The sequence below is a fragment of the Flavobacterium aquidurense genome, assembly GCF_002217195.1.
GTDB lineage: Bacteria > Bacteroidota > Bacteroidia > Flavobacteriales > Flavobacteriaceae > Flavobacterium > Flavobacterium frigidimaris.
On the sequence record NZ_MUGR01000005.1, the window covers coordinates 1 to 57,671 of the forward strand.

Genomic DNA, 57,671 nt, shown 5'->3' on the forward strand with positions numbered 1-57,671 from the left:
AAAAGATTAATAGTTAAACAGTGTTTTCTTATAGGTTTATTGATGAAAAAAAATTAAGTAAAGACGATTTCGTTTTATGAAACAGGCCACTTTTTTTATTAAATTTTTAAACTACATTAGTAATCGTGAAAATGGCTAAAAAGAACAATTGTTTTTAAGCTGTTTTAAATTTCAAATAGTTAAAAAATTAACAAAAATTAAGTGTCAAAATCGTGAAAGAATATCAAGTAATTTTAGCAGATAAAAACCTAAAAAATAACAAGCAGATTTTAGATTTATCTCTTTGGGAAAAAGCCAATTGTTTAACTGATTTTTGCTCTCCGTGGAAAAAGGATCCGGTTTCAAAAATAGAATTCAGGGCACTTTGGGATTTGGATAATCTGTATTTTAATTTCAGGGTTTTTGATACCGATGTTTATATCGACCAAAAAGATGGCAGTTTTGACAGTATAGGGAACTCAGATCGTGTCGAATTGTTTTTTAGGACGAATGATTCTCTTAATCCCTATTATTGTCTTGAAATAGATACCGCGGTACGAATAATGGATTTTAAAGCATATCCGGAAAGGAATTTTGATTATGACTGGAAGTGGCCCAAAAAAGAGATAGAAGTGACTACTTCAAAAGATGATATTTCATTTACAGTGCAGGGAAGAATTAGTATTCAGTCCTTAAGAGATCTAAATTTAATCCAGAACAATACGATTGAAGCAGGTGTTTACAGGGCAAAATTTTCTCTGGCCCAAAACCTGCAATACGAACCCACCTGGATTTCGTGGGTCAATCCAAATACCGAAAAACCAAATTTTCATATCGCTTCTTCGTTTGGCAAATTTGTTTTGGTGGAATAGTTATGGCTCGCCACGAAGACACTAGAGCGCAAAGTTTTTTAAGGCTGGTTTGTTATTTCTCCTTACGTCGAAATGAACAAAAATGATAACTGTGTAAAAATCTTTGCGACTTTAGATTGATAAAAATATTTTTATTTGTGTCTTCGTGACAAATCATTTACGATACATAAAACGAAGCATTTTCGACATTTATAATATCAATAGGCAGTAAAATTGTTTCCGGAATATCTTTGCGGAATATAAAATGCTCTGCCAAAGTACTTACTCCTAAATATGCTTGTCTTTTTTGATTTTGATGAATTAAAAAATGAACCAATCCCTGATTTAGGAAGTTTACATTTTTTTCGACTAAATCGTAGCCAATAAGCGCAATTTTTTTATTTGTTAAAGGAGATAAAATAGAAGCAATCTGATATGCTTTCGAAGTGGTTATAAAGATTCCTTTCAGATTTGGATTTTCTTCCAGAAAAGCGGAGAACTTAGTTTCAACATTTGGATGTTTAAGTTTTAAAGTAGTTAGAGAAAAACCGGCAATCTTTTTCTCATCAAAATAATTTCTAAAACCTTTTTCTTTTTCCTGCATGTGAACAGCATTTTTAAGGCTTTCGTCAATGTGTATAATCGCAATTTGACCTTCGGTTAAAATAAGGTTCATTAAGCTGGCAGCCACACGTCCGCTTTTGTACAAGTCCTGTCCAACAAAACCTTTAATAGATTCTGCTTCGATTTGATTATTAAAGGTATTGACCATAATACCCAATTCGTCGTATTGTTTTACAATTTCCAGGGTTTCTTTATGAAATAATGGAGCAATTAAAACAGCATCAGGCGATTGTTTTATTATATTGTTGTTCGTGCTTAAGAATGATTTGGTGCTTTCAGGATTAAAAAAGTGCGTTTCTATGACCACGCTGTATGCTTTAAATTCAGTCATTGCTTCCTGAATTCCGTTTATGCATGGCAGCCAATACGGATCAATTTCCGGATCCGGAAGTAAAACACAAATGCGATAAATTTTAGTGTTTTTTAAATTCCTCGCAATTAAGTTGGGCTCGTAATCTATGACGTTCAGGACTTCATTTATTTTTTCTAATGCCGTTGGAGATACTTTTCCTCTGTTATGCAAAACCCTGTCAACAGTTCCTTTAGAAACCCCGGCCATTTTTGCTATATCCTTAATTGTGTACTTTTTATCCATATAAGCAAATATAGAAACTTTGATTTAATTATTTAAAAAAATCAATAAGAATTATTTAGTGTGCTCGAGAACATTCATATAGTGTGTTCGAGCACATTTTTGGTTTTTTTCTTGTTTTATAAAAATATAATATCTAGTTTCGTAGAATTAAAACCAAAAAAATAAAATAAATTCCTAACCAATCAACATTGTATTTACTTGTTTTGCAGTGTTTTATTATAAAATTTTCAAGTGAAAAAAATTACTTCCTTAGCCCCGGGTCGGACATGTCTCTTTGGAGATCATCAGGATTATTTAGGATTGCCGGTGATAGCCTGTGCAATTGATCGAAATATAAAATTAAGCGCAGAACAAAATGAGACCAATACATTTGTCCTGAACATGATTGATATTGATGAAATCCGAATCATCAATATTGACGCTACTTTTGATACACTGGAACCACGGGATTATTTCGCCTCCTCATTGCGCGTATTGCGCAGATACGGTTGTGTGCCAAATGTGGGATATACAATTACAATTACGGGATATATTCCTATTAACTCCGGAACATCAAGTTCATCCGCTTTATTGATGGCATGGATTCGTTTTTTAATTGCCGCTTTTGGAGTTGATCCTGAAGTGACACCTGAATTTATTTCGAAAGTAGGTTATGAATCTGAAGTTTTAGAACATGGAGAACCGGGCGGAATGATGGATCATTTTAGCATTGGAGTAGGAAATGTTGTGTATATAAACACCAAAGATCCTTTTTCGTATAAAATCATCAGAACTGATTTAAAAGGTCTGATAACCGGAGTTTCCGGTGTTCCCAAAGAAACCATTGGCCTGATTGGAGAAATAAAAGGCAATGCCTTAATGTCTATTGGCATTGTCAAACAAAATTTCCCTGATTTTGACCTCAATACTTCCAAAATTGAAGATATAGATCGTTATCGCAATTGTCTGCCTGATCGGTTGATTCCCGTTTTCGAAGCTGCAATAAAAAATTATCATTACACCAAAGAAGCTTTAAAAGAATTTGAAAAACCAGTTTTAGACCTTAAAAAAATTGGCGAATTAATGAATCAGCATCATGAAGTGTTGCGTGATTTATTGAAAATTACAGTTCCGAGAATTGATGATATGATCAATGCTGCTTTGCGTGCAGGAGCATACGGAGCTAAAATCGTAGGTTCCGGAGGTGGCGGAAGTATTGTCGTAATTGCGAATCCTGAAAAAGAGGATGTAGTAATCCGCGCTATTTTAGAAGCAGGAGCAGAAGAAGCTTATGCAGTAACTGTAGATCCTGGTGTGAGAATTATTGAAAATATTGAAATTTAAAAAATAAGTATGCACAACAATTTAGTAATTCTTGCGGGTGGAGCATCATCCCGTATGAAAAAAGAAGCCATTTTAGATAATTTATCGCCGGAAGAAATTGCACAGGCAAACGAAAGAAGCAAGGGTTTGATTGGCGTTGGAGCAAGCGGAAGACCTTTATTGGATTATCTTTTATTGAATGCCAAGAAAGCAGGATATAAAAATATTTATATTATTATTGGTGAACAAGGCGAGTTGTTTAAAGAGTTTTACGGAAGTAAAGATGTAAACAATAATTTTTACGGGCTCAACATTTCCTTCGCCGTGCAATATATCCCGGAAGGAAGAGTAAAACCATTTGGTACTGCCGATGCTTTGTTTCAGGCCGTAGAGCAGTTTCCGGAATTAAACACACAGCAATATTCAGTTTGTAACAGCGATAATTTATATTCTGCAAAAGCTTTATTGGCATTGAGAGAGACCAATAGTCCAAATGCATTTATTGCTTATGATCGTGATGCATTAGAATTTCCTTCTGAAAGGATTTCGCGTTTTGCCATTGCCAGACTGGATAAAAACAATCAGTTATTAGATATTTTAGAAAAGCCTTCCGCAGCGGTTTTAGCAGATTATAAAGATGTTGAAGGAAAAATAAGAGTCAGTATGAATGCTTTCAAATTCAACGGAAGCACCTTATATACACATCTTAAAAATTGTCCCGTTCATCCGGAAAGAGACGAAAAAGAATTGCCAACAGTACTTTTGAATTCAGTAAAAGAGAATCCCGGTACAACTTTGGGAATCCCGTTTTCAGAGCATGTTCCGGATTTAACAGCCAAAGAAGATATTGCAGATGTAAAGGCTTATTTACAACAATATTACCCGGTTTTGGACTGGGGTATTTAAAAAAAATTAACAAAAAATTGATATCTAATTTACGAATAAGTACAACTTATTAGACTACTTTTGTTTTAAAATTGCAAAAAAAATGCATTTAATTGTGTTTTAATTGCAATATATTTGCAGAAAAGTTGATGTTATTTTAGATAGAAAAAAATAACTAATCTATTAACAATCAACCAAAAGTATTATGTCAAACATTGAAAATGCATTACAAATAGAAAAAAGGAGTACCATTATTCCCATGGTAATCCTAACAGCATTATTTTTTATTTTGGGTTTTGTTACCTGGCTTAACGGACCTTTGATTCCATTTTTTCAGTTGGCGTGCGAGTTGACCTCTTCTCAGGCTTATTTTGTAACTTTTGCTTTTTATATTGCTTATTTTGTAATGGCGATTCCATCATCCTGGGTGATCGAAAAAGTGGGGTATAAAAACGGTATTTCGTTAGGCTTATTAATCATTGCTGCCGGTGCATTTATGTTTTATCCTGCTGCTGAGAGCCGAACTTTTTTACTGTTTTTGATTGCATTATTTGTAATGGGAACTGGTTTGGCAATTTTGCAAACCGCATCCAATCCTTATGTGGTCGTAATTGGACCAAGAGAAAGTGCTGCAGCAAGAATCAGCGTTTTGGGAATAGCAAATAAACTGGCCGGATTTGTAGCGCCGCTTATACTAACTGCTCTGGTATTGTCTAATATGCAGGAGTTTACAGCAGATAAAATTGCGATGCTGGATTCAGTTTCAAAATCAAATGCTTTAAATACACTTGCATTACAATTGCAAAGACCTTACCTTTATATGGGATTAATTATAATGGTTTTGGCACTTTTAGTCAAGCTTTCACCATTGCCTGAAATTGATTTGGATGAAGACGGGAATGTAACGCATTTGACTATTTTTCAGCAAATTAGAAATGCATTCAGACGCCCGCAACTGGTTTTAGGAGTAATTACTTTAATGTTGTATTTGGCTGCCGAAGTTTTGGCTGGAGATTCTATCGGAGCTTTCGGAAAAGAATTGGGAGTTTATGGAACAGAAGGTAATTTTTATTTAAAGTTAACTTCCTTTACCATGTCAGCAATGGTTGTGGGGTATATATTAGGAATAACATTAATACCAAAATATGTGTCCCAGGTAACCGCTTTAAAAGCTTCAGGACTTTTAGGTTTAATTTTAGTGGTTATAATTGTTTTGATTTCGCCTAAAATAATGATCCAGTTACCCGGGATTCCAAATTTGCCGGTTGTGATACTTTTAGTAGCATTATTAGGTTTAGCAAATGCACTTTGCTGGCCGGCAATCTGGCCAATGGCACTGGAAGATTTGGGAGGATATACTAAAATTGGAAGTGCTGTGTTGATTATGGGAATCATCGGAGGAGCCATTTTTCCTTTGTTTTACGGATTGATCACAGAAAATATAAATGCATCAAATATTGCAGACGGAACCGCTGAAATTTCAAAAAGCGGCAATCAGATTGCTTATTTAATGTTGGTGCCATCTTATTTAATGATTCTTTTTTATGCAATAAAAGGTCATAAATATCGAAGTTGGAAAATGTAACGAGAGGAATTAAAAAAAACTATATCATGTTAAAAAGTAAAATAGACAAAGCGACAGGATTCGAGAAGCGATTTGAAAACATCAATACGGTTGTTTTCGAAAATTCTGGCGAGGCATCAAAAGCAGTAGCGCAGGAAATCGCGGCTTTAATTCAATCCAGACAAAAAGAAAATAAGCCTTGCATATTAGGTCTTGCAACAGGATCTTCTCCAAAAGGATTGTATGCTGAGTTAGTGCGTTTGCATAAAGAGGAAGGTTTGAGTTTTAAAAACGTAATCAGTTTTAATCTGGATGAATATTATCCGATGGAGCCCAACTCAATCAACAGCTACGTTCGTTTTATGAAAGAATTGCTGTTTGATCACGTTGATATTTTACCTGAAAACGCTCACGTACCGGACGGACTTTTAACCAAAGAACAAATCGCAGATTACTGTACAGAATATGAAGCAAAAATTGAAGCCTTAGGCGGAATCGATCTTCAGGTTTTAGGAATTGGTGGTAACGGACATATTGGTTTTAATGAATCCGGTTCCTTACAGAACTCCAAAACACGTTTAGTCGCTTTAGATCATATTACAAGAGTTGCGGCAAGCAAAGATTTCTTCGGATTGAGTAATACGCCAAGAACAGCAATCACGCTTGGAGTAAAAAAAATCATGGAAGCTAAAAGAGTAATCTTACTGGCTTGGGGAGAAGGAAAAGCTAATATTGTAAAAAGATCTGTAGAAGATGAGGTTACCAATCGTGTACCCGCTTCGTTTTTACAGGAACATAATAATGCTGTTTTTGTTTTAGATAAAGAAGCATCTTCAAAACTAACCAGAATCAACAAGCCATGGTTGGTAGAAAAAGTGATCTGGACAGATAAATTGACTCGTAAAGCGGTTTTAGGGTTGGCACTTCAGCTTAAAAAACCAATTTTAATGTTGACTGATGCAGATTATATCGAACACGGTATGAGTGATTTACTGGCTGATTCAGGTCCTGCATACGATATCAATATTAAGATATTCAATAAATTACAAAATACAATTACGGGCTGGCCAGGCGGGAAACCAAATGCGGATGATTCTAACCGTCCGGAAAGAGCAGAACCGGCAAGAAAACGTGTATTGATTTTTAGTCCGCATCCTGATGATGATATTATTAGTATGGGAGGAACTTTTATGCGTCTGCAAGAACAGGGACATGATGTGCATGTAGCGTATCAAACCTCTGGAAACATTGCAGTTGCTGATGATGAAGCGTTGCGTTTTGCAAGATTCGTTATCGACTACAATGAGAAATTTGCGATAAAAAGTCCTGAAGCAGATGATATTTACAAAAAGGCCCAAACTTTCCTTGAGAATAAAAAGAACAGTGAAATAGATATTCCGGAAGTTCGTTACATTAAAGGATTAATCAGAAAAGGAGAAGCGAGAGCAACGAGTCATTTTGTTGGTTTAACAGACGATCAGATTCATTTTATGGAATTACCATTTTATGAAACCGGAACAATCGAGAAAAAACCAATCGGACAGGAGGATATTCAACTGACCATGGATTTAATCGAAAAAATTAAACCACATCAAATATATGCAGCAGGAGATTTAGCAGATCCGCACGGAACGCACAAAGTGTGTCTGGATGCTATTTTTGAAGCGGTAAAGGCCCTGAAACCAAAATCATTTATGGATGATTGCTGGTTATGGCTGTACCGTGGAGCTTGGCAGGAATGGGGAATTGACGAAGTTGAAATGGCAGTACCAATGAGCCCGGATCAGGTATTGGCAAAACGTCACGGAATCTTCAAACACCAATCACAAAAAGACGGTGTCGTTTTTCAGGGAACTGATGCCCGTGAATTCTGGCAAAGAGCCGAAGACAGAAATGCTGAAACTGCAGCCTTGTACCAGGAATTAGGTTTAGCAACATATGCAGCAATGGAAGCTTTTGTGAGATGGCACTATTAAGTTGGTAAGGTTCTGAGTTGCTATCCCGATAGCTATCGGGACTAAGTTTTTTAGCCTTTGAAATATTCGCCACGAATTCACGAATTATATTAAAATTAATTCTTGAATTCGTGGCGAAGTCATTTTAATCTTGTAGTCTTTGGCAAAAAAAAACAAACAGATAAGAAAATCATTTTAATCCTTTTATCCCGATAGCTATCGGGAGTGGCAAAAAAAGAATAGCTTTGTACCAACAAGAAGCAAGAAAGAGAATGAATCTATATTCTCTTCTCTTGCTTCTTTCTTCTTAAAAATATGCAACCAGACAAAAAACTTCTTATAAAATTAGCCCATACCAAAATGCCTTTCGGAAAATACGAAGGACGATTTTTAATTGAATTGCCAGAATATTATGTCGTTTGGTACCATAATAAAGGTTTTCCTAATGGCGAATTGGGGCAACAACTGGCACTTGTCTACGAATTGAAACTGAATGGACTGGAAGAATTAATCAGGAATATTAAAAAGCAGTACCCCAAACCTTTAAAATAAAATAGTAAGAAAAATCTTTTGCTGTTTCGTTTTTTTTGTTTAAGTTTGAGATATAAAAATATTACAATTTTTAAAAACTAATTGATACCACAGAATTCAAGACTGAATTTTTACATGTGTATAAGTCAATATTTTGAAATTATAATATTTAATACATAAAAAATATTATAATTTTTTAAAAACAAATTGATACCACAGAATTCAAGCTTGAATTTTTTAAATGTGTACAAGTCAATGTTTTAAAATTATAATATTTTTTTTATGCCAAAAATTACTTCAATTGCAAGTATAACCGCAAGCTTTATAAGCAGTCTTCTTATGCGTAATCCTGCAATCTCTTAAATAACAAACAGAAATCTCTTTTGATTTTTTTGTTAGTAACTTTCAAGTATTCTCTATTGCTCCCCTGAGTGTTTTTCTATTTTTGTAAAAATTAACATGAAGAACTAAATGGAAAACAGTTTTAAAACCTCAAACTCAGGTGAAAATTTTAGTATCGCAGCTTTAGTTTTAGGTATAATTTCTATTATAGTAGCTTTCATTCCTTGTATAAATGTGGTGGCGCTAGTTACGTCACTTCTAACTGTAATTTTTGCAGCAGTTGGTTTGTTTAGGGCAACAAATGCAAATTGTCCAACTTTGCTAGCTAAAATAAGTTTGATTTTGGGAATCGTTGCACTGTTGTTCTCAGTAATTCTCGTATTAGTTTATGGTCTTATTATTGGAGCCTTGTCATTTTGGGATTAGTAACAGACTATGATTATTAAAAATAACAAGAAATCCCCTTTTAATTTATTTGTTAATAACTTTGGTTCATTCCCTCTTGTTCACGTAAGTCTTTTTCTATTTTTGTAATAATTAACATAAAACACTATATGGAAGATTATAAACAACCGTCAACTGCAGGTCAAGGAATGGGTATTGCTGCCTTAGTATTAGGAATAGTTGGTGCTATTGCTGCATTTATCCCTTGCTTTGGTTTAGTTGCAGTAATTTTTGGAGTACTTGCAATTATTTTTGGAGCAATTGGTCTGTCACAGGCAAAAAGAGAAAAAGCCCCAACTACAATGCCATTAGCAGGTTTGGTTTTAGGAATCGTTGCAACAGCTTTTGTGATTATTTGGGTATTAGTTGTGGTAGGTACTTTTGGATCTGCTGTAATGTCTCATAAAGATGAAATACAAAAAGCTATCGATTCTGCAACTGTAGAGTCAATAAAAGTGCAGGATTCTCTAAATGCTGTAGAAATAACAACTGATACTGTAAGGGTTGAAGTAACAAAATAATACATCTCTTTTGTGGAAATAAAATTCTCTTACGAAATAGATTCATATAAAAAGATAAACATGATTTTTATTGTAATAATCATGTTTATCTTTTTTTATTGCTTCATAACTCCTTTTTTAGACTTTGGTTTTGGTTCCTCTTGTGAAGGAATGCCTTTAAGTTATTGCAAAAGCCGTGGTCTGACCAGAGCTTTTGCTCAAATAATAAGATTCAACTTTAGTGAAGCAATTGCTTATAATCCCTATAGTGTAAAGGTTTTTTTGTTTTTTCTAATTCAATTAGTTACCCGTTTCTTTATCAATAAGATAGTTCGTTTATCAAATTTGAAAAGAGTATTAACTTGTGATATTTTGTTAAGTATAGTATTCTTTGTTTTTTCATTTTACAATCTTGTAGTGATCTGAAAAAGTGGGAAGGAACCGAATATTATTCAAAAAAATATCTAATTAAAAGTTAAAATTATCGATTACGGAAACATGTAATCGTTCTATTTAAAAATTTGCAAATTATCTCATTCTCTAATTGATAAATTATCTAATTAAATTTGTACTTTTGCCAAGTTTTTTACACAACTACAATACAAACAACAACAGAATGAATCAAACGAAATATATTTTTGTTACAGGCGGTGTGACTTCTTCATTAGGAAAAGGAATTATCGCAGCATCTTTAGCAAAATTGTTACAAGGAAGAGGGTATCGTACAACAATTCAGAAATTTGATCCGTATATCAATGTGGATCCGGGTACGTTGAATCCGTATGAGCACGGAGAATGTTATGTAACAGATGATGGTGCAGAAACAGATTTAGATTTAGGTCATTACGAACGTTTCCTGAATGTTCCTACTTCTCAGGCGAATAACGTTACTACAGGAAGAGTATATCTTTCTGTTATCGAAAAAGAAAGAAGAGGAGAGTTTTTAGGGAAAACAGTTCAGGTTGTTCCTCATATTACAAACGAAATCAAAGACAGAATGCAATTGTTGGGTAAGTCCGGCGATTATGATATTGTAATTACTGAAATTGGTGGAACTGTTGGTGATATCGAATCATTACCTTATATAGAGTCTGTTCGTCAGTTGGTTTGGGAGTTAGGAGAAAACAACGGAATTGTTATTCATTTAACTTTAGTGCCTTATTTGGCAGCGGCAGGGGAGTTAAAAACAAAACCTACACAACACTCTGTAAAAACTTTGATGGAAAGCGGTATCAAAGCCGATATATTGGTTTGTAGAACAGAGCATGAGCTTTCTGATGAATTACGTAATAAATTAGCTTTATTCTGTAATGTAAAAAGAGAAGCCGTAATTCAGTCGATTGATGCTTCAACAATATATGAAGTTCCTAATTTAATGCTTGAAGAGGGATTAGATGTTGTGGCTTTAAAGAAATTAGATTTACCTAAAAAAGCGGCTCCGGATTTGAAAAACTGGAATACTTTTTTACGCAGATTAAAAAATCCAAAACATACTGTAAATATTGGTTTGATTGGTAAATATGTAGAAATGCAGGATTGTTACAAGTCTATTTTAGAGGCGTTTATTCACGCAGGAGCTTCGAATGAAACTAAGGTAAACGTGATTTCTATACATTCAGAACATATCAATAGTGATAATGTCGAAGAAAAACTGGGACCTCTTGACGGAGTTTTAGTTGCTCCTGGTTTTGGAGAGAGAGGTATTGAAGGAAAAATCGAAGCCGTTCGTTTTGCACGTGAAAATAATATCCCGTTTTTCGGAATTTGTTTAGGAATGCAAATGTCAGTTATCGAGTATTCAAGAAATATTTTAGGTTATGCTGATGCCAATTCTACTGAGATGAATGAAAAAACCAAACATCCGGTTGTGAATTTAATGGAAGAGCAAAAAACAGTTACAGATAAAGGTGGTACAATGCGTCTTGGGGCATGGAAATGTGATATCAAAGCAAATACTTTAGCGCATAAAATTTACGGACAAAAGACGATTTCAGAGCGTCACCGTCACCGTTATGAGTACAATAATAAATATGCAGATGAATTGCAAAAAGCAGGATTAATTGCTTCAGGAGTAAATCCGGATACAGGTCTGGTTGAAATTGTTGAGCTTGAAAATCACCCGTTTTTTATTGGAGTACAATACCATCCTGAATATAAAAGTACCGTTGCAAACCCACATCCAATTTTCGTAAACTTTGTGGCTGCAGCAGTAAATAAGCATGTGAATACGCATAAAAAATAATAATTAATATTCTAAAGGATGTAACTTTTGAGTAAAACTCATTACTAATAACCTTATATGAATAACCTTTTTTAAATTATAATGGAAGAAAAAAAATTTGATCTTAATTCAATCATTGGTTTTGTATTGATATTTGGAATTTTGATTTGGATTATGTACCAAAATCAACCTTCTGACAAAGAGATTGCTGCTGAAAAAGCCAAGAAAGAATTAATTGCTAAACAAGAAGCACAAGCTCAGGCTGATAAAACTAAAACAGCTGTTTTGCCAGTTGCTGCTGCAACTCCCGGCGATACGGTTCAATTAGCGCAATTACAAAAAACATTAGGGGGTTTTGCTTATTCAGCTACACTTCCTACTGCTAAAGAAGGTTTTACAACTATTGAAAACGAAAAGATGATACTAAAAATCGCCAATAAAGGTGGTTATATAGTTGAGGCTACATTGAAAGAATACAAAAGATTTGAGAAAAATTCAGGACAATTAGTTGAATTGATCAAAGACAATAATTCTAATTTAAACATCCAGTTACAAACTACAGATAACAGAACTTTAAACTCTAAAGATCTTTATTTTGAACCAACGCTGACTAAAAACGGAACGGATCAAATCCTGACGATGCGTTTGAAAGCAGGTGCTAACGAATTTTTGGAATATAAATATGTATTAAAATCAAATGACTACTTAGTAGGTTTTGATGTTCGTTCTCAAGGATTGAATAAAGTTTTAAATTCTTCTAAACCATTAGATTTACAATGGGACTTAAAATCATATAGAAATGAAAAAAGTGTTTCTATAGAAAAGCGTTATGCGCAACTGGAATATGAATACGGAGATGAAAAATACAGTTCAGTAAGCCTTGGTACAGGAAAAGAAGATACTCCGGATAAAGTGAGTTTTGTGGCTTTTAAACAGCACTTTTTTACTGTAATTTTAGCAACTGATAGACCATTTGAAAAATCAAAATTACAATCTGACGATTTAGTAAAAGATGAAACAATAGATACTACTTTTATCAAGCAATTTAAAGCAACTGTTCCGTTGGCTTTTACAAATGGAGAAGTAGATTATAAAATGAGCTGGTATTTTGGGCCATCAGATTATAAAATTTTAAAATCATACGATAAAAATTTCGAAAAAATTATTCCATTAGGTTGGGGGATTTTTGGTTGGATCAATAAATGGATTTTTATTCCGTTGTTTGGATTTTTAAGTTCAACAATGGGATTGTCATTAGGAATTGCGATTATTATCTTTACGATTATCATCAAAATTGCGATGTCACCAATTACATACAAGTCTTTCTTGTCTCAGGCAAAAATGAAAGTGTTGCGTCCGGAGATTACAGAATTGGGAGAAAAATTCAAAAAAGACCCAATGAAGAAACAACAGGAAACGATGAAACTCTACAATAAAGCAGGAGTAAACCCAATGGCAGGATGTATTCCGGCATTGATTCAGCTTCCTTTTATGTATGCATCATTCCAGTTCTTCCCGTCAGCTTTTGAGTTAAGACAAAAAAGTTTCCTTTGGGCAGACGATTTATCATCATTTGATGCTGTGGTAAAATTACCATTCCACATTCCATTATACGGAGATCATATCAGTTTGTTCCCAATTTTGGCAGCAATTGCAATTTTCTTTTATATGAAAATGACTTCAGGAGATCAGCAAATGGCAGCGCCTCAGCAAGAAGGTATGCCGGATATGGCAAAAATGATGAAAATCATGATTTATGTTTCGCCGTTAATGATGTTAATTTTCTTCAATAGTTATGGTGCCGGTTTGAGTTTGTATAACTTTATCTCTAACTTAATTACAATTGGAATTATGTTTGTAATTAAAAACTACATTGTAGATACAGATAAAATTCACGCTCAGATTCAGGAGAATAAATTAAAAGAGCCTAAAAAACAAAGCAAGTTTCAACAACGCCTTCAGGAAGTGATGGAACAGCAGGAAGCGGCAAAAAAACAGAATAAAAAATAATAACATAGTTATAAAAAAAAATCTCGAGTCATCGGGATTTTTTTTTATCTAAAATATACTTTATAAGAGTCATTTTCGTTAAAGCTTAAAATTCAAATCAATGATTTATAGAAAAATATTAATTGGATTACTTTTTTTAAATGCTGTTCTGGTATCAGCACAGGATTTTAATAAATCAGATGCAGCCGGAAAAAAAGATGGCGTATGGAAAGGGATTTATGAAGTTTCTAAACGTCCGCGTTACGAAGGGACTTTTGATCATGGAAAAGAAACCGGTGTGTTTAAGTTTTTTGATGACACTAAAAAAGGAGATGTTATTGCCACTCGTGATTTTACCGCAAATGACGGTAGCTCGTATACTATTTTTTATGATCAGAGTAAGAATAAAGTCAGTGAAGGAAAAGAAATTGGGAAAGCCCGCGAAGGCGAATGGAAGTACTATCATAAAGCTTCGAAAGTCGTTATGACACTTGAAAATTATAAAAAAGGAAAGTTAGAAGGACTAAGAACCGTGTATTATCCGAACGCTAAAATCGCTGAGGAAATGAATTATATCAATGGTTCGAAAGAAGGGATATATAAAAAATACGGACAAAACGGAACTCTTTTAGAGCAAACGACTTATAAGAATAATGAATACAACGGGGATGCTGTTTTTTATGATGCCGATGGAGTTGTAGCTTCAAAAGGAAAGTTTGTAAACGGAAAAAAAGCAAATATGTGGCAATTTTACCTAAAAGGTAAATTGACCAAAGAAGTGAACATGAGTGATCCTAAAAGTAGTTATCAGGTTGATTCGAAACCGAAAACGCAATGAATTTTATAAGTCCGCTAAGCGGACTTTTTTTTATCATGATCCGAGCGATTGCGAACAGGTGACGTAATTTTACGAATTGGTAATTGATTACTACTGTGGGAAGAAAAATTAGTGAAATTTGTGGGAAACTATTTTTGATTTTCTAGTACTCTGATCAAATGGGTTTAAGCGAACTTTAGGGACGATTTTTTTGATTCTGGTTTTGCCTCTTTATTGATTATTAAAAAAGCAATCAATTTTATCTACTATGGCATTATATAAACTAATCAAAACTGTCACAATTATCAAAAATAGGACTTATCTTTGCACCCTTGTTAAAATATAAACGATTTAGAATGAAACGTGTAGTTGTTGGACTTTCCGGTGGAGTAGATTCGAGTGTTGCTGCTTATTTATTGCAACAGCAAGGATACGAAGTTATTGGCCTTTTTATGAAAAACTGGCATGATGACTCGGTTACTATTTCTAATGAATGTCCGTGGTTAGAAGATAGCAATGATGCATTATTAGTGGCTGAAAAACTCGGAATACCGTTTCAGACTGTCGATTTGAGTGAGGAATACAAGGAAAAAATCGTTGATTATATGTTCAACGAATACGAAAAAGGGAGAACTCCAAATCCTGACGTACTTTGTAACCGCGAAATCAAATTTGATGTTTTCATGAAAATTGCCTTAAGTCTTGGGGCTGATTATGTGGCAACAGGACACTATTGTCAAAAAAATGAAATTGAAGTTGATGGAAAGCCAGTGTATCAATTGATTGCCGGTGAAGACAACAATAAAGATCAATCGTATTTTTTATGTCAGTTGTCACAGGAGCAATTGGCGAAATCTTTATTCCCAATTGGGGCTTTAACAAAACCGGAGGTACGTGAAATCGCTGCTGAAATGGATTTGGTAACGGCTGAAAAGAAAGATTCTCAAGGATTATGTTTTATCGGAAAAGTACGTTTGCCGGAATTTCTGCAGCAAAAATTGCAGCCTAAAGAAGGTAGGATTGTACAGATTGATAAAAATGATCCAATTTATACTATCGAAAAACCTGTTGGAGTATCATTTGAAGAGGAATTAAAATCAGAGGCAAAAAAGCGTGATTATCTTCCAACAATGGGTAAAGTAGTAGGTAAACATCAGGGAGCACATTATTTTACGACAGGACAACGAAAAGGACTGAATGTAGGCGGAACAACAGATCCGTTATTTATTATTGCTACAGATGTTGAAACCAATACAATTTATACCGGTTTAACAAGTCTGCATCCTGGTTTGTTTAAAAAAGCATTGTTTGTTGAAAAATCTGAAGTACACTGGATTCGTACTGATATGACTTTAAAAGTTGGTGAAAGTATGGAAGTAATGGCGAGAATTCGTTACCGCCAGCCTTTGCAAAAAGCAACTTTACACCAATTTCAAGACGGAATGTACGTTCAGTTTGATGAACCGCAATCGGCAATAACAGACGGTCAGTTTGTAGCCTGGTATTTAGAGAACGAATTAGTTGGTTCGGGAGTAATTTCTTAGCTTTATACTTTTTACAAAGGTTTTGACTTTTGAAAAAGTAAACTATGAAGTGTTATTTTATGATTGTTTTGCTGGCGTTTTCTTCTGTGATGTTTTCGCAAGAAGATGCCTGGGTTTATTTTAAAGGCAAACCTAATGCACAAACATATTTTGATACTCCGTCACAGATGCTTTCCGTGCGTGCTTTAGAGCGCAGATCCAATCAAAATATTGCCTTAGATTTTACAGATGTTCCCGTAGAAAAAAAGTATGTAAGTCAGGTCAGACTGAGTGCAGGAATAACGATAATGGCACAGTCTAAATGGCTCAATGCACTTCATATTCGGGGAACGCAATCGAATATTTCCGCTCTAAAATCCTTATCATTTGTAGATAAAGTAGTTTTTGCCAATAAAACTTTGAATTCTACCTCTAAAAAGGTGATGAATAATGAGGTTTTAAAAACGGAGAAGCCACTTAAAAATAAGGCTGATTATGTGTATGGATCATCTGCCAATCAGGTTCAAATGCTTAACGGACAGGTTTTACATCAAAAGAATTATACAGGAACAGGTAAAATTATTGCCGTTTTAGATGCGGGTTTTCCTGGTGTAAATACTGCACAGCCGTTTAAAAAACTCATCGATAATCATCAGATTTTAGGCGGTTATGATTTTGTCAACAGAAACGACAATTTTTATACAGGTGACGATCACGGAACGATGGTACTTTCGACCATGGGCGCTTATACAGAAAATGCCCTTATAGGCACTGCTCCTGATGCTTCGTATTGTTTATTTATAACCGAATATGATCCTGCAGAGAATCCTGTAGAAGAATCGTATTGGGTTGAGGCAGCAGAAAAAGCAGACAGTTTAGGAGTCGATATTATCACATCGTCACTGGGTTATTTTGAATTTGATAATCCTGATTATACGCACACTTATAGCGATATGGATGGCGCAACAAATTTTATTTCGCGTGGTGCCGAAATTGCTTTTAGTAAAGGAATAATTGTAGTGGCTTCAGCAGGAAATGAAGGAAATACTGCCGAGCCTCATATTGGCGGACCAGCTGATGTCGTGTCAGTAATTACGGTAGGTTCTGTTACGTCTTCAAAAGTAAAATCGTCTAGTAGCTCAATTGGACCAAGTTTCGATAATCGAATAAAACCGGATGTTATGGCGCAAGGCGGTCCCGCAATGGTTTCGAATTCGGCAGGGAATATTGTAACAGCAAACGGAACTTCCTTTTCTTGTCCAATTATTGCCGGAATGATTGCCTGTTTGTGGCAGGCTTTTTCATTGAAAAGCAATAAAGAAATCAGGCAAATGGTACTTCAGTCTTCAGACAGATACACTGCTCCTGATAATAATTACGGTTATGGAATCCCTGATTTCGGATTGACTTTAGAGGCGGAGACTTTGAACTCTTCTTCCGTTTTTTTAGTATTTCCAAATCCTGCCCGGACAACCGTTTCATTTTTATTTGAGACAGCTTTAGCTTCCGTTTCAGTTTACTCCGTTTTAGGGCAAAAGCTGATAGAGAAACAAATTACGAAACAAAATCCAATTCTTTCTGTTGAAGGTTTAAAAAGCGGGCTCTATTTTTATACTTTTGAGGCCGATGGCTTGCACAAAACAGGAAAAATAATCAAACAATAATAGCATTTTTGAATGAATAAAATCACACAACTTTTTGATATAAAGTATCCAATTATTCAAGGCGGAATGATTTGGAATAGCGGTTACAAATTAGCTTCTGCTGTAAGTAATGCAGGAGGTTTAGGACTTATTGGCGCAGGATCGATGTATCCGGAAGTATTGCGGGAACATATTCAGAAATGTAAAAAAGCAACCAATAAACCTTTTGGGGTAAACATTCCGATGTTGTATCCCAATATCGAAGAAATCATGAATATTGTGATCGATGAAGGAGTGAAAATCGTTTTTACTTCGGCAGGAAATCCTAAAACATGGACTTCTTTTTTGAAAGAAAAAGGAATTACGGTGGTGCATGTGGTGAGCAGCAGTGTTTTTGCTCTAAAAGCACAAGAAGCGGGAGTCGATGCAATTGTGGCCGAAGGTTTTGAAGCTGGAGGACATAACGGACGTGATGAAACCACGACATTGACTTTGATCCCAATGGTAAAAGAAAAAATTAAAATCCCGATTATTGCTGCCGGCGGAATTGCAACGGGACGCGGAATGCTTGCTGCTATGATTTTAGGTGCAGATGGTGTTCAGGTTGGAAGCCGTTTTGCTGCATCTTTAGAATCATCTTCTCATGATAATTTCAAACAAAAAATCATTGCTGTAAAAGAAGGCGATACGCAATTGACATTAAAAGAATTGGCACCGGTGCGCCTGATTAAAAATAAGTTCTACAATGATGTTCAGGATTTGTACGAAAAATGCCCTTCAAAAGAGGGTTTAGTACAGCTTTTGGGCAGAGCAAGAGCTAAAAAAGGAATGTTTGAAGGAGATCTTGAAGAAGGGGAACTAGAAATAGGACAAATTGCAGGATTAATTCATGAAATTTTGCCCGTAAAGCAAATTGTTCAGGAAATGATCGCTGATTTTGAATTTGCTTGTCAGGAAAAGTCTAAATTTGAATTTTAATTATCTGCATCAAATAATATATGAATTCTCTACGTACCTACTTAATAGTATTTTTTTTAACGCTTGGTTTGCACCAAAGTTATAGTCAGACTTATCAATTTAAGACATCGGGTTTTAGTGTTTTAGAGAAAAATGAAAGAGGAAAATGGGGCGAATGGTCGAACCTTGATTCAGTCAAACTATCGGTAATTTTGGATACCAATAAACACAGAATTGTAGTGTACTCGCAGGAAATACAGCTTTTTAATATTGAGGATTATATCGAACGCGAAGAAAACGATACAGATATTGTGTATTCTTTTATGTGTAAAGACAATGACGGCAGAGAGTGCAAACTCTCTATCATTACCCGTAAAAAACAAGATTATCGCAAACAGCTTTATATTAATTACGACGATCATATTATTGTTTATAATATTTTTAGTGTTTAAATAAACAGTACCGATACTAAGATTCACTCTTTACTAAACTCAAAAAAAATGAAAAAAATGCTTTGTCTGGCAGCTGTTTTATTAATGTCGTTTTCAACAATAAATGAAGAACCGGTTGAAAGGATAGGAGTAAAAGGACCGATCGAATTCAATAAAACAAAATTTTCTCTGGCATGGACGGCCCATCCAAAAGACAATTATTATGCCCAGGAATATCTTCCTAAAAATGAAACAGTAGAACATTTTAATCAATTACTTACGATTCATGTTTTTGTAACGGATCTTTCTGTTGATGATGCAATAAGTCAAAAAGTAAGTGAACTCAACAAAAGAAAAGAAACGGATAAAGTGAGCAATTTTAGTGTGATAAAAAGTCCGGACGGAAAAGAAAGTATTTTAGATTGCTTATTAAGTTCAGGAAAAAACGATAAAATTGATATAGTAGAATTTATAGTTTATCGCTACAAACAGATAGAATTAAAAAACAATAAAAAAGCATTGCTTATTTATGCCTATTCAAAAAGAAGTTATGATGATAAAATAACATCCTTTCTTAAAAACTTGAAAAACGACAGAACAGATTTGTTAAATGTAATGACATCACAAGAGTTACCCAAAATAACAATTAAGGAATAATAGTAACAAAACCCCAACGGTTTAACCAAACCTGTCGGGTTTGCTAAAAAAAACTTACTTAATATCCTGGAGAGATGATAATACCCGGTTTTCGACTAAGACAATTTTAAAAAACGGCATAAATTTGAATAACGAAATTTAAATAATATTTTGATATTAATATAAAAGATAAGACGTTATGATTTGGAGTAATTTGTTAATAGGACTTTATATATTGATCTTGCTATACAATGGATATTCGTGGTATAAGTACAGCGAAAATGCTTCTAAAGATCAAAAAAAGAAAGAAGGTTGGATCAACTATTATCGACTTGCTACAATCTTTATTTTGATACTGTTGTTTCAGAAAATAGGTATATAAAAGGAGAATAAAGTTTCAAAATATAAACCCAACAGTTTTTTAAACCTGTTGGGTTTGGTATATGAAATCTTAGAACCTTAGCATCTCAGAACCTTAGTAACTCTAAGAAATATCTTTAATAAAATCATCATACTCCAGATAAAACATTTCTAAAGCATTCATTTTTTCGAAAAAGAAATCAAAAATAGTATCCCAATTATTGCGGTTGCTAAAACCTACACCTGTTATTTCGATCCAGATTCTACTAATTGTTTTGCCACTTTCGAGCGTATAGTTTTTTTCGAAAACAAGATCTTTGATAAATTCCTCTTCCAGAATATTTTTTAAAGCTTCCAGTTTTTCAAAATAAGCATTTCGTTTTTCATCGCTTCTTTGTTCAATATCGACTAAAACCTGTGCTTTTTTATTGTCGACATAAAATTTAAAAGAGAAATCCTTGATCTTCGTATCATAAAGCACCCATTTACGTGGATATTTTTCGGCGAAAGCCACCCAAAATTCTCTTTTTATTTTTTGTGATTCTTCTTTGCTGTACATTTTTATGGGTTTGGTTTTAGAAAGCTTGTAGAAACGCGTTTTCTAAACTATATTTATATTTTATTTGAAAATACAAAAATAAACTTTGAATATGGATTTTCAAGATTTTTTGCAATATGTTCCTGATTTAATTCCGGTTGAACTACCGGCATTTGCATCGCACATGAAAATGGCTCCAAAAGAACGCATGGAATCCTTGAAAAATCTGGATTTGAAACAGCAGAATCCCAGAATTGCTGCTGTTATGATGTTGTTTTATCCAAAAGACGGAAAAGTTCATTTGGTTTTAATTGTCAGGAACGCTTACAACGGCGTTCATTCGGCTCAAATTGCTTTTCCCGGTGGCAAGTATGAAACTACAGATGCGGATTATGAGGAAACAGCGCTGCGGGAAACACATGAAGAAGTAGGTGTTGCTCCGGAAAAAATAGAAGTGATCAAACAATTTACCCCAATGTACATTCCGCCAAGTAACTTTTTGGTGCATCCATATTTAGGAATTTCAAAAGAAGAACTTTCGTTTTATCCGGATATCAGAGAAGTAGCCGATATAATAGAATTGCCGCTTTCTGTTTTTTTAAACGATGAAATCATTATCGAAGCCACATTGTCAACTTCTTACGCTAATAATGTTTCAGTTCCTGCATTTAATATTCAAAATCATATTGTTTGGGGAGCAACCGCAATGATTTTAAGTGAACTGAGAGATGTTTTGAAAATAACTTTTGACGGAAAATCATAAAATCAAAAAAATAACAATTTGATATTCATGATACTATCAATTTATTTGCGAAATTGCTTTATAGTACAGCTAAAAGAATAATTTTTGTATGTTTGCGTGATAACAAAAAAACACAATACACAGCTATGGGATTGTTTAAACGAAATCCTTTCGGACATATATTATTCATCAAGAAATGGTTAATCCGTATTTTGGGTTCCATGACTCATAGAAGATACAGGGGTTTTAACGATTTGCAGATCGAAGGATCTGAAATTATTAAGACGCTTCCGGATACGAATGTTTTGTTTATATCCAATCATCAGACTTATTTTGCAGATGTTGTTGCCATGTTTCACGTGTTTAACGCAAGTTTAAGCGGACGTCAGGATACTATTAAGAATATTGGTTATCTGTGGCAGCCAAAGATGAATATTTATTATGTTGCGGCCAAAGAAACCATGCAGGCAGGTTTGTTGCCAAGAATTTTAGCTTATGTTGGAGCAATTACGGTCGAAAGAACCTGGCGTGCAAAAGGTGTTGATGTTACAGAAAAAAGAGATGTTAACCCAAATGATACTGAAAATATTAGAATTGCCCTTGAAGACGGTTGGGTAATTACGTTTCCTCAGGGAACGACAAAATCGTTTAAACCGGTTCGTAAAGGAACAGCACATATCATTAAACAGCACAAACCCATTGTAATCCCGATTGTTATTGACGGTTTCCGCCGTTCGTTTGATAAAAAAGGATTACGAATGAAGAAAAAAGGAATTCTACAGTCTTTTATCATCAAAGAACCTCTTGATATTGACTATGAAAACGATACAATCGAACAAATCGTTGAAAAAGTAGAATATGCTATAGAGCAGCATCCATCATTCCTGAAAGTTATTCCCGCCGAAGAAATCAAAGTAGAGGAAGAACTTAATGAAATGAGAAGATGGAGTTATAAGGCATCAGAAGAAAATTAGACTTTAAAAAAGTTGTTTTAGTTTTCCGGTTTTTAATTGAGATGGAAAAAAACTTTGAACCTGTGCCACTCTTCAACTTACATTATTTAAATATCTATCTTTTTCAACTCCTTATAGTTTGCATATAATCTACGTAATAAAGTTCCGTAGAGCAGTCTGTAAAAGCACCAGAATATCCCGAAGAAGCCTAGTATTATCAGAATTAAAATCCCTGCAGATACCAGCATTGTTTTTCCGTTGGCAGCTAATTTTTCTCTCAAAAATGCCATGTCAGGATTGTAAACAAAGCCAACAAAGAAGCTCAATATAGTCGAGACAATGATCATCCCCAAATTATACCATACATAATACTGTACCGTTTTTCTGGTTTTTAAAATTGCACCCATTAAAGATTTTGTTGCTACAGTAGTAGAAATAGTTCTGTAGTTTTTATAAAAAACAAAAATAAAAATTAATACAATAATATAATTGATATAGGTTAGGTACTCCAGAATCAATACAATTTCAGGATGGTTCATTCTTTTTAAAACATCATCCGTATTAATGAATAAATTAGAAAATGTCCAGAGTAAAACTTCCAAAATGCTAATAATCAAAATCCACCTTACGATAGAAGAAGATTTTTTATGTATCATTTTATAGATGTCCTTTTCAGAAATTTGTTCAAAAGAATTTTCGTTCTTTTTCCAGTCTTTTTTTAGTAAATCCAGTTCTTTCATAATAATTTTTAAGGATTTAGTATTTTTTTAAGTTTCCCTTTAATTCTGTTCATTTTCACACGTGCATTCACTTCACTGATTCCTAAGGTTTCAGCTATTTCCTGATAATCTTTGTCTTCTAAATACATAAAAACTAATGCTTTTTCGATGTCATTAAGCTGATAAACTGCTTTGTACATCAATTTAATCTGTTCTTCTTCTTCATAATTGTAATCAACATCTTTTACAAAATGCTGATGACTTTCATACTCAACGGTTGATATGGTTCTTTTGGTTTTTCGGTATAAGGTGATCGCAGTATTTAAAGCGACACGATATGTCCAGGTCGAAAATTTACTATCGCCCCGAAATTTAGGATAAGCTTTCCATAACTGAATGGTAATTTCCTGAAACAAGTCTTTGTGAGCATCTTCGCCAGCAGTATATAATCTACAAATCTTGTGGATTATATTCTGATTTGCCTGCAATTGCACAACAAATGACTGTTCTAGATTTTCGCTCATAATCTGTTAGTAGTGCTGAAATCACTTTTGTTACAATAATTTTTAATTTTTTTAAGCTCCCGATAGCTATCACGGTAATTTTTTTAAAGATTTTCCAGCTTTCAAAAATTTAATTAGGGATTAATTCTTTTATCCCGATAGCTATCGGGAGCGGCAGAAAAATATCGGTGTAAATCCATTTAACCCGTTATATCCCTGATTAATTTTTATAATTCCCGCGTTTTGTAATAATTCACCATGAGGTCTACAAATTTGCTATATCCTTCCATACCATCTTTTTGATTATTTGTTTTTAAGAAATTATCATAAAAAACGTGGAATCCTTTATCTATAAAAGTATCATATTGTTTCCAGAAATCCTGACTTTCCTGGTAATTTTTCAGAATACCAATATGCACGGTGCTCTTTAGTTTTTTGAATGTTTTTTCGTCTTTTGCCTGCCAGATTCCCAAACAATAGCGAAGTGCAAAGCTATATCCGGAATACTGATAATATAAATTTTGATTTCTGACAGAAGCGAGAACACCAATAAAATTACATTCACTTTCGCTGGCATAACCCATTTGGTGTGCCATTTCGTGACAGCTCGTAACAGGGAAATTGTACATTGGCAATAAATCATTTACCTGGGCTTCATTCGTAAACGGATTCAAATAACCGCCAAAACCCATATAGGTAAGAGGGAGGCTGAAAAGTGATTTCTTGATGCTTGGGATTTCGTATTTAAAATAAGGATATTCAATTGCCAGATTTTCATAACCGCTTAAATTCATTTGGAAAGCCTGATTTTGAGAATACGGAAAAACGATTTTAGCGCTGTCTTTTTTAGTTATCTGAAACTGAATTTCGTTTGTTTTGGCAATAAGTTTTTTTGTAAAAGCGAGTAATTCAGCGTCAGTATATTCTCTTTGAATTTTCATTTTTTCAAAAAGAGGTTCTCTGTAATAGTTCAGTGCCCAAAGCAAATGGAAGAAAAAGTAAAATATAGCAAGCACACTAAGAGCCTGAAGAAGATTATCTTTCCATTGTGTTTTCCATGTTTTTCTCGTTTTCCAAATCCATCGAATCAGGAACAAAATCAAAACAGAATAGAGGCAATCGCCAATTGAAAACGGAATTTTGCCGAAAACGATTCTTGAAAAATGAGAGATCTTTAGATATAGTCCGTTGCTGTAAAAGCTTTCTATGAATTCCGGAAAATAGGGAAGAATCTTTAAAAGAATGATTTGTAGAAGAAAAAATAAAGGTAAGATGTATTTTGATTTCACAATTTTAATTTTGGAAAGGTAAATATAAATACAATTAAAAAAAGTGAGCTACGAATTTCGCGAACTTTCATTAATTTTTAGTTTATAATTTTACAAAACAGAATAGCATTTGTGAAATTGTATTTTAATTTCATTAAGATTAGTGCTAATTCGTGAAATTCGTGGCGAAAAAAAATATAAACTTTGTAACTTTGAAGTTCTTAATTGTTAAACTTCAAACAAAATATAATGAGTCAAGAAATAAGAAATCTGGAGCCTAAAGTGCTATGGAATAAGTTTGCCGATTTAAATGCAGTTCCTCGTCCTTCAAAGAAAGAAGAACGTGTGATCGAGTTTATGAAAAACTTTGGAAACAGCTTAGGTTTAGAAACTTTTGAAGACGATATTCGAAATGTAATTATCAGAAAACCGGCAACTCCGGGAATGGAAAACCGTAAAGCAATTGTTATGCAGGGACATCTTGATATGGTGCACCAAAAAAATGCAGATACTGTTTTTGATTTTGATACCCAGGGAATTGATATGTATGTTGATGGTGACTGGGTTCGCGCTCGCGGAACAACACTTGGTGCAGACAACGGGTTAGGAGTAGCGACAATTATGGCTATTTTAGAAAGTAAAGACATTCCGCATCCTGCGATCGAGGCTTTGTTTACAATTGATGAGGAAACCGGAATGACCGGAGCTTTAAACTTAAAAGGAGGAATTCTTCAGGGACAGATTCTGTTGAATTTAGATACAGAAGAAGATGATGAAATTGATATTGGTTGCGCTGGAGGAATTGATGTAACGGCTACGAGAAGCTATCATGAAGAAGAAGTTCCGGAAGGATCTGTAGGGCATATTATTACCGTAAAAGGGTTAAATGGTGGTCATTCAGGAATGGATATTCATAAAGGTTTAGGGAATGCGAATAAAATCATGAACCGTTTGTTGTTTGATGCTTTTGAAAACTTTGGTTTGCAGGTAGCAGAAATTAATGGAGGAAGTTTACGAAATGCGATTCCAAGAGAAAGTGTTGCAAAAGTAATTATTTCTGAAATGTTTGATGAGGCGTATATTTTTGATATGCAGGAAATCATCAATGATATTAAAACAGAATATAAAACAACGGAACCTAATTTATCTATTGAGATCGTAAAATGCGATACGCCATCAAAAGTAATGGATTTAGGTGTTCAGGAAGGAATTATTCGTGCTATTTATGCTGCTCATAACGGTGTTTACAGGATGAGTGCTGATATGGCTGATTTGGTTGAAACTTCGAATAATATTGCAAGGGTTATCATAAAAGACGGAGAAATATCTATTGGATGCTTAACACGTTCTTCTGTAGAAACTTCAAAATTTGATTTAGCGAATGCGTTGCGTTCTGCTTTTGAATTGGTAGGTTGCGAAGTAGAGCTTTCGGGGTCATATCCGGGATGGACGCCAAATGTAAATTCTGAAATATTAGATACTTTGGTTGGTATTTATGAAAAACAAAATAACGAAAAGCCTAAAGTTGTGGCTTGTCACGCTGGTTTGGAATGTGGGATCCTTGGAACAAATTATCCTGAAATGGATATGATTTCTTTTGGACCAACAATTCACGGTGCGCACTCTCCGGATGAAAGAGCGAGTATCTCTTCAGCTCAGAAATATTGGAAATTTGTATTAGAAATTCTGTCTAATATTCCAGTTAAATAAATAGTATTTAAGTGTTCAGTTTTTTAGTAGTCAGTAATTGCTGCAAACTAAAAAGCTGAACACTTTTTATCACTCAGTAAATCTGAATACTAAAAAACTGATCACTGACCACTTTTTTTAGTCTCTTTTAGGAGTGTTTTTCTTTTCTCTCTTTTCTTCTTTCTTTTCTTTAGCCGTTTTTAACGGTTCTTTTTTTGCTGTTTTTTTAGCATCCTGACTCTTTGCCATAATATTCCGATTTAGATAGTTAACATATTTTTAAAGTAAATATAGGTTCTATTTTTGGGTTTAAACTAATTATTTTGCTGATATATCTCAATTGAATCTTTTTCAAGTCTTGTTTTTAGCCACATTTTCATTTTTTGTCTCGTATCGACGTCAACTTTTTTCTTGCTTTGAAAAAGGATAACAGGGATTATTTTTGATTTGTTAGTTTCGTTTTCCGTGGTGTAATTTCCAATAGTAAGAGTTGTAATAGTGGGGAAAAGTATTTTAGCTTCGTTACTAATCTGATTGTTATTGAATTGATATTGGGCTAGTTGATTTCGTAAATTATTAATTAAAATATCCTTTTGATCTACGACACTCTGATTATTGTTGATCTGATTCATGATGTCTTTTCTTAAATTTACAGTATCCTGCCTGATGATTAGTTTTGTGTTTGGAAGATTATAATTGACGAGTTTTTTATTAAGATTTATGATTTCGGTATCATCGAATTTTTTGGCTAAAAAAGCCAGTTCAATTCTTTTTGGATCGGTATTGTATTTTATTTTTTTATAAATAATGGGATAATCTTTATCAAGAAATTCTTTCTGAATGAACACTTCAGTTCTTGAATTATAACTTTTTTGAACGTATAACTGATAGGCAAAATAAATACTGGGAACAATTAAAAGTAAAATTAGAATGGTTATTCCGTATTTAACGCGTTTTTGATGTCTTACATCTAATTGCTGCGTAATAGGGTAATTTAGATATTTTACAATAACAAAAGTAGCGATACAAATAAAGACGCAGTTAATAGTATAGAGATACATGGCGCCAAAAAAGTAGAGATAATTACCAAGTGCTAAACCATAACCTGCTGTACAAAGCGGCGGCATCAAAGCGGTTGCTATAGCTACTCCGGGAATAGGATTTCCTTTTTCTACACGCGTTACTGCAATCACACCAACGAGACCTCCAAAAAAGGCAATTAAGATATCGTAAATGTTGGGAGAGGTTCTGGCTAATAATTCTGATTGGGCTTCTTTAAAAGGGCTAATATAGAAATATATTGCAGAGGTGGCTAAACTAACTACGGTTGCAATGACTAAGTTTTTTAAAGATTTCTTTAAAAGTTCAAAATCATACATGCCCAACCCAAAACCGGCACCCACTATTGGTCCCATCAAAGGGGAAATTAGCATAGCCCCAATAATCACGGCTGTTGAGTTTACATTTAAACCTACAGAAGCAATAATAATAGCACATGCCAAAATCCAAATATTTGAGCCTTTAAAGGATATGGCGCTTGTTATGTTTTCAATTACCGATTTTTTATTTTCTTCGCCTTTATGAAGATCAATAAAATTTAAAACTTTTTTAGTTATATCTGTCATGGCTAAAGGATAAGATTATCGTTTTTAGTAAAATTTATAGGAATAACAATGTCTAATTTAGTCAAAAAAAAGGACTAAACCTTTTGTTTATTAGGTAAAGGATTATAAATCTCAGTAAAATGGTGTTGCTTTAGTTTTAGAAGATAAAAAAATCCCCAATCTTAAGAATTGGGGATTTAGGTGTTTATTTTAAGTGTAAAACTAATTACGTTTTAGAACTTTATATTGTTCGTAACAGCCATTAATTGCATCCATAATCTGTAAATCATTTGCAGATTGTATAAAGGATTCCGAATAGTTGCAACGCTGAAGAATTTCAGGAATTTCATCTTTGCTAATGCCTAAAAGTACGGAGACAGTTTCACGATCATATTTAGATTCAAGGAGATTTCGAACAGTATCGTCCTTCCTCATTTCTTTTAGTTTCTTAAGTTCTTTTGCATTTTTTCCAAAGAAACCATAGAGTACATCGGCAGGATTAAAAATAGATCCAAGTACTTTTCCAAAAGCATTTGGAGAATATTCACCGGCTTCATAGCCTTGCGTAAGACCAGAAATACTGTAACGATAGTTTTCTTTAGTAGGAATTAATTTTGAATCAACTTCAAGATAACCTGTTAAATTAAAAGGGGCAATCACTACTTCTTCAAGAGCAATTGCTTTTTCAGTAAGCTGTATTCTGGTTACTTTATTTTTTATCCAGTCATTTGTTACTCTGATTCTTAAGGATTGAAATCCTAAAATAGAAAAGTGGATGGTATCGTTAAGCTGAACATCGATCTCAAAATATCCTTTGGCATCGGATTTTGCACCACGTACTTTGTTGGTGTTGATAATATTTACATTAGAAAGGGCTTGTTTGGTGTTATCGTTAATGATATAACCCGAAACTCTTTGTGGTGCTGTAGACTCAACGTCTTGTGCAAAACCAACGGCTGATAATAGTGTAAAAAAGAAAACTGCGAAATATTTCATATCCTGATTTAAAGCACTAAAAGTACTAAATAGGGATTAAATATTTCGCAGTCTTCGAATATAATTATCAGAAAATTAACAAAGCAAGAGGTGTTACTTTAGTATTCAGCTAAAAAGGAGCAAGGAGGTATAAACTAAGTGGTTTGAATTATAAGAAGCATCAATTCACAGGAAGATTCTGAATATAAAAAAAATCCCAAATTCCAATTATGTCTGGAATTTGGGATTTTGTATTTTAAGATATTGACTTATTAGTCTCTTCTTGGTCTTCTTGGTCTTGGTGAATCACCAAAGCTTTCAGAACGTCTTGGAGCTCTGTCTGAACCTCCTTCAGTTCTTGGAGTTGCGCTTCTGAAACCGCCTTCTCTTTTTGGAGCAGATGAATTTCTGTCGCTTCTGAAACCACCTTCTCTAGGAGCAGCGTTTCTGTCGCTTCTGAAACCTCCGCCACCAGAACCTTCACGTCTTGGTCCGAAACTTCCACCGCCGGAACCTTCTCTTCTTGGTCCGCCAGAACTTCTTCCGCCACCAGAACGTCCGTTATGGTCACGTCTTCCGCCACCATCATTTTTAGAAATTTCAACATTAATACGACGTCCTTCTAATTGTACGTTGTTTAATACTTCCATTACTTTGTCAGTATGCTCAGGATCAGTGTTAAAGAAAGAGAAACCTTCTTTTACATCTACCTTGAAAACATCATCACGACCTAAGTCTAATGTTTCTTTCAGGTAATCTTTAAGTGTCATCCAATCGAAGTTATCTCTTGAACCTATGTTTACAAAATAACGAACTGCTCCGTTGTTATTGAATTCTCTTGGTTCAGAATCACTTCTTTCGCGTCTTTCTCCGGCTTGAGATGAAATATCTCTGTTCTTTTTGTAGTAAGCAATAAAACGGTTAAATTCTACTGAAACCATTTTCTTGATCAACTCTTCTTTAGATAAACCTTCAAGAACATTGTTGATTGCTGGTAAATAGTTGTCAATTTCGTGATCAACTTCAGTATCTTTAATTTTGTTAGCTAAGTGCAATAATTGAATTTCGCAGATTTCGATTCCGGAAGGAATAGTTTTTTCTTCGAATTTTTGTTTGATGATTCTTTCGATAGAAGAAATTTTACGCAACTCACTTTTTGTAACAATTACAATCGAAGTTCCTAATTTTCCAGCTCTACCTGTACGTCCTGAACGGTGATTGTAAGTTTCAATTTCGTCAGGAAGTTGGTAATTTACTACGTGAGTAATATTATCAACATCAATACCACGTGCAGCAACGTCAGTAGCAACAAGCATCTGAATTTGTCTTCCACGGAAAGATTTCATTACACCATCACGTTGTGCCTGAGATAAATCTCCGTGCAATGCAGCAGCGCTGTATCCATCTTCAACTAATTTTTCTGCTACAGCTTGTGTATCTCTTTTAGTACGACAGAAAACCACAGAGAAAATATCTGGATTTGCATCGGCTAAACGTTTCAAAGCTTCGTAACGGTCACGTGCATTTACTAAGTAAAACTCGTGAGAAACTGTTGCAGAACCTGAGTTCTTAGCTCCAACAGTAATTTCAACCGGATCGCTCATAAATTGTTTTGCAATTCTGGCAACCTCTTGTGGCATAGTTGCAGAGAACAACCATGTGTTTTTTTGATCTGGAGTATCTGATAAAATAGATACGATGTCTTCATAGAATCCCATGTTCAACATCTCATCAGCCTCATCAAGAATACAGTAATCTATATTTTTAATGTTTACTAAACCTCTGTTGATCATGTCTTGCATTCTCCCCGGAGTAGCCACAATAATTTGTGCCCCTCTCTTAATGTCCCTAGCTTGCTCTGTAATACTAGCCCCGCCGTAAACTGCTACCACATTAATACCTTTCTCGTATTTTGAGTAGTTTTTAAGTTCGTTGGTAATCTGTAAACAAAGTTCTCGTGTTGGCGATAAAACTAATGCTTGTGTATTCCTGTTGTCAGCATCAATTTTTTGAATTAGCGGAAAACCGAAAGCTGCCGTTTTCCCTGTCCCTGTCTGAGCCAACGCAACCATATCTGTGTCTTTTTCTAATAATAGGGGAATCGCCTTTTCCTGTACCTCTGACGGATTTTCAAATCCTAGATCTAAAATCGCCTTCAGTAACGATTCATTCAATCCTAATTGTTCAAATTTATTCATATGTATTTTTAAAATAGGGTGCAAAATTACTGTTAATTATTCAGATAAACTAATGCTATTTTAAGAATTATGTATTTGTTATGATTTGATTATCAAAAAGTTATGTTTAGTGTAGCATGTTTTTTTTCTGACAATCCGGAAAATTCAGGAAAAATACGTCGTGAATTATAAATTTTGGGCTCTAAAATGTTGTATTCTAAACAATTATTTTCCTGCATTCAGAAAATCAATTAGTTGGTGGGTTGCTTTTGCCCGATGACTTATCTTATTTTTAATGTCTGAGGCCAGTTCTGCAAAAGTCTCAGTATAATTTTCAGGTTGAAAAACGGGGTCGTAACCAAAGCCCTGATTCCCCGTTTTTTCAAAAATAATGTTTCCTTTTGCGATTCCGGTAAACAAATGCTGTTTTCCTTTTAAATTTAATGCAATAACAGTCTTAAACTGAGCGCTGCGATCTTCTTTATCTGATAAAGCCTCCAGAAGCTTGTTCATATTGTCATCAGCATTGCGCTGTTCTCCCGCATATCTGGCTGAATATACACCAGGTTCTCCGTTTAAAGCGGTAACTTCTAAACCGGTATCATCAGCAAAACAGTCATATCCATATTTTTCCGTGACGTAATTCGCTTTCAAAATAGCATTTCCTTCAATAGTATTCGCCGTTTCAGGAATTTCTTCATGGCAGCCAATGTCTTCCAGGCTTAATAATTGTATCGATCCGTTTAAGATACCTTGAATTTCTTTGATCTTATTAAGGTTGTTTGAAGCGAAAACCAGTTGCATGAAAATATATTTTATAGGTTGTTGATATCTAAACACAAATTTAGAATTCTTATATTTGATATGTGACGAAAAATTAAAATAAATGAAGATTTCTTTACTGTATAAAAAAATAACCCCTTTTGTCAGGCCTTACAGAAAAATGGTTATTGCGACTTTATTGCTTACTTTTTTAGGATCGTTTGCCGCTCAGGTAAATGCATTGATATTAAAATATACTGTAGATTCGATTAGTGATTTAATGGTAGCACACGAACCATTGTCAAAAGGCTTTCATTTATTAGGTATCATTAGTATTGTTTTGCTGTCTAAAGAACTGGTTTACTCTGTCGTGCAATTTGGACAAAAATTTTATGGAGAAAAGCTGCGAATATTCATAACCCGCGATATTTCGCAGGCAATAGTGGAAAAAATCCTAAGTTACCGAATGGAATTTTATACTTCTAATGAAAACGAAAGTGGAAAACTTCAAACCAGAATAGATTTAGGAATCAGCAGTTTAACAAGATTGGTTCAGAACTTTTTTATTGATATCCTGCCATTATTTGCAAATGCATTTGTGGCCCTGGCGATTATGTTTTATGCCAATGTATATGTGGGTTTGGTGAGTTTATGTATTATTCCGATTTATTTTTATATCAGTCAGTTACAAGCTACTAAGTTGAGTGGTTTCAGGAGACGGATGCGTAATTATCGTGAAACTAAAAATAACGGAATCATTAGTTTAATCGAATCTATCACGGTGATTAAATCTTTTGTTCGGGAACCTATGGAAGCAGATCGTCATAAGGATATTCAGTTTGAAATGACCGAAAATCAATTAGCAACCAGAAAAACCAGTTTTATTTTTGAAAGTGTAAAAGGTTTTGTGGAGCAAATAGGAGTAGTGATCATCATTATTCTAACGGCCTATTTTGTTCTTAATAATACTATGACAATTGGCGCAATCATGTTTCATATTATGTTGTTTAATAATGTATCTGCGCCAATCAGGCAATTGCATCGTATCTATGACGAAGTAAATGATGCCTTGATTTATTCTGAAGGATTTTTTGATATTCTGGAATCGGATAATGAAAAAGAGGTAAGCGGTGATTATATCCCTGACAAAATTGTGGGACTTATAGAAGTTAAAAATGTTGATTTTGTTTATCCAAACGGAACAAAGGCACTTTCTGATATTAATTTTACCATTAAACCAAACGAAACTACCGCTTTAGTAGGATTAAGCGGCGCGGGAAAAAGTACAATTATCAATTTGCTGGATAAGTTTTATTTGCCTTCATCCGGAAAAATATATCTGGATGGCGTAGATTTAAACGATTACAATACTGATTTTTTGCGAAAAAACATTGGACTGGTATTACAGAAGAATCATATTTTTAAAGGTACAATAGCCGAAAACATTTTGTACGGAAAACCAGATGCTTCACAATCTGAAATTATAGAGGCAGCCCAACAAGCTTATATTCATGAACAAGTAATTCAATTGCCTAAAGGTTACGATTCTGATGCGCATTTGCTTTCCGGCGGACAGCAGCAGCGAATTGCGATTGCAAGATTGTTTTTGAAAAATCCACCCATTATTTTTCTGGACGAACCTACCGCAAGCTTAGATGCCATAGCGACAGAACAGATTAAAAAGTCTCTCGATGCGATAAAAAAAGACAGAACTGTCATTATTATTTCACATAGTATTTCTCAGATTATTGATGCTGCAAACATAATAGTTTTAGAACAGGGAAGATGTGTCGAAAAAGGAACCCACGACGAATTGTACGATAATAAATCTGCCTATTACCAGATATTTACGGCAATGGCAAATAGCCTGAATCTTGATAAGATTACACAGACTCTTGATTAGTTAATTGTTGCCTTCGACGCGCTCTTTGTTAAAGTTTGAACTTTGTCAAAGACCAATTAAAATTTATGTTTTAAAAGCATTCTTTCAATCATAAAAGTAAGTGAAATCCCCAAAGTATAAGCCAGAATATCACTCCATAGAAAACCTTGCCCCAAAGTATACCTTCCTGCAAGGGTGTTTCTAAGTTCGTTGATCCAGATTGCCTGATAGAGTTGAGAAAATTCAATAGCATAGCAAATTAATAGCGAGGTTATCATAATCTGAATGCTTTTTTTCTCGATCAATAGTGTCCGAATAAAAACATACATCATAACAGCATAAAGAAAATCTCCTATATACAATGGGATGAGATCCGTTTTTCTGGACATGATTCCCATAAAAATAATCAGGAGAAGTAAAATAAAATAGTAAGGTCTGTATTTTTTCAAATTTTGATTTTTGACGGCATCATTAGTACTTTTTTAGGGATACAAAAATACAAAGATTCGGTTACGTCTGCTTTATTTTATAAATTTATCAATTGCGTAAAATTATAAATAATTTATCTGTCTAAAATTAAAATAACCACATGAATACAAGATTTGCAACTCTTATTTTTACCTTATTTCTATTAGGAAATATGGGTTATTCTCAAAAAAAGAACTCGTTTAACATCAAAAAACAACTCGAATATTGTGCGAGACAAGCTTCGAAAACTTTAAATGTAATTCCGGATGACGGAACATCGCCAAGAACCGTTCCTAATGGAAGCAAAGAATGGAAGTTTGTTGATTATAAAGACTGGACAAGCGGTTTTTGGCCTGGGGAGTTGTGGTATTTATATGAAGCAACAGGAGATAAAAAATGGGAAAAAGAAGCAGACAAATTCAGTAGGTTTTTAATTCCTCTGTCAGTTAGTAAAGCAAATGATCATGATTTAGGGTTTCAGATATTTAATAGTTTCGGAAATGGATACCGTTTGACAAAAAATCCAGGATACAAAGAGATTATTTTAAAAACCGCTGATACTTTGGCAACACTTTTTAATCCAAAAACAGGAACGATCCTGTCATGGCCTCATCATAAATATGAAGGTCATAATACAATCATTGATAATATGATGAATTTAGAACTGCTTTTTTGGGCTTCTAAAAATGGAGGGAATAAAAAGTTATATGAAATGGCCGTAAAACATGCCGAAACGACAATGAACAATCATTTTAGACCGGATCACAGTTCTTATCATGTTGTTATTTATGATAATGAAACAGGCAAAAAAATTAAAGGGATGACTGCGCAGGGTTATAGTGATGACAGTATGTGGGCAAGAGGCCAGGCGTGGGCAATATATGGTTATACAATGGTGTACAGAGAAACAAAAGATCCTCAATTTTTAGATTTTGCGCATAAACTGGCACGGGTATATTTAGACAGATTAACGACCGAAGATTTGATTCCGTATTGGGATTTTAATGCACCGGGAATTCCAAATGAACCAAGAGATGCTTCGGCTGCTGCAATAGTATCGTCGGCACTTATAGAGTTGAGTTCTTATACAAAAGAGGCAAAACTGAAAACGGAATATCTTATAAAGTCTAAAAAGATGATTGTTTCGCTTTCAGATCATTATCAAAGTCATGATGTGAATTCAGCTTTCCTGTTGCATTCAACCGGTCATAAACCTGGCGGAAGCGAAATAGATTGTGCTATAAATTACGCAGATTATTATTATCTTGAAGCGCTTTTAAGACTGCAAAAACTAAAAAACTAAAAGTTATGATAAAAAGAATCATCCAAATCTCCTGTACCGTCATTTTGGTACTGTTGATGTTAAGTTGTAAAAATGCAAAACAAAAACTTCAGGAATATGTAACGACCTATAATAGTACGGCTGCAAGTTTTAAAGCAGATGATGTTACGCTTACAACGGCCAGAGGTTATATCAATGACAATAAAATCGAATTGCGTTTTGAAACTAGTTTAGAACAAAATGAATCTAATAGAGTAAAAGCAAATACATCATTTCCAAAGCTGTTGAAAGAAATGATAGATGATAATAAACTTCCTAAAGAACTTGTAGAAGATGGGATTCAGTTTGATGCTTATTTTTTAGCTGATGACAATACTGTTCTCGTAAAAGAAATAATAAACAAAGAATCTGTAGGGGAGTTATTACAGCAATAATTGAAATTAATCACTATTGAAAGCCGCTTTAATTATTTTTAAAGCGGCTTTTTAAGTTGTATCAATGCATAAATCGGCTAGGAATCGTTCGTTCTTTTTAATCTGTTTTGTTATTTGTTTTCGGATAATTAATTTGTAATCAAATGATTGTAGTTTTTGTTTTTATGTTCTGAAGTTGTTTTTATTTAAAAAGTTCATTATGTTTGAGTTAAAAAATAACTATAAACATAAAAAATTATGAAAAAAATTACCCAAATCGCATTTTGTGTTATTGTTGTATTATTGCTGGTAAGTTGTAAAAATACCAAGCAAAAAATGCAGGAACACGTCAACATCTATAATATTTCTTCATCTATCAAAGGCAGCGGTATTACCAGCACCAGTTCCAAAGCATTTTTAAATGATAATAAAATCGAAATCAGAATTGAAACCAACCTGGAAGAAAATGAAGCGAATAAATTAACCTACAAAGATTCGTTTCCTGATTTATTGAAAGAAATGATTAAAAACGATCAAATTTCCAGAACGTTAATTGAAGAAGGAGTAAAGTTTGATGTTTATTTTTTAGCGTATAATAATGCTATTTTGGCTCAAAGGGTAGTGGATAAAGAAGAATTGGCAGTTTTAGAAAATACAGATGGTAGTAAAGAAGAAAAGGTAACCGCTGCGAAACTCTAATTGAAACTATATAGCAAATAAAAAAAGCCTCTTTGTATATTTCAAAGAGGCTTGCTTTTGTTTTTATCGTTTGGTAACGTTGGTTAAAATATCAGGGAAATAAGAATCTGACAGATGGCCAAATTCATCTCCGCGCATAAAGATATTAATATCAACATCAGAGAAACTCTTTTTACCTGCCGCTGCTAAAAGTTCATTGGCGGCGTGTAACGTATTTTTATGAAAGTGATATACACGATCTGATTTATCCGTAACCACAAGACCTTTCATCAGCATTTTGTTTTGAGTGGCAACTCCCGTAGGACATTCGTTATTATGGCAACGTAACGCCTGAATGCAGCCTAACGAAAACATAAATCCGCGGGCACTGTTACACATATCTGCACCCAACGCGATTGCATGTAGAATCGAATAACCGGAAATAATTTTTCCGCTTCCAATAATGCGTATTTTGTCGCGAATATTCAAGCCTATTAAAGTTTTATTTACAAATATCAAAGCAGGCTCAAAAGGCATCCCAACACCATCAGCAAATTCTAAAGGAGCAGCTCCTGTTCCGCCTTCGGCACCATCAACCGTAATAAAATCCGGATAAATGTCTTCGGCAATCATTTCGTGACAAATAGATTCAAATTCAGCTGTATTACCAATACATAATTTAAATCCAATAGGTTTTCCGTTTGATAACTGACGTAATTGTGCAATAAAATGAATCAGTCCTTTAGTATCTGAAAAAGCATGATGACCGGGAGGAGAAAGAATCATAGTATGTGGCTGAACTCCTCTGATTTTGGCAATTTGCTCCGTATTTTTAGCAGCCGGAAGTACACCTCCGTGACCTGGCTTCGCTCCTTGAGAAAGCTTAATCTCAATCATTTTAACGTTGGGAAGATTCGCTTTCTCGGAGAATTTCTCAGGGCTGAAATTTCCTTCGGCATCACGACAGCCAAAATATCCTGTACCAATTTGCCAGGTAATATCTCCGCCGCCTTCAAGATGATAATCCGTTAGACCACCTTCTCCTGTGTTTTGATAAAAGTTTCCTTTTTTCGCACCAATATTTATGGCACGAACGGCATTTTCGCTTAATGAGCCAAAACTCATGGCCGAAACATTAAATAAAGAAGCTAAGTAGGGTTGTTTGCAATCTTTTCCGCCAACAAGCACACGAGGTAAGTCCTCATTAACTTTTGCCGGGAAAATAGAATGTTTTACACCTTCGTAACTATCGTGATTTAGATTTTGCTGTGTTCCAAAAGGCGTATTAGAATCAATATTTTTGGCTCTTTGATAAACTAAAGAACGCTGATTTCTGGAAAAAGGACGTCCATCAGTAGATCTTTCGATAAAATACTGTTGAATTTCAGGTGCAATCATTTCAAATAAATACCTAAAATACCCCAGAACAGGAAAGTTTCTTAAAATAGCATGCTTTTTTTGAAGTGTATTATAAAAACCAACAACCAGCAATACCGGTATAATAATAACGAGTAAAAAACCACGTTCAGTTTTAAGATAGATGGCGAGAACAATTAGAAACAATAAGAATCCGTAGATAAAAAATTTTTTTCTCATGTTTGTAAAGATTTAAAAGGTAATAGTTTAATAATTAATTGAATCGCAGGCGTACATAAACATGTTTAATGCCTTTTTTATCAGATTCTCTTTCATCAATTTCAAGAATATCCGTTAGCGATTTTAGCATTGGTGTAAGCTTAGAAAAACCGTAATTTCTTGGGTCAAATTCAGGTTTTTTCTTTACAATAAGATTTCCAACATCACCAAGAAATGCCCAGCCATCATCGTCTTCGATGTCTTCGATAGTAGCTTCAATCAGTTCAATGGTTTGTTTGTCTATTTTATGTAATGCTTTTTCAGCAGGTTTTTCAATAACTTTTTTGGCATCAGTGGCAGAAGCTGCGACAGCTGTTTTAGGTTTTTTCTTTTGGATTGCTCCGTCTAAAACTTCAATATAAATAAATCGGTCACAGGCAACAATAAAAGAATTTGGCGTTTTCTTTTCGCCAATACCAATTACTTTCATACCGGATTCTCTTAGTCTGATGGCCAGACGGGTAAAATCACTATCACTCGAAACAATACAAAAACCATCCAGTTTGCCTGAATAAAGTAAATCCATGGCATCGATAATCAAAGCAGAATCTGAAGAATTTTTTCCTACCGTATAGCTGTATTGCTGAATAGGAGTAATCGCATGTTCCAGTAAAACAGCTTTCCATCCATTAGCATTAGGTTTCGTCCAGTCAGCGTAAATACGTTTTGTAGTGGGTGTGCCAAATTTTGTTATTTCTTCCATCATGCCTTTTACATTACTGTAAGGTACATTATCGGCATCAATAAGAACGGCTAGTTTGAGATCTTTTGAGTTGCTTAAAGCCATTATTCAGGTGTTAGAAAAATTAGTACTTCCAAAGGTAAAACTAAAATTGGTTTTTCGTAGAATTTGATCGGGAATAAGTGTTTTGTTTTTTATTAATTATTTTGGTTATAAATAAGGGTTTTGCTTATAAAATTAATTAAAGATAAATTTGTCTTTTATGATAAGCTTCACTACATTTGTATGGAATTAATGAATTAATATATGTTTTCAAAAGCGTGTGAATACGGAATTAGGGCTTCTATTTTTATTGCGACAAAATCTTCTAAAGGGATTAGGGTTGGGATAAAAGATGTTGCCAAAGAAATTGATTCTCCGGAACCGTTTACTGCCAAGATCATGCAAATTTTGACCAAGAATGGTATTATTCATTCGGCCAAAGGAGTAGGAGGCGGTTTTGAAGTTTCGAAAGAAGCCCTGAAAACAATAAAATTAATTCAGATTGTCGACGCTATCGATGGAGATAAAATATACAGAGGATGCGGTATTGGGCTTAAAGAATGCTCAGAAGAACATCCTTGTCCGGTGCATTTTGAGTTTAAAAAGATCAGGGGACTTCTTTTGGATATGCTTACCACCACCACTTTAGAACAGCTTGCTTTGGGAGTAAAATCAGGAGACTTTTTCCTGAAAGGAATAAATACAAACGATTAACATTTAAATAAATATCTTAAAAATGAATGCAAAAACCAAAATTTCGTTATTAATTCTAATGGGATTCTTAACAATAACTTCTTGCGGGAAAAAAGAAACTGCACCAGCTGAATCAACAGAAGTAAATGAAACTTCGACAGAAGGTGAAGCAGCTCCGGCAGCAGAAGAAAATGTATTAGTTATTGAAGGAAATGACCAAATGCAGTTTAATAAAAATGAACTAAAAGCTGTTGCAGGAAAACCAATTAAATTGACTTTAAAACACGTTGGTAAAATCCCTAAAGAGGCAATGGGGCATAACTTAGTTATTCTTCAGGAAGGAACTGATGAAGCAGCTTTTGCAGCAAAAGCGATCACGGCAAAAGACACAGATTATATTCCGGCTTCAGAAAAAACTTCAATTGTTGCCCATACTAAATTGTTGGGCGGGGGAGAAGAAGATACGATCGAATTTACAATTGATAAAAAAGGAACTTATAACTTTTTATGTACTTTCCCTGGTCACGTGGCTATGATGAAAGGTGTTTTGATTGTGGAATAAATATAAGAACTCCGAATCTCTTATAAAGGTTTGGAGTTTTTTTAAGAACTAATAAAAGATAAAAATGTCTTTTATTGTAAAAATATAAAATGAAAAGAGAAAAAAAACTATGGATCGTCTTTACTTTGGTCATGACGATCTCTTTTGCGGTGCTTGGTTATTATGGTTATGAAATTTACCAGCAGGCGCCGCCACTTCCTAAACAAATAATTTCAGATAGCGGCAAAGTAATTTTTTCTGATAATGAAATCAAAGACGGGCAAAACATCTGGCAAAGTATAGGAGGGCAGGAAGTGGGTTCTATTTGGGGACACGGTGCTTATGTTGCGCCGGACTGGACAGCAGATTGGCTGCATCGCGAAGCTGTGTTTATTCTGAACAAATATTCGAAAGAGGATTTTGGTAAAGAATTTAATGATTTAGATACCGAAAAACAAGCAGCATTAAAGATTCGTTTGCAAAAAGACGTAAGAACAAATCGTTATGACGAAAAATCACAAACACTTACTATTTCTGAAAACAGAGTTGCCGCAATTCAATATCTAAGTCAATATTATGAAGGGCTTTTTACCAATGATCCTAAATTTGATAAATTAAGAGAAGAGTATGCGATTCCTAAAAACTCGATAAAGGAAGCGGCAAGAATGCATAAAATGAATGCATTTTTCTTTTGGGCAACCTGGGCCACAGTCACCCAACGCCCGGATTCGGATATATCTTATACACACAACTGGCCATCAGATGAACTTGTAGGGAACAAGGCTACAAAAGAATTGCTTGCCTGGTCCGGCGTTAGTATTATTTTATTGATTTTTAGTATTGGAATTCTGGTCTTTTATCACGCAAAATCAGGCGAAGACGAAGCGTTTCCGCTTCCTGCAAAAGATCCTATAATCAATCAGGGAATGACACCATCGATGCACCTGATCAAAAAATATTTTTGGGTTGTGAGTTTATTGATGATTTTACAAATGGCTTTGGGAATCATTACTGCGCATTATGGTGTAGAAGGAAATGGATTATACGGTATTCCTATTGATCAGATTTTGCCCTACGCAGTGACGAGAACCTGGCATACCCAATTGGCAATTTTCTGGATCGCAACAGCCTGGCTGGCAACAGGATTGTATATTGCTCCGGCAGTTTCGGGTAAAGATCCTAAATTTCAGTGTTTTGGAGTCAACTTCTTGTTTATTGCTTTGTTGATTATCGTATTAGGATCAATGGCAGGACAATGGTTTGGTGTAATGCAAAAATTAAATCTGGTTCAAAACTTTTGGTTTGGACATCAGGGTTATGAATATGTAGATCTTGGGCGTTTCTGGCAGATATTCCTGTTAGTGGGATTGTTCTTATGGCTGGCGCTAATGATCCGACCATTAATTCCGGTTTTAAAGAAAAAAACAGAAGAGAAAAACCTAATCGTTTTATTCCTGATTTCCTGTACAGCCATCGCAATGTTTTATGGTGCGGGATTAATGTGGGGAAGACAAACCAATCTGGCCATAGCGGAATATTGGAGATGGTGGGTTGTTCATCTTTGGGTAGAAGGATTCTTTGAAGTATTTGCAACAGTTGTTATTGCATTTTTATTCGTTCGTTTGGGATTATTGAAAACGAAAACAGCAACTCTGAATGTGCTATTTGCCACTATTATCTTCATGTCCGGAGGTATTTTGGGAACTTTTCATCACTTGTATTTCTCCGGAACTCCAACGGCTATTATGGCATTAGGCGCTTCATTTAGTGCTTTGGAAGTTGTCCCGTTAACCTTAATTGGTTTTGAAGCCTATCAAAATTATAAATTGTCAAAATCAACACAATGGATATTAGATTATAAATGGCCAATTTACTTTATGATAGCAGTGGCATTTTGGAATTTCCTTGGAGCCGGAGTTTTCGGATTTATAATCAACCCGCCAATTGCCTTGTATTATGTACAAGGTCTAAACACAACGCCGCTTCACGCACACACTGCATTGTTTGGTGTTTACGGAATGTTAGGAATTGGCTTAATGCTTTTTGTTCTGAGAAGCCTGTACCGAAATATTACCTGGAACGAGAAATTGCTTAAAATCACTTTCTGGTCATTAAACATTGGTTTGTTTTTAATGGCGGTATTGAGTTTGCTGCCAATAGGAATCTGGCAGGCGATCGAAAGTATTGATCACGGAATGTGGTACGCACGTTCGTCAGAGCTAATGCAGCAGCCAGCAATGATTACGCTAAAATGGCTGCGCGCAATAGGAGATTCTATCTTTGGGATAGGAATTATTACTACAGCCTGGTTTGTCTTTGATTTGACATTAAAAAACAGAAGAAAATAATAAAAAAACAATAATTAAGTATCATGGAAAATTTACAAAATAAAACAATAGGAGCATTTGTAGCAGAGGATTTTAGAACTGCAGCCGTATTTTCAAAATATAAAATCGATTTTTGCTGTAAAGGGAACAGAACCATCGATGAAGTTTGCGAAAAGCAGGAAATTGATTCAAAGATCTTGCTTAAAAAAATTAAGGAAGCTTTGTCTGCGGAAAACAGCAACACAATCGATTTTAATTCATGGCCTTTAGATTTATTAGCAGATTATATCGAAAAAACGCATCACCGTTATGTAGAGGAAAAATCGGTTATCATTATGCAGTTTCTAAATAAACTTTGCAGTGTGCACGGTGCAAATCATCCCGAGCTGTTCAAAATAAACATGTTGTTTACTGAATGTGCAAGTGAATTGGCACAGCACATGAAAAAAGAGGAGCTGATGTTGTTTCCTTTCGTAAAAAAAATGGTAAAAGCCATAGATACAGAGGCTGCTTTGGTACAGCCTCCTTTTGGCACAGTTTCTAACCCAATTGCCATGATGATGCATGAGCATGATGCCGAAGGAGACCGCTTTCGCGAAATTGCAAGCCTGACCAATGATTATAAGGCTCCGGACGACGGATGTACAACTTATAAAGTAACGTTCCAGATGTTAAAAGAGTTTGAGGAGAACTTACATACCCATATTCATTTAGAGAATAATATTTTGTTTCCTAAAGCGGTGGTTTTGGAAAAAGAATTTGCTTAAATAAAATTGTATAATTAATGAAAGAATGCACCGATACATGAATTTACATCGGTGCATTTTTATTTCTGTAATTTGAATAATAATAGAGTTGTTTTGAACTACTTTTAATTTAAATAAAAATGAAATTGTTATCTGAAATGAGTTCTCAAAAAAGTTGGTTAATATGTTGTTTCTTTAATTTTTTGACAGCTTCACTTATTGGGTTGTTAATGCGTTTTGTTTATCTGTTTCCACTCGAAATAAATTATGGTTTTTTGCTTCATGCGCATTCTCATGTAGCGATGTTGGGTTGGGCATATTTGATGATTTATGTTTTAATTGTTCGCTTTTTTATACCAATAGAAAAAAGAAGAAAACCTGTTTACAATTGGTTGTTTTGGGGGACTCAATTTTCAGTTGTTGGTATGATGATTACTTTTCCTGTTCAGGGTTATGCCTTATTTTCAATTATCTTTTCGACCATGCATATTGTATTGAGTTATGTTTTTTGCAGATTGGTCTGGAAAGATATCGCTAAGGAAAAAACTCCGGCAGCAATGCTCTTACGTACTTCGGTTTTATTTATGGTTTTCTCTACTTTTGGGGTTTGGTGTTTAGGTCCGGCGGTAAGTATGTTAGGAAAGCAAAGTATTTTTTATCAAATTGCGATTCAGTTTTTTCTGCACTTTCAGTTTAATGGCTGGTTTTTATTTGCAGTTTTAGCTTTATTTTTAAGACAATTTGAAGATAAAATCAATAAAAAATCATTTAGTATATTCTTCACTTTACTTATCATCGCCACATTTTTGACGATTGCATTTCCTGTAAGTTGGTTTGTTAAATGTAATTTTCTAAGCTGGATTAACGCTTGTGGAGTGATTTTGCAGTTGATTGCTTTTGTCTTTTTTTACAAAATGCTCCAACCAGAATCAGGTCAGTTGAAAGCCGGTTTAGATACCACAGCCAAAATGGTTTATGGTTTAGCTTTATGCTCTTTGCTTATGAAAATTGGTGTGCAATTATTGGTTCTGATTCCTAATCTGGCCGAAGTTTCGCATCAGGTACGCAATTTTGTTATTGGCTTTATTCACTTAACATCTTTGGGAGTCATTACGGGATTTTTGTTGGGAGTGTTACTTCAGAATAAGTTGCTTTCGCACCAATCTCAGCTGCTTCGTACAGGAATAAAAAGCTTTATTTTTGGATTCATAGTGACAGAAATATTCTTGTTTCTTCAAGGTAGTTTTATTTATTTCAGAAACGAAGCTCTCTTTGGCTATCGCGAAGGGATTTTTGGCGCGAGTGTTCTTATTGTAGCTGGATTAAGTTTAATGACAGCTTCAATTATTAAGGAAAAAAGATAAGCTATTCTGTTTTTTTGTCACAGATTATTATGATTTTGCGATCCCTTGGATTAATTTTTCTATTGGATATAAAAACAAAAAACAAGAGTCGATGAATTAAAATCTTCCCTTGTTTTTTTACGAATTAATTAACCTGTTTAATCTTTTCGGCTTCGAGATTTATTCTGTCTACCGTTTTATCATTATTTACCCCCAAACCTTCTTGTTGGTAAATCAATTCTCCGTCTGGATTAAAAACACTTATAATATTAGAGTGTGAGAAATCTATAGGAGATATTTTTTTATAGTTAACGGCAAGGACTGCCGCAAATTCCCTTGTGTTTTCCTCTGTAGAGCGTAAGAAAATCCACGGATCATTTTCCATTTTATTAGCAATCGCAAATGCCTTTAATTTTTCAGGAGTATCTGTTTCAGGATCAATACTCACCAGAAGAAGTTTTACGTTTTTCTTCGTTTTTTTATTTAAGCGGGATTCTATATTTCTCATGTCCGCAACCAATCGCGGGCAGGCAGCTTTGCAAGTGGTGTAAATCATTACCATGACGAGAATATTTCCTTTCAGGCTTTTTAGTTCAATGTTTTTTCCATCTTGGGTTGTCCATTCTGAGGGTAAATTATAAATCGATAAATCGCTGATTGCTTTGTCTTTTTGGGCTAATGAATTGTCTTCTTTTTTAGAATCTTTGCAACTTTGTAAAGTAAGAAGAAGAATGAAAATTGCCATTATTGTTTTTTTCATTTTAAATGATTTTAAAATTATAATTGAGTTGCAGCAGCACATCTAAAACCGAGATTTCGGGTAGAATAATTCGCTTTAAGACTTCCTCTGAAAGCATATCGCATAAAAGCGGCGTAATCCATCAGGTCAGTTGCATTTACAGATGCACCACCGCAAAAAAGGTTTTTATCGTCGCTTTTGTCTTTTCTGGATTCTCCAGACAAAAAGATACTATTAAAGTCAGAAGTCCATTCCCATACCAATCCGTGCATATCATAAACGCCCCAGTAATTTTTGAACGTTTTGCCAATAGGATTTTCATAGGTTTTTGATTTCTCGTACCACGACAAAATGTATTTATTAAACTCAGTTTTTGTTCTGGCATCCTTCTTTTTTTCATCTGCCATCGCCACATATTCCCATTCATCCATTGTAGGCAAACGTTTTCCCTGACATTCACAATATTTCTTGGCGGCAAACCAGGAAACATTGGTTACAGGAGCTTTAGGATTTGAATTTCCAATATCAAAATCACTTTTCCAATAGGCCAGATAACTTTTGTCGGCAAAAATTCCTTTTATTTTAGATTTGCTATAGTTTGGGTTTTTTTTAAGGAAAGTCAAAAACTCAATATTTGTAACGGGATAAACATCTATAAAAAAAGATTTTACCACTACAGGCGTTTTTACTGTAGCCCCGTAAAGAGGGACAAATGAGCCCTCTTTTATCGGAGCCATTTTCGATTCTTGCGCTCTGACCATTCCCATGAGAGCCAAGAAAAGAATAATGAAAATGCTTTTTTGCATATTGCTTTGTGTTGTTATCTTTGTGCTTTTACCATTTCAGGAGTCACATCTGTTTTATTATTTCCCCAACTGTTATAGATATAGGTCATAACATTTGCGATCTCGTCATCAGATAAATTCTGACTTGGCATGACATTATTATATTTTTTGCCATTTACAGTTACCTCACCACTTAAACCATGCAGGATTGTTTTAATGGCTCGTTTAGGATCTGCATTAAGATAATCTGATTTTGCAAGAGGTGGGAACGTACTAGGGATTCCTTGTCCTTCTGATTGATGACAGGCAAAACAGGTTGTACCAAAAATCTCTTTTCCAATTTTTATTTTTTCAGTTACAGTTCTTTTTGGAATTGCCGTTTTAGCAGCTGTACTGTTTGGCATTTTTTGAATTGTTCCTCCTTCAGGCAGATAAATACCTTCCTGGATCGTTCCTGAATATACTTTTTTATTTTCAGGACCTTCTACTTTTAAGATTCCCAGTGCACCTTTATTAAAAGCTCTGAAAATAGAGTGGTCAACAATGATAAAATTACCGGGAGTTTCAACTTTAAAGTCTACTATAGAGGCTCCACCGGCAGGAATTAATGTCGTCTGAACGTTTTTATTCACCATACTTCCGCCTTCTACATGCACATTGTCGAATATTTCACCAATAACATGAAAAGAAGATACCAGGTTAGGGCCGCCATTACCAACAAATAAACGAACAGTTTCTCCCACTTTTGCGGTAAGTTCACCTCCGTTTGTCAGCGAACCCACTTTTCCGTTAAATACAACATAGTCAGGAGTTTCTTTTACGGCTTTATTCATATCAAAAGGCTGTAGTCCTTTCGCTCCATACTCACCCTGCGTATAGAAATCTCCCTGCATTACGTAGTATTCTTTGTCTACCGGAGGAAGTCCGCCTTCAGGCTCTACCAAAATTAAACCATACATTCCGTTTGCAATGTGCATTCCAACCGGAGCCGTCGCACAATGGTAAACATACAATCCGGGATTTATCACCTTAAAGCTAAAGACTTTTTCGTGACCGGGAGCGACTAATGAAGACGTTGCTCCACCTCCGGGACCAGTTACAGCATGTAAATCGATATTATGAGGTAATTTATTATCAGGATGGTTTTTTAAGTGAAATTCGACTTCATCACCAACACGTGTTCTGATAAAACTTCCCGGAACAGTCCCTCCAAATGTCCAATATGTATATTTTACACCATCAGTCATCGTTCCTTCCTGCTCTTTGATTTCCATATTAACCTTTAGTTTCATGGCAGGTCTGTTTCCAACCGGTTTGGGTACCATTGGCGGGGCAGTAAGCTCAGCTTCTTTTTCTCCATCAGTTACTATAGCGGTATAATCAGTTGATTCTTCTGCTTTTTTGCATGATGTAAACAACAGCATTGCAAAAAAGATACAGAAAACAGCTTTTAATTTTAGGGGCATTTTAGATGTCTTTTTCATAACAAGTTTGGTTTATTTTAGTTTTAAATCTTAATACAAATATAAAAGACAAAAAAGTCTTTTATTATGATAAAAGTCATATAACGAAATAAATTACAATTTAATTTTGTCTTGATATTTGAGTTTAATCTTGTTAAACTGAAGGGGTTGAAATAGGTATTATTTTTTAAAGATTGATATTCAGATTATTTTTCGATAAAAATAAATGGCAAACTGAATTTTAGAATAATAATCATTATTTTTGCACCCTGTATAAATTAAAATTATTACTTCAAAATATATTTATGGTAAAAGATTTATTCGAAAGAATTCAGAACAATAAAGGACCATTAGGAAAATGGGCTTCACAAGCTGAGGGATATTTTGTGTTCCCTAAATTAGAAGGAGAACTTGGTCCTAGAATGAAATTTGGTGGAAAAGATATTTTAAATTGGAGTTTGAATGACTATTTAGGTCTTGCAAATCACCCGGAAGTTCGTCAGGCAGATATTGATGCAGCAACTCAGTTTGGAGCAGCTTACCCAATGGGAGCCCGTATGATGTCAGGACACACGAAATACCACGAACAATTAGAAAATGAATTGGCGGAGTTCGTAATGAAACCAGCTGCTTATTTATTGAATTTTGGTTATCAGGGAATGGTGTCTATTATTGACGCTTTGGTGACTAAAAACGATATTATTGTTTATGATGTAGATTCTCATGCTTGTATTATTGATGGTGTTCGTTTGCACATGGGTAAACGTTTTACTTACAAACACAATGATCTTGAAAGTATGGAGAAAAACCTGCAACGTGCTACTAAAATGGCAACTGAAACAGGTGGCGGAATTTTATTTATTACTGAAGGTGTGTTTGGAATGCGAGGACAACAAGGTAAATTAAAAGAAATTGTTGCTTTAAAACAAAAATACAATTTCCGTTTATTAGTAGATGATGCACATGGTTTTGGTACTCTTGGTAAAACAGGAGCCGGAGCAGGTGAGGAGCAAGGAGTTCAGGACGATATTGATGTTTACTTCTCTACTTTTGCAAAATCAATGGCTAATATTGGAGCATTTGTAGCTGCAGATCAAGATATTATTGATTATTTGAAATATAACTTACGCTCTCAGATGTTTGCAAAAGCATTGCCAATGATTCAGACAATTGGTTCTTTGAAACGTCTTGAATTATTGCGTAATCACCCTGAATTGAAAGATAAACTTTGGGAAAATGTAAATGCGTTACAAAACGGATTACGTTCCAGAAACTTCAATATTGGAGATACAAATACTTGTGTAACACCAGTTTATTTACAAGGAAGTGTGCCGGAAGCAATGGTAATGGTAAACGATTTAAGAGAAAACTACGGTATTTTCTTATCGATTGTAATTTATCCGGTAATTCCAAAAGGTATTATTTTGTTAAGAATGATCCCGACAACTTCTCATACATTAGCTGATATTGATGAAACGTTAGTTGCATTTGAAGCCATTCGTGAAAAATTAGAAAACGGAACTTACAAAGAAATTGCAAGCAGAACTAAAGTTGATTTAGACGCTTAATTTCTTAATCATAGATTCCTAATATGGGAATTATATAAAAAAATCCATTCGTTATGCGAATGGATTTTTTTTATTTCCATTAAATTTATACTTGTAAATCACAGTAAAAAAGAAATAGTATGAAAAAAGTATTAGCAATAACAGTAATTGTTTTAGTTGTTTTTATTTCTTGTAAAAAAACAGCTCCGGTACCGGAAATTGTTCCAAACGATCCAAAAGAGGTTGAGGTTCTTGAGCCTTCAGGAGATCAGTGTTATTCATCAAGACTTAATGGTAATATAGTAGCGTTGAGTTTTAATGTAAATTCGCATCAGGAAGTAAACGGAAAATTGAGCTATAACCTAACCGGAAAAGATAAAAACGAAGGTACTCTGGTAGGAAATATGAAAGGTGATACGCTAATCGCAGATTATACTTTTATCTCTGAAGGAGTTTCTTCTGTAAGAGAAGTAGTTTTTTTGCAAAAAGACGGAACACTTATCGAGGGATATGGTGATGTAACAGATGCAAATAATAAAGTAACCTTTAAAGATAAAAAGAAATTAAAATTTGACACAAAAAATACGCTGACAAAAGTTGATTGCCCTCTTTAAAGGAGAGATAAAGAAATAAAAAAATTGTAAAACACAAAATCCATTCGATTTGTCGAATGGATTTTTTTATGTATTTTGAAATTGATTCTAAAGATATTTTAAATACGTTTTTCTTTGACAGTGAATCTTTGGGTCAAAGTTCTTCCATAATAAGTGAATCGCTGTGTTTTCTGCTAATTCCGGTGTTCTGATGCAATTTTTAATTCCTTTTTCAGAGAAAGTTTTAAAATACTCATCAAAAATAATGGCGGTAACACCTTTGTTTTGATAATCCGGATGAACTCCGATGAGGTAGAAAACAACATCTTTGCTCTTTTTTCGTGCTCTTAGTAAATGAATGAATCCAAATGGAAACAATTTTCCTTTTGCCTTTTGCAGTGCTTCAGAAAAACTAGGCATTACAATACTAAAAGCAACCAGATTATCTTCTTTATCTACCACAAACTTGATGTATTCCGGATTGATAAAACTGATGTATTTTTTCTTGAAATATTCTTTCTGAACATCTGAAATTGCTACAAATGAAGATAGTTTGGCATACGATTCATTAAACAAATCAAACATTTTGTCTACGTGAGGCATAATGTCTTTTGTTTTTGTAAAAGTAAGTGCTCTTAAACCGTATCTTTTTTTAATTAATTCCTGCGCTTTTAGAAAAAACTCAGGTTTAACATTGGAGAACGGAAAAATACTCTCGATATATTCTTTCTCTACTTTAAAGCCTAATTGCTCAAAATGAGTGACATAATAAGGATGATTGTACCAGGTAATCATAGTGCCCATTTGGTCATAACCTTCTGTCAGTACACCCACTTTATCCAAATTCGAAAAACCCATTGGGCCTTCAACATGCTCCAGATTGTGTTGTTTTCCCAGTTCGTATACTTTTTCTAATAAAACTTTGGTCACTTCAACATCATCGATAACATCAAACCAGCCAAAACGAACTTTTCTTTTGTGCTGATTATTTACCTCTGACCAATTGATGATAGCCGTAATACGCCCCACAATTTCATTGTCTTTGTATGCCAGATAAAAATAAGCTTCAGCATTGTCAAAAGCAGGATTTTTTGTTTTGTCAAAAGACTCTAATTCATCCGCAATAATAGGCGGAACCCAATATGGATTGTCTTTATAAAGTGAAAACGGAAATTTTATATAGTCTGTTAATTCCTTTTTTGTTTTGGCTTCTTTAAGTGTAATCATTAAGATCGTATTTGTTTTAAGAATATTCTAAGTAAAATAACTCATAGAATTGGTGACAACGAATATAGTTATCTTTACTATAAGAAAAAAGATCTGATATTAAAAATGCCCCAAATAGTGTCTAACTTTTTGGGGCATATTCAAATAAGTGGGCTTGGTTTTTTATTATTTAAAGGTATATCCTATTCGAAGATGCAAGTCTGCGGTAGTTTCAGAGAAGTTGTCATCCAGATAATATAAATATCCAATTCCGATTCCGGCTTCATAATTGAAATTGCTGTTTCCGATATTTCTCCTGATTCCCCACTTCGGAATAATAGCAATTTGATTTGAAACGTATGCATTGTGAGCATTTGAAATAACAAACCAATCCGGATGGTAGTTGATTCCCAAAGCCAGGAAATTGGCGCTGTTATTTCTGCCTTTATCAGCTCTGTTTCGTTTATTAATGTTGTAATACCATCTTGGTTCTAAAGTAATCACCGGCGCCAGGGCGTATTGTGTGGTACAATCAGAACAGCCGCGCAATCCTACATCTAGACCAATTTCGCTTCTTAGGCTTATTTCGTTGAACAAACGGGATTCATTGTTGATCCAGAATCCCAGAAAGCCAGTTTGTGCGTTGTAAATTGATTTTTCTACCCCTGTGTTTTGAGAATAATTAGTTTGAAAAGCGAAACACAATATTGCTGCATAGAGAATTTTTATCATGTTGCCTTATAGGGATTTTTTGTTTATGTCTTTTTTTATTTTTTTGTAAGCTCCTAAAATCAGGCCGTCAGTTGTTTTTGCCAGAATTAAATTATTTGAGTTTTTATCTATGGCGACAGACCCATTAATAGTTTTGGAATAAATAACTTCTAAATTGTTTAAGTCGTATATTTCAAGTACAAAAACGATCTCATTATGGTGTTCCTGCGATAAATTGTTATGCGAAGAATAGTCAACGGCTGCTATTTCTTCTTTTACCACTTTAGCCTTTATGTTGATAAAATAATCAAATTTTGTTCCTTCTTTTAAATCAGTGAGTTCTTTTCGATCTGGATTGAACGAGATATTTGGAGGTAACAATAAACCTTTTGTAAGAGGCACATAGCTTAAGTCTTTTTTTAGTTGTTTGTTAAAATCCTCTATGACGATTTTGGTTAATTTTTTACTGACAAAATAAGGCGCATCAATAGTATTCAGTAACCATTTGCCATTATTAAAATCCAAACCACTTTGCATCTTTTGATCCTGGGTAACATACGTAGGAAATGCGCAGGACATTAATTGTAAACAAATCAATAGTAAGGTGATTTTTTTCATTTTATAAGCAAAACTTTTTAAATTTATTATAGACTAATACCAAACTTGTTTCTCTTATTTTCCTGCTTTCTTTATTCGTACTTTGCTTTACGTTTTCTTTCTTTTGCCTGATAATCGATTTCTCTCTGTTCCATTTGATTATCTTTATTCTTTTTGGCTTTATCGTTCGCTTTAAACTCCATTTGCTTTTCTTTATATCTTCCGTCATAACGCCATGAAACACCTACTCCTCCGTATAAAATAGAAGGTGTGTCCTTAAAATTAGTACTTACAGAAGCATCAACCTGAAGATTAGAATTGATTAAATAAGCAGCTCCGCCACGAACAATAGCATCGCTGTAGAAATCACTTTTATATCCCTGATTTTCAACAAAACCCGACCATTTATCATTAAATCCGTGCGTTAATGTCAACACATAACCGTAACTAGGATAATCTGTTGCAATGTAATCTGCGATGATATTGGTTACGAAAACCCATTTTCCGCCGCCAAATAAATTTTGTGTGATCAAAGCAACTTTAGGAGAAATTGCTGATTGCGGAGAGAAATAATACGGATTATCAGCACCAGTAAAATTTGCTCCTGCAAAAAGAGAAACCGCCGGAATTAATTGGTGCCAGTTAAAACTATGATTGGCTTTGTAACTGTAGATATTGACTTCTCTTTCCTTTTTATAAGGATCATAAATCAAATATTTAGCTCCTAAAACGGTTTGTTTGAAATTATTCTTTTTGTAACTTGTATAAGGAGTATCAAAGTTTTCCATTTGGTATTGCAGATCCAGGATAAATTCTAATTGTTCAAAAAAAGCACCATAGCGCAAAGTTAGATCTGTACCAAAACCGCTTGCGTCATAATTTAATAAATCGTGTTTTTCTTTGATACCATAAACACCAAATTCCGCCTGAATGACTGATTTTCCAACTGCATATGCAGACATCGTTTCGCCCGGACGATTTGAATTAATAACGTCAGTATATTGTGCGAAAAAAAATTGTGGAACCAAACACAGGGCTGTAATAAAAATGTTTTTATTTTTTAACATGAATGTTTTTTTAAATTAAAAAGTAATAACGCATTTCAAATGTACTATATTTTATTATTTATTTAAGATTGATATTTTAATTTTAAAGAATTGATTTATTAATTTTGGGGAAAAATTATACAATTATGCAAGAAGCATCTTTTTCAGGTTTAATAAAAGCTATATGTTATATGGTAGCATTTTATTATATTTTTAAATTTTTAGCTAGAATCTTTTTGCCGGTATTGGTAAAAAAAGCAGTTGAAAAAGCGGGAGAAAATTTTCAGAGACAACAACAATATAGCCAGACAGATTCATGGCAAAAAACGCGTACAAATAACGATGAGATCATCATCGATACTACTAATGCAAAAAAGCCTCGCGAAACCAAAAAGGTAGGCGATTATGTTGATTACGAAGAAATAGATTAAGTTTGTATCCTAGTTAGCAGGATTCATCATTTAACCCAAACCAGCCTAAATTGAAAATAGTAAGTAAGTTCTATCCGCATGCCCTTGTTATACTGGGGTTCATTCTCGTTTCTTTAGTTTATTTTTATCCAGTTTTACAAGGAAAACAAATTTTCCAGTCGGATATTGCTCAATATACCGGAATGGCAAAAGAGCAAAATGATTTCAGAGCGACAGAACATTCTGAGCCATATTGGACCAATTCTGCGTTTGGTGGTATGCCAACTTATCAATTGGGAGCTAATTATCCTAATGATTTTGTGGGACATATAGACGATGTTTTACGTTTCTTACCTCGTCCTGCTGATTATTTATTTCTCTACTTCTTAGGCTTCTATGGCTTATTGTTAGTACTGAAAACGGATCCTTTAAAAGCATTTATAGGAGCACTAGCATTTGGTTTTTCTACCTATTTAATTATTATTCTGGGGGTTGGTCATAATGCAAAAGCGCATGCAATTGCGTATATGCCGCTTGTGATCGCCGGATTTATAATGGTTTTTCAAAAAAAATATATTTGGGGAGGTCTGCTCACCATGTTTGCGGTTGCGTTAGAAATTAATGCGAACCACTTTCAAATGACCTATTATTTATTGATTTTCTTACTGATTCTGTCAGGTTATTTTGCTTTTAATTTTATCAAAGAAAAAGAATATAAGCCTCTTTTAAGGGCGATTGGTGTTTTGGCTGTGGCAGGAATTTTTGCCATTGGTGCAAATGCGGCCAATTTAATGGCTACCAGCGAGTATGCTAAATTCAGTACACGCAGCAATAGCGAATTAACGTTTAATCCTGACGGATCAAGAAAGGTAAACGAAAATGCTTTAAGCCGTGAATATATTACAGAATACAGTTATGGAATTCCGGAAAGTTTTAACCTTATCGCGCCCAGACTTTTTGGAGGTTCAAATCACGAAAATGTAGGTACTGATAGCCGTATGTATGCCTTTATGCTGGAACAGGGAGTTCCGTCCGAACAAGCTCAGGACTTTGTATCAGGAATGCCAACGTATTGGGGAGATCAGCCTATTGTTGCTGCTCCGGCTTATATTGGCGTTGTCGTTTTCTTTTTAGGCATTTTAGCATTATTTATTGATGATCGAAAAATAAAATATGTATTCCTTTCTGGAGCATTGGTTTCTTTAGTGCTTTCATGGGGGAAAAATTTCCCGTTGCTGACCGACTTTTTTATAGATTACATTCCAATGTATGATAAGTTCAGAGCGGTATCTTCTATTCAGGTCATTCTTGAGTTGTGTTTTCCTGTTTTGGCAGTTATGGGGCTTCAGTCATTTTTTAAAGCCAAAGACGAACCTAAATTACAGCAAAAAGCATTAGTGCAAACAGGTACTTTTGCTATGGGAATCATTGTGATTCTTGTATTTGCCAAAGGGATGTTTCATTTTACAGGAAGCAGTGATAATTATTTCTTAGAGTCTTACGGCCCCGCTTTTGTTGATGCCTTAAAAGAAGACAGAAAGAGTTTGTACTCGGCAGATCTATTGCGTTCAGGCTTTTTTATTGTGCTGACTTTTGGAATTTTATGGTTGTTTATCAAAAATAAACTGGCTCAGCATACGACCTTGATTATCGTAGGTCTTTTAATGATTTTTGATTTGTTTTTTGTAGATAAAAAATATGTTTCCGCTAAAGATTTTGTCAGCCCTGCACAGATTGCAGCTCCTTTTCAGGAAACACCTTCTGATGTTCAAATTTTAAAAGACACGACACATTACAGGGTTTTCGAAGTAAACGGAAATATGTCAAGTGCACGTGCCTCTTATTTCCACCATTCGCTTGGAGGATATCATGCTGCAAAACCTAGAAGAATGCAGCAGTTATTTGATTACCAGATTGCAAAAAATAATATGGAAGTTTTGGATATGCTGAATGTTAAGTACATTATCCAGACTGATAAAGAAGGAAAAGAATTCCCGACAATAAATCCAAATGCAAATGGAAACGCATGGTTTGTTAGTACCGTAAAATTGGTAAATAAACCGGACGATGTCATGAAAACTTTAGATCATATTGATACTAAAAACGTCGCTGTTTTTAATGTCCGTGAACATGAAGCCAAATTTAGAAGTGCCCGTTTAAAGAAACAATGGGATACAACCGGAACAATTAAAGTCGTACAGTATAAGCCAAATTATATTAAGTATAAATCAGACAATGCAAAAGATGGTCTGGCTGTTTTTTCTGAGATCTATTACAAAAATGGCTGGAACGCTTATATTGACGGTAAATTAACAGATCATTTTCCTGTTGATTATGTCTTAAGAGCAATGGAAGTTCCGGGAGGACAACACACTATCGAATTTAAATTTGAGCCTCAGGTTATAAAAACCGGTGGTATGATTAATTTGGTGAGCTCAGTAGGTATGTTATTGCTTTTGATTGGAGGGATTTATTTCGAAAGGTTCTTTCGCAAAGACTCACAAAGTAGCTACAAAGAGATTCAAAAAAAATAGTAAAAAATCTTTGCGAAACTTCGTTGATTTTTTTATGAACGAAAGAAGATGAAAATTAAAAATGAGACTCGGTGGGTATTTTAATAAGGAATGCCGGATCATTTAGTATCTTTGCCAAATGTATGTTAAAGACTAAACAATGAAAAAAAACGTGTTAAGTTTTGGTACTCCAAAAGAGTTGGAAGCTAATAGAATAGCTGAAATACAATCAATTTCTTATTTGGAAAGATTAGAAAGATTGATGGCAATTATTGAGGTCTCTTATATGCTGAAAACAGCAAAAGTAATTCAATCTAAAAAACGATGAATGAACAAATAGTTGCTATTTGGAATAGTTTTTTTGAAAACAAAGTTAAATATATAACTATTGGAGGGTTTGCTGTAAATATATATGGTTATAATAGAAATACAGGTGATATTGATATTTACTTGGAAGATACTATTGAAAATCGTGTCAATTTAAGAAAGGCTTTGAAATCAATTAATTTGGGAGATTTTGAAACTATTGAAACAATGCAGTTTATTCCGGGTTGTATAGACTTTAGTTTAAATTACGGTTTAAGATTGGATATTATGACAACTGTAAAAGGCTTAGAAGATAAATCTTTTGCTTCGTTATTAGAAGATGCTACAGTTGTAATAATAGGAAAAACTCCTGTTTATTTTATTGATTATGATAATTTAATCATTGCTAAAAAAGCTGCAAACAGACCTAAAGATATTTTAGATATTGAAGAACTTGGTAAGGCCAATAATAAAACAGAATAGTATACTAAATCTACATAAACTGATATTTTTCAGAAATTGAATAAATTGGAACAAAAAAAACTTTTAATTATTACTTACTATTTTCCACCGGCCGGAGGCCCTGGTGTGCAGCGTTGGCTGAAGTTTGTAAAATATTTGCCCGAATTTGGCGTTCAGCCTATTGTTTATGTTCCTGAAAATCCAACTTACCCAATAGTAGATGAAGGTTTGGTTAGCCAAATCTCTGATAAAGTGATTGTTTTGAAGAATAAAATTTGGGAGCCTTATCAGCTGGCTTCTGTTTTTTCGAAAAACAAAACCAAAAAAATTAGCTCTGGAATTTTTCCTCATAAGAAAAAGCAAACTTTTTTAGATAAAACATTTCTTTGGATCAGAGGAAATCTTTTTATTCCTGACGCCCGCGTTTTTTGGGTGAAACCTTCAGTTGCTTATCTTGAAAAATACATTGAGGAAAATAATAT

55 protein-coding genes (1 of these 55 running past the window's edge) are annotated in these 57,671 nt (G+C 34.3%); 36 read left to right on the forward strand and 19 right to left on the reverse strand.

Annotation, left to right across the window (positions count from 1 at the left end):
- Positions 1-212: 212 nt before the first annotated feature.
- Positions 213-851, forward strand: a complete 639-nt coding sequence (locus tag B0A67_RS03585) for a sugar-binding protein (protein WP_072956167.1) — start codon at positions 213-215, stop codon at positions 849-851.
- 157 nt (positions 852-1,008) lie between these two features.
- Here the strand turns inward: B0A67_RS03585 and B0A67_RS03590 are convergent, their stop codons facing one another.
- A complete protein-coding gene (locus B0A67_RS03590; protein ID WP_072956163.1) occupies positions 1,009-2,049 on the reverse strand; it encodes a LacI family DNA-binding transcriptional regulator in 1,041 nt (346 codons plus the stop codon).
- A 231-nt stretch (positions 2,050-2,280) separates the two neighbouring features.
- Between B0A67_RS03590 and B0A67_RS03595 the strand changes: the two genes are divergently transcribed.
- From B0A67_RS03595 to B0A67_RS03670, 16 genes are all read left to right on the forward strand, one after another.
- Positions 2,281-3,372, forward strand: coding sequence for a mevalonate kinase family protein (locus B0A67_RS03595; RefSeq protein ID WP_072956160.1), 1,092 nt, complete (start codon positions 2,281-2,283; stop codon positions 3,370-3,372).
- 9 nt (positions 3,373-3,381) lie between these two features.
- Positions 3,382-4,257 (forward strand): sugar phosphate nucleotidyltransferase, encoded by an 876-nt coding sequence (locus B0A67_RS03600; RefSeq protein WP_072956157.1) that lies wholly within the window; start codon positions 3,382-3,384, stop codon positions 4,255-4,257.
- A gap of 184 nt (positions 4,258-4,441) precedes the next feature.
- Positions 4,442-5,821: a sugar MFS transporter gene (locus tag B0A67_RS03605; RefSeq protein ID WP_072956154.1), complete on the forward strand. Its 1,380-nt coding sequence runs from the start codon at positions 4,442-4,444 to the stop codon at positions 5,819-5,821.
- A 26-nt stretch (positions 5,822-5,847) separates the two neighbouring features.
- Positions 5,848-7,776, forward strand: a complete 1,929-nt coding sequence (nagB, locus tag B0A67_RS03610) for a glucosamine-6-phosphate deaminase (protein ID WP_072956848.1) — start codon at positions 5,848-5,850, stop codon at positions 7,774-7,776.
- A gap of 294 nt (positions 7,777-8,070) precedes the next feature.
- The gene (locus B0A67_RS03615) at positions 8,071-8,307 is read left to right on the forward strand and encodes a DUF3820 family protein (protein WP_072956151.1); all 237 of its coding nucleotides are present in this window, start codon (positions 8,071-8,073) and stop codon (positions 8,305-8,307) included.
- Positions 8,308-8,757: 450 nt separating this feature from the next.
- Positions 8,758-9,054 (forward strand): hypothetical protein, encoded by a 297-nt coding sequence (locus tag B0A67_RS03620; RefSeq protein ID WP_072956148.1) that lies wholly within the window; start codon positions 8,758-8,760, stop codon positions 9,052-9,054.
- 128 nt (positions 9,055-9,182) lie between these two features.
- Positions 9,183-9,593, forward strand: a complete 411-nt coding sequence (locus B0A67_RS03625) for a DUF4190 domain-containing protein (RefSeq protein ID WP_072956146.1) — start codon at positions 9,183-9,185, stop codon at positions 9,591-9,593.
- A gap of 150 nt (positions 9,594-9,743) precedes the next feature.
- Positions 9,744-9,998 carry a DUF2752 domain-containing protein gene (locus B0A67_RS25385; RefSeq protein WP_393048796.1) on the forward strand — a complete coding sequence of 85 codons (255 nt, stop codon included), beginning with the start codon at positions 9,744-9,746 and terminating at the stop codon, positions 9,996-9,998.
- Positions 9,999-10,188: 190 nt separating this feature from the next.
- Positions 10,189-11,814 carry a CTP synthase gene (locus tag B0A67_RS03635; protein ID WP_072956844.1) on the forward strand — a complete coding sequence of 542 codons (1,626 nt, stop codon included), beginning with the start codon at positions 10,189-10,191 and terminating at the stop codon, positions 11,812-11,814.
- A gap of 81 nt (positions 11,815-11,895) precedes the next feature.
- Positions 11,896-13,803, forward strand: coding sequence for a membrane protein insertase YidC (gene yidC / locus B0A67_RS03640; RefSeq protein WP_072956139.1), 1,908 nt, complete (start codon positions 11,896-11,898; stop codon positions 13,801-13,803).
- 100 nt (positions 13,804-13,903) lie between these two features.
- Positions 13,904-14,620, forward strand: a complete 717-nt coding sequence (locus B0A67_RS03645; RefSeq protein WP_072956135.1) for a toxin-antitoxin system YwqK family antitoxin — start codon at positions 13,904-13,906, stop codon at positions 14,618-14,620.
- A gap of 335 nt (positions 14,621-14,955) precedes the next feature.
- Positions 14,956-16,143 carry a tRNA 2-thiouridine(34) synthase MnmA gene (mnmA, locus tag B0A67_RS03650; RefSeq protein ID WP_072956131.1) on the forward strand — a complete coding sequence of 396 codons (1,188 nt, stop codon included), beginning with the start codon at positions 14,956-14,958 and terminating at the stop codon, positions 16,141-16,143.
- Positions 16,144-16,187: 44 nt separating this feature from the next.
- On the forward strand, positions 16,188-17,786 hold the full coding sequence (locus B0A67_RS03655) for a S8 family serine peptidase (protein WP_072956127.1): 1,599 nt from the start codon (positions 16,188-16,190) through the stop codon (positions 17,784-17,786).
- Positions 17,787-17,798: 12 nt separating this feature from the next.
- A complete protein-coding gene (locus tag B0A67_RS03660) occupies positions 17,799-18,743 on the forward strand; it encodes an NAD(P)H-dependent flavin oxidoreductase (RefSeq protein ID WP_072956123.1) in 945 nt (314 codons plus the stop codon).
- 20 nt (positions 18,744-18,763) lie between these two features.
- On the forward strand, positions 18,764-19,174 hold the full coding sequence (locus tag B0A67_RS03665) for a hypothetical protein (RefSeq protein ID WP_072956120.1): 411 nt from the start codon (positions 18,764-18,766) through the stop codon (positions 19,172-19,174).
- Between the two features lie 48 nt (positions 19,175-19,222).
- Entirely contained in the window at positions 19,223-19,810 is a 588-nt protein-coding gene (locus B0A67_RS03670; RefSeq protein WP_072956117.1) for a hypothetical protein, read from the forward strand.
- A 463-nt stretch (positions 19,811-20,273) separates the two neighbouring features.
- On the opposite strand, the gene B0A67_RS03675 is transcribed toward B0A67_RS03670, so the two are convergent.
- Positions 20,274-20,708: a DUF4268 domain-containing protein gene (locus tag B0A67_RS03675; RefSeq protein ID WP_072956114.1), complete on the reverse strand. Its 435-nt coding sequence runs from the start codon at positions 20,706-20,708 to the stop codon at positions 20,274-20,276.
- Between the two features lie 91 nt (positions 20,709-20,799).
- Here B0A67_RS03675 and B0A67_RS03680 point away from each other — a divergent pair, with 91 nt between their 5' ends.
- Positions 20,800-21,450: an NUDIX hydrolase gene (locus tag B0A67_RS03680; RefSeq protein WP_072956111.1), complete on the forward strand. Its 651-nt coding sequence runs from the start codon at positions 20,800-20,802 to the stop codon at positions 21,448-21,450.
- Positions 21,451-21,575: 125 nt separating this feature from the next.
- Positions 21,576-22,403 (forward strand): lysophospholipid acyltransferase family protein, encoded by an 828-nt coding sequence (locus B0A67_RS03685; RefSeq protein WP_072956108.1) that lies wholly within the window; start codon positions 21,576-21,578, stop codon positions 22,401-22,403.
- Positions 22,404-22,489: 86 nt separating this feature from the next.
- Here B0A67_RS03685 and B0A67_RS03690 read toward each other — a convergent pair whose 3' ends face one another.
- The 3 genes from B0A67_RS03690 to B0A67_RS03700 all read right to left on the reverse strand — a co-directional run bounded on the left by B0A67_RS03690 (position 22,490) and on the right by B0A67_RS03700 (position 24,893).
- Complete coding sequence (locus B0A67_RS03690; RefSeq protein ID WP_072956105.1) at positions 22,490-23,122, reverse strand: hypothetical protein; 633 nt, start codon at positions 23,120-23,122, stop codon at positions 22,490-22,492.
- Positions 23,123-23,130: 8 nt separating this feature from the next.
- Positions 23,131-23,625 carry an RNA polymerase sigma factor gene (locus B0A67_RS03695; RefSeq protein WP_072956102.1) on the reverse strand — a complete coding sequence of 165 codons (495 nt, stop codon included), beginning with the start codon at positions 23,623-23,625 and terminating at the stop codon, positions 23,131-23,133.
- A gap of 206 nt (positions 23,626-23,831) precedes the next feature.
- Positions 23,832-24,893, reverse strand: coding sequence for a DUF3810 domain-containing protein (locus B0A67_RS03700; protein ID WP_072956099.1), 1,062 nt, complete (start codon positions 24,891-24,893; stop codon positions 23,832-23,834).
- 228 nt (positions 24,894-25,121) lie between these two features.
- Between B0A67_RS03700 and B0A67_RS03705 the strand changes: the two genes are divergently transcribed.
- Positions 25,122-26,582: an aminoacyl-histidine dipeptidase gene (locus tag B0A67_RS03705; RefSeq protein WP_072956095.1), complete on the forward strand. Its 1,461-nt coding sequence runs from the start codon at positions 25,122-25,124 to the stop codon at positions 26,580-26,582.
- Positions 26,583-26,875: 293 nt separating this feature from the next.
- Here the strand turns inward: B0A67_RS03705 and B0A67_RS03715 are convergent, their stop codons facing one another.
- The 4 genes from B0A67_RS03715 to B0A67_RS03730 form a co-directional block, all read right to left on the reverse strand.
- Positions 26,876-28,186 (reverse strand): DUF389 domain-containing protein, encoded by a 1,311-nt coding sequence (locus tag B0A67_RS03715; protein WP_084074474.1) that lies wholly within the window; start codon positions 28,184-28,186, stop codon positions 26,876-26,878.
- A gap of 201 nt (positions 28,187-28,387) precedes the next feature.
- Positions 28,388-29,161 (reverse strand): carboxypeptidase-like regulatory domain-containing protein, encoded by a 774-nt coding sequence (locus B0A67_RS03720; protein ID WP_072956091.1) that lies wholly within the window; start codon positions 29,159-29,161, stop codon positions 28,388-28,390.
- A 251-nt stretch (positions 29,162-29,412) separates the two neighbouring features.
- Positions 29,413-31,338, reverse strand: a complete 1,926-nt coding sequence (locus tag B0A67_RS03725) for a DEAD/DEAH box helicase (protein ID WP_072956088.1) — start codon at positions 31,336-31,338, stop codon at positions 29,413-29,415.
- 204 nt (positions 31,339-31,542) lie between these two features.
- On the reverse strand, positions 31,543-32,121 hold the full coding sequence (locus B0A67_RS03730; RefSeq protein WP_072956085.1) for a non-canonical purine NTP diphosphatase: 579 nt from the start codon (positions 32,119-32,121) through the stop codon (positions 31,543-31,545).
- An 82-nt stretch (positions 32,122-32,203) separates the two neighbouring features.
- On the opposite strand from B0A67_RS03730, the gene B0A67_RS03735 reads away from it, so the two are divergent.
- Positions 32,204-33,982 (forward strand): ABC transporter ATP-binding protein, encoded by a 1,779-nt coding sequence (locus tag B0A67_RS03735; protein WP_072956082.1) that lies wholly within the window; start codon positions 32,204-32,206, stop codon positions 33,980-33,982.
- A gap of 56 nt (positions 33,983-34,038) precedes the next feature.
- On the opposite strand, the gene B0A67_RS03740 is transcribed toward B0A67_RS03735, so the two are convergent.
- A complete protein-coding gene (locus tag B0A67_RS03740; RefSeq protein ID WP_242670918.1) occupies positions 34,039-34,410 on the reverse strand; it encodes a ribosomal maturation YjgA family protein in 372 nt (123 codons plus the stop codon).
- Between the two features lie 140 nt (positions 34,411-34,550).
- On the opposite strand from B0A67_RS03740, the gene B0A67_RS03745 reads away from it, so the two are divergent.
- From B0A67_RS03745 to B0A67_RS03755, 3 genes are all read left to right on the forward strand, one after another.
- Positions 34,551-35,732, forward strand: a complete 1,182-nt coding sequence (locus tag B0A67_RS03745; RefSeq protein ID WP_072956076.1) for a glycoside hydrolase family 88 protein — start codon at positions 34,551-34,553, stop codon at positions 35,730-35,732.
- A gap of 5 nt (positions 35,733-35,737) precedes the next feature.
- Entirely contained in the window at positions 35,738-36,145 is a 408-nt protein-coding gene (locus B0A67_RS03750) for a hypothetical protein (RefSeq protein ID WP_072956073.1), read from the forward strand.
- Positions 36,146-36,382: 237 nt separating this feature from the next.
- A complete protein-coding gene (locus B0A67_RS03755) occupies positions 36,383-36,823 on the forward strand; it encodes a hypothetical protein (protein WP_072956070.1) in 441 nt (146 codons plus the stop codon).
- Positions 36,824-36,886: 63 nt separating this feature from the next.
- Here the strand turns inward: B0A67_RS03755 and B0A67_RS03760 are convergent, their stop codons facing one another.
- Positions 36,887-38,398, reverse strand: coding sequence for an FMN-binding glutamate synthase family protein (locus tag B0A67_RS03760; RefSeq protein ID WP_072956050.1), 1,512 nt, complete (start codon positions 38,396-38,398; stop codon positions 36,887-36,889).
- Between the two features lie 34 nt (positions 38,399-38,432).
- On the reverse strand, positions 38,433-39,224 hold the full coding sequence (locus tag B0A67_RS03765; RefSeq protein WP_072956048.1) for an NYN domain-containing protein: 792 nt from the start codon (positions 39,222-39,224) through the stop codon (positions 38,433-38,435).
- Between the two features lie 201 nt (positions 39,225-39,425).
- On the opposite strand from B0A67_RS03765, the gene B0A67_RS03770 reads away from it, so the two are divergent.
- The 5 genes from B0A67_RS03770 to B0A67_RS03790 all read left to right on the forward strand — a co-directional run bounded on the left by B0A67_RS03770 (position 39,426) and on the right by B0A67_RS03790 (position 44,832).
- Complete coding sequence (locus B0A67_RS03770; protein ID WP_072956045.1) at positions 39,426-39,875, forward strand: RrF2 family transcriptional regulator; 450 nt, start codon at positions 39,426-39,428, stop codon at positions 39,873-39,875.
- Between the two features lie 22 nt (positions 39,876-39,897).
- Positions 39,898-40,416: an azurin gene (azu, locus tag B0A67_RS03775; RefSeq protein WP_072956042.1), complete on the forward strand. Its 519-nt coding sequence runs from the start codon at positions 39,898-39,900 to the stop codon at positions 40,414-40,416.
- An 89-nt stretch (positions 40,417-40,505) separates the two neighbouring features.
- Entirely contained in the window at positions 40,506-42,743 is a 2,238-nt protein-coding gene (locus tag B0A67_RS03780; protein WP_072956039.1) for a nitric-oxide reductase large subunit, read from the forward strand.
- Between the two features lie 23 nt (positions 42,744-42,766).
- On the forward strand, positions 42,767-43,489 hold the full coding sequence (gene ric / locus B0A67_RS03785; protein WP_072956036.1) for an iron-sulfur cluster repair di-iron protein: 723 nt from the start codon (positions 42,767-42,769) through the stop codon (positions 43,487-43,489).
- A 119-nt stretch (positions 43,490-43,608) separates the two neighbouring features.
- On the forward strand, positions 43,609-44,832 hold the full coding sequence (locus B0A67_RS03790; protein ID WP_072956033.1) for a hypothetical protein: 1,224 nt from the start codon (positions 43,609-43,611) through the stop codon (positions 44,830-44,832).
- Positions 44,833-44,956: 124 nt separating this feature from the next.
- Here the strand turns inward: B0A67_RS03790 and B0A67_RS03795 are convergent, their stop codons facing one another.
- The 3 genes from B0A67_RS03795 to nirK are packed head-to-tail and all read right to left on the reverse strand — an operon-like array spanning position 44,957 to position 47,759.
- On the reverse strand, positions 44,957-45,571 hold the full coding sequence (locus B0A67_RS03795) for an SCO family protein (RefSeq protein ID WP_072956030.1): 615 nt from the start codon (positions 45,569-45,571) through the stop codon (positions 44,957-44,959).
- 17 nt (positions 45,572-45,588) lie between these two features.
- Positions 45,589-46,356 carry a formylglycine-generating enzyme family protein gene (locus tag B0A67_RS03800; RefSeq protein WP_072956026.1) on the reverse strand — a complete coding sequence of 256 codons (768 nt, stop codon included), beginning with the start codon at positions 46,354-46,356 and terminating at the stop codon, positions 45,589-45,591.
- 14 nt (positions 46,357-46,370) lie between these two features.
- Positions 46,371-47,759: a copper-containing nitrite reductase gene (nirK, locus tag B0A67_RS03805; RefSeq protein WP_242670921.1), complete on the reverse strand. Its 1,389-nt coding sequence runs from the start codon at positions 47,757-47,759 to the stop codon at positions 46,371-46,373.
- A gap of 344 nt (positions 47,760-48,103) precedes the next feature.
- Here nirK and B0A67_RS03810 point away from each other — a divergent pair, with 344 nt between their 5' ends.
- Entirely contained in the window at positions 48,104-49,366 is a 1,263-nt protein-coding gene (locus tag B0A67_RS03810; RefSeq protein WP_072956023.1) for an aminotransferase class I/II-fold pyridoxal phosphate-dependent enzyme, read from the forward strand.
- 119 nt (positions 49,367-49,485) lie between these two features.
- Entirely contained in the window at positions 49,486-49,959 is a 474-nt protein-coding gene (locus B0A67_RS03815; RefSeq protein WP_072956018.1) for a hypothetical protein, read from the forward strand.
- A gap of 87 nt (positions 49,960-50,046) precedes the next feature.
- Here B0A67_RS03815 and B0A67_RS03820 read toward each other — a convergent pair whose 3' ends face one another.
- The 4 genes from B0A67_RS03820 to B0A67_RS03835 all read right to left on the reverse strand — a co-directional run bounded on the left by B0A67_RS03820 (position 50,047) and on the right by B0A67_RS03835 (position 53,519).
- The gene (locus tag B0A67_RS03820; RefSeq protein ID WP_072956015.1) at positions 50,047-51,165 is read right to left on the reverse strand and encodes a GNAT family N-acetyltransferase; all 1,119 of its coding nucleotides are present in this window, start codon (positions 51,163-51,165) and stop codon (positions 50,047-50,049) included.
- Between the two features lie 165 nt (positions 51,166-51,330).
- On the reverse strand, positions 51,331-51,876 hold the full coding sequence (locus B0A67_RS03825) for a hypothetical protein (protein WP_072956011.1): 546 nt from the start codon (positions 51,874-51,876) through the stop codon (positions 51,331-51,333).
- A 6-nt stretch (positions 51,877-51,882) separates the two neighbouring features.
- A complete protein-coding gene (locus B0A67_RS03830) occupies positions 51,883-52,473 on the reverse strand; it encodes a hypothetical protein (protein WP_123887337.1) in 591 nt (196 codons plus the stop codon).
- Positions 52,474-52,544: 71 nt separating this feature from the next.
- On the reverse strand, positions 52,545-53,519 hold the full coding sequence (locus tag B0A67_RS03835) for a transporter (RefSeq protein WP_072956005.1): 975 nt from the start codon (positions 53,517-53,519) through the stop codon (positions 52,545-52,547).
- A gap of 125 nt (positions 53,520-53,644) precedes the next feature.
- On the opposite strand from B0A67_RS03835, the gene B0A67_RS03840 reads away from it, so the two are divergent.
- From B0A67_RS03840 to B0A67_RS03855, 5 genes are all read left to right on the forward strand, one after another.
- Positions 53,645-53,929, forward strand: coding sequence for a DUF4834 family protein (locus tag B0A67_RS03840; RefSeq protein ID WP_072956002.1), 285 nt, complete (start codon positions 53,645-53,647; stop codon positions 53,927-53,929).
- Between the two features lie 50 nt (positions 53,930-53,979).
- Positions 53,980-56,442: a YfhO family protein gene (locus tag B0A67_RS03845; RefSeq protein WP_072955999.1), complete on the forward strand. Its 2,463-nt coding sequence runs from the start codon at positions 53,980-53,982 to the stop codon at positions 56,440-56,442.
- Positions 56,443-56,581: 139 nt separating this feature from the next.
- Positions 56,582-56,749, forward strand: coding sequence for a hypothetical protein (locus B0A67_RS24900; RefSeq protein ID WP_207557306.1), 168 nt, complete (start codon positions 56,582-56,584; stop codon positions 56,747-56,749).
- Positions 56,746-57,210 carry a DUF6036 family nucleotidyltransferase gene (locus B0A67_RS03850; RefSeq protein WP_072955996.1) on the forward strand — a complete coding sequence of 155 codons (465 nt, stop codon included), beginning with the start codon at positions 56,746-56,748 and terminating at the stop codon, positions 57,208-57,210. Before B0A67_RS24900 ends, B0A67_RS03850 begins: the two co-directional genes overlap by 4 nt.
- Before the next feature lie 45 nt (positions 57,211-57,255).
- Positions 57,256-57,671 carry the beginning of a glycosyltransferase family 4 protein gene (locus B0A67_RS03855; RefSeq protein WP_072956835.1) on the forward strand. Its footprint extends 868 nt past the window's final position, so the window shows 416 of its 1,284 coding nt (coding positions 1-416); its start codon is at positions 57,256-57,258; the stop codon falls past the right edge of the window.

Bases quoted from the DNA above. Each gene is read 5' to 3' on its own strand.
- B0A67_RS03825 (WP_072956011.1), bottom strand. From the start codon at position 51,876: ATGATAAAAATTCTCTATGCAGCAATATTGTGTTTCGCTTTTCAAACT.
- B0A67_RS03600 (WP_072956157.1), top strand. From the start codon at position 3,382: ATGCACAACAATTTAGTAATTCTTGCGGGTGGAGCATCATCCCGTATG.
- B0A67_RS03835 (WP_072956005.1), bottom strand. From the start codon at position 53,519: ATGTTAAAAAATAAAAACATTTTTATTACAGCCCTGTGTTTGGTTCCA.
- B0A67_RS03665 (WP_072956120.1), top strand. From the start codon at position 18,764: ATGAATTCTCTACGTACCTACTTAATAGTATTTTTTTTAACGCTTGGT.
- B0A67_RS03760 (WP_072956050.1), bottom strand. From the start codon at position 38,398: ATGAGAAAAAAATTTTTTATCTACGGATTCTTATTGTTTCTAATTGTT.
- B0A67_RS03755 (WP_072956070.1), top strand. From the start codon at position 36,383: ATGAAAAAAATTACCCAAATCGCATTTTGTGTTATTGTTGTATTATTG.
- B0A67_RS25385 (WP_393048796.1), top strand. From the start codon at position 9,744: ATGCCTTTAAGTTATTGCAAAAGCCGTGGTCTGACCAGAGCTTTTGCT.
- B0A67_RS03770 (WP_072956045.1), top strand. From the start codon at position 39,426: ATGTTTTCAAAAGCGTGTGAATACGGAATTAGGGCTTCTATTTTTATT.
- B0A67_RS03780 (WP_072956039.1), top strand. From the start codon at position 40,506: ATGAAAAGAGAAAAAAAACTATGGATCGTCTTTACTTTGGTCATGACG.
- B0A67_RS03840 (WP_072956002.1), top strand. From the start codon at position 53,645: ATGCAAGAAGCATCTTTTTCAGGTTTAATAAAAGCTATATGTTATATG.
- B0A67_RS03690 (WP_072956105.1), bottom strand. From the start codon at position 23,122: ATGAAAGAACTGGATTTACTAAAAAAAGACTGGAAAAAGAACGAAAAT.
- nagB (WP_072956848.1), top strand. From the start codon at position 5,848: ATGTTAAAAAGTAAAATAGACAAAGCGACAGGATTCGAGAAGCGATTT.
- B0A67_RS03790 (WP_072956033.1), top strand. From the start codon at position 43,609: ATGAAATTGTTATCTGAAATGAGTTCTCAAAAAAGTTGGTTAATATGT.
- mnmA (WP_072956131.1), top strand. From the start codon at position 14,956: ATGAAACGTGTAGTTGTTGGACTTTCCGGTGGAGTAGATTCGAGTGTT.
- B0A67_RS03705 (WP_072956095.1), top strand. From the start codon at position 25,122: ATGAGTCAAGAAATAAGAAATCTGGAGCCTAAAGTGCTATGGAATAAG.
- B0A67_RS03725 (WP_072956088.1), bottom strand. From the start codon at position 31,338: ATGAATAAATTTGAACAATTAGGATTGAATGAATCGTTACTGAAGGCG.
- B0A67_RS03750 (WP_072956073.1), top strand. From the start codon at position 35,738: ATGATAAAAAGAATCATCCAAATCTCCTGTACCGTCATTTTGGTACTG.
- B0A67_RS03645 (WP_072956135.1), top strand. From the start codon at position 13,904: ATGATTTATAGAAAAATATTAATTGGATTACTTTTTTTAAATGCTGTT.
- B0A67_RS03715 (WP_084074474.1), bottom strand. From the start codon at position 28,186: ATGACAGATATAACTAAAAAAGTTTTAAATTTTATTGATCTTCATAAA.
- B0A67_RS03625 (WP_072956146.1), top strand. From the start codon at position 9,183: ATGGAAGATTATAAACAACCGTCAACTGCAGGTCAAGGAATGGGTATT.
- B0A67_RS03680 (WP_072956111.1), top strand. From the start codon at position 20,800: ATGGATTTTCAAGATTTTTTGCAATATGTTCCTGATTTAATTCCGGTT.
- B0A67_RS03735 (WP_072956082.1), top strand. From the start codon at position 32,204: ATGAAGATTTCTTTACTGTATAAAAAAATAACCCCTTTTGTCAGGCCT.
- B0A67_RS03615 (WP_072956151.1), top strand. From the start codon at position 8,071: ATGCAACCAGACAAAAAACTTCTTATAAAATTAGCCCATACCAAAATG.
- azu (WP_072956042.1), top strand. From the start codon at position 39,898: ATGAATGCAAAAACCAAAATTTCGTTATTAATTCTAATGGGATTCTTA.
- B0A67_RS03590 (WP_072956163.1), bottom strand. From the start codon at position 2,049: ATGGATAAAAAGTACACAATTAAGGATATAGCAAAAATGGCCGGGGTT.
- yidC (WP_072956139.1), top strand. From the start codon at position 11,896: ATGGAAGAAAAAAAATTTGATCTTAATTCAATCATTGGTTTTGTATTG.
- B0A67_RS03850 (WP_072955996.1), top strand. From the start codon at position 56,746: ATGAATGAACAAATAGTTGCTATTTGGAATAGTTTTTTTGAAAACAAA.
- B0A67_RS03695 (WP_072956102.1), bottom strand. From the start codon at position 23,625: ATGAGCGAAAATCTAGAACAGTCATTTGTTGTGCAATTGCAGGCAAAT.
- B0A67_RS03670 (WP_072956117.1), top strand. From the start codon at position 19,223: ATGAAAAAAATGCTTTGTCTGGCAGCTGTTTTATTAATGTCGTTTTCA.
- B0A67_RS03605 (WP_072956154.1), top strand. From the start codon at position 4,442: ATGTCAAACATTGAAAATGCATTACAAATAGAAAAAAGGAGTACCATT.
- B0A67_RS24900 (WP_207557306.1), top strand. From the start codon at position 56,582: ATGAAAAAAAACGTGTTAAGTTTTGGTACTCCAAAAGAGTTGGAAGCT.
- B0A67_RS03660 (WP_072956123.1), top strand. From the start codon at position 17,799: ATGAATAAAATCACACAACTTTTTGATATAAAGTATCCAATTATTCAA.
- B0A67_RS03820 (WP_072956015.1), bottom strand. From the start codon at position 51,165: ATGATTACACTTAAAGAAGCCAAAACAAAAAAGGAATTAACAGACTAT.
- B0A67_RS03830 (WP_123887337.1), bottom strand. From the start codon at position 52,473: ATGAAAAAAATCACCTTACTATTGATTTGTTTACAATTAATGTCCTGC.
- B0A67_RS03655 (WP_072956127.1), top strand. From the start codon at position 16,188: ATGAAGTGTTATTTTATGATTGTTTTGCTGGCGTTTTCTTCTGTGATG.
- B0A67_RS03795 (WP_072956030.1), bottom strand. From the start codon at position 45,571: ATGAAAAAAACAATAATGGCAATTTTCATTCTTCTTCTTACTTTACAA.
- B0A67_RS03745 (WP_072956076.1), top strand. From the start codon at position 34,551: ATGAATACAAGATTTGCAACTCTTATTTTTACCTTATTTCTATTAGGA.
- B0A67_RS03685 (WP_072956108.1), top strand. From the start codon at position 21,576: ATGGGATTGTTTAAACGAAATCCTTTCGGACATATATTATTCATCAAG.
- B0A67_RS03720 (WP_072956091.1), bottom strand. From the start codon at position 29,161: ATGAAATATTTCGCAGTTTTCTTTTTTACACTATTATCAGCCGTTGGT.
- B0A67_RS03620 (WP_072956148.1), top strand. From the start codon at position 8,758: ATGGAAAACAGTTTTAAAACCTCAAACTCAGGTGAAAATTTTAGTATC.
- ric (WP_072956036.1), top strand. From the start codon at position 42,767: ATGGAAAATTTACAAAATAAAACAATAGGAGCATTTGTAGCAGAGGAT.
- B0A67_RS03675 (WP_072956114.1), bottom strand. From the start codon at position 20,708: ATGTACAGCAAAGAAGAATCACAAAAAATAAAAAGAGAATTTTGGGTG.
- B0A67_RS03635 (WP_072956844.1), top strand. From the start codon at position 10,189: ATGAATCAAACGAAATATATTTTTGTTACAGGCGGTGTGACTTCTTCA.
- B0A67_RS03800 (WP_072956026.1), bottom strand. From the start codon at position 46,356: ATGCAAAAAAGCATTTTCATTATTCTTTTCTTGGCTCTCATGGGAATG.
- nirK (WP_242670921.1), bottom strand. From the start codon at position 47,759: ATGCTGTTGTTTACATCATGCAAAAAAGCAGAAGAATCAACTGATTAT.
- B0A67_RS03730 (WP_072956085.1), bottom strand. From the start codon at position 32,121: ATGCAACTGGTTTTCGCTTCAAACAACCTTAATAAGATCAAAGAAATT.
- B0A67_RS03765 (WP_072956048.1), bottom strand. From the start codon at position 39,224: ATGGCTTTAAGCAACTCAAAAGATCTCAAACTAGCCGTTCTTATTGAT.
- B0A67_RS03810 (WP_072956023.1), top strand. From the start codon at position 48,104: ATGGTAAAAGATTTATTCGAAAGAATTCAGAACAATAAAGGACCATTA.
- B0A67_RS03815 (WP_072956018.1), top strand. From the start codon at position 49,486: ATGAAAAAAGTATTAGCAATAACAGTAATTGTTTTAGTTGTTTTTATT.